This is a genomic window from Chitinophaga sp. GbtcB8 (assembly GCF_019091455.1).
In the GTDB taxonomy this organism is placed as follows: Bacteria; Bacteroidota; Bacteroidia; order Chitinophagales; family Chitinophagaceae; genus Chitinophaga.
Genome location: NZ_JAGXJN010000039.1, coordinates 1 through 57671, shown reverse-complemented (window position 1 = coordinate 57671; position 57671 = coordinate 1). Strand labels below are relative to the sequence as shown.

At 47.2% G+C, this 57671-nt stretch carries 48 protein-coding genes (1 of these 48 running past the window's edge); 15 read left to right on the top strand and 33 right to left on the bottom strand.

From position 1 onward, the window contains the following. The 9 genes from KVT36_RS26225 to KVT36_RS26185 all read right to left on the bottom strand — a co-directional run. Window positions 1-2092, bottom strand: partial view of a hypothetical protein gene (locus tag KVT36_RS26225; RefSeq protein WP_217606412.1) — the 5' portion only. 173 nt of this gene lie to the left of the window's left edge; the window shows 2092 of its 2265 coding nt (coding positions 1-2092); the start codon lies at window positions 2090-2092; the stop codon falls past the left edge of the window. A 466-nt stretch (window positions 2093-2558) separates the two neighbouring features. Next, window positions 2559-3848, bottom strand: a complete 1290-nt coding sequence (locus KVT36_RS26220; protein ID WP_217606411.1) for a M20/M25/M40 family metallo-hydrolase — start codon at window positions 3846-3848, stop codon at window positions 2559-2561. A 158-nt stretch (window positions 3849-4006) separates the two neighbouring features. Beyond that, the gene (locus KVT36_RS26215) at window positions 4007-6373 is read right to left on the bottom strand and encodes a glycoside hydrolase family 127 protein (RefSeq protein WP_217606410.1); all 2367 of its coding nucleotides are present in this window, start codon (window positions 6371-6373) and stop codon (window positions 4007-4009) included. Window positions 6374-6428: 55 nt separating this feature from the next. After that, window positions 6429-8180: a DUF885 family protein gene (locus KVT36_RS26210; protein ID WP_254640210.1), complete on the bottom strand. Its 1752-nt coding sequence runs from the start codon at window positions 8178-8180 to the stop codon at window positions 6429-6431. A 16-nt stretch (window positions 8181-8196) separates the two neighbouring features. After that, window positions 8197-9447 (bottom strand): FAD-binding oxidoreductase, encoded by a 1251-nt coding sequence (locus KVT36_RS26205; RefSeq protein WP_217606409.1) that lies wholly within the window; start codon window positions 9445-9447, stop codon window positions 8197-8199. Between the two features lie 9 nt (window positions 9448-9456). Further along, a complete protein-coding gene (locus KVT36_RS26200) occupies window positions 9457-10461 on the bottom strand; it encodes a 4-hydroxyproline epimerase (protein ID WP_217606408.1) in 1005 nt (334 codons plus the stop codon). A 206-nt stretch (window positions 10462-10667) separates the two neighbouring features. After that, window positions 10668-12122, bottom strand: a complete 1455-nt coding sequence (locus tag KVT36_RS26195; protein WP_217606407.1) for an APC family permease — start codon at window positions 12120-12122, stop codon at window positions 10668-10670. 26 nt (window positions 12123-12148) lie between these two features. Further along, the gene (locus tag KVT36_RS26190) at window positions 12149-13603 is read right to left on the bottom strand and encodes an aldehyde dehydrogenase (NADP(+)) (protein WP_254640209.1); all 1455 of its coding nucleotides are present in this window, start codon (window positions 13601-13603) and stop codon (window positions 12149-12151) included. Window positions 13604-13706: 103 nt separating this feature from the next. Beyond that, on the bottom strand, window positions 13707-14642 hold the full coding sequence (locus KVT36_RS26185) for a dihydrodipicolinate synthase family protein (protein WP_217606406.1): 936 nt from the start codon (window positions 14640-14642) through the stop codon (window positions 13707-13709). Between the two features lie 261 nt (window positions 14643-14903). On the opposite strand from KVT36_RS26185, the gene KVT36_RS26180 reads away from it, so the two are divergent. Together KVT36_RS26180 and KVT36_RS26175 are read left to right on the top strand one after the other, a co-directional pair. Then, window positions 14904-15785: an AraC family transcriptional regulator gene (locus KVT36_RS26180; protein ID WP_217606405.1), complete on the top strand. Its 882-nt coding sequence runs from the start codon at window positions 14904-14906 to the stop codon at window positions 15783-15785. Window positions 15786-15806: 21 nt separating this feature from the next. Further along, window positions 15807-18083: a S9 family peptidase gene (locus KVT36_RS26175; RefSeq protein WP_217606404.1), complete on the top strand. Its 2277-nt coding sequence runs from the start codon at window positions 15807-15809 to the stop codon at window positions 18081-18083. A 159-nt stretch (window positions 18084-18242) separates the two neighbouring features. On the opposite strand, the gene KVT36_RS26170 is transcribed toward KVT36_RS26175, so the two are convergent. Together KVT36_RS26170 and mnmD are read right to left on the bottom strand one after the other, a co-directional pair. Further along, window positions 18243-20129, bottom strand: coding sequence for a DUF4139 domain-containing protein (locus KVT36_RS26170; RefSeq protein ID WP_217606403.1), 1887 nt, complete (start codon window positions 20127-20129; stop codon window positions 18243-18245). Between the two features lie 168 nt (window positions 20130-20297). Further along, window positions 20298-20969, bottom strand: coding sequence for a tRNA (5-methylaminomethyl-2-thiouridine)(34)-methyltransferase MnmD (mnmD, locus tag KVT36_RS26165; protein WP_217606402.1), 672 nt, complete (start codon window positions 20967-20969; stop codon window positions 20298-20300). Window positions 20970-21274: 305 nt separating this feature from the next. Here mnmD and KVT36_RS26160 point away from each other — a divergent pair, with 305 nt between their 5' ends. Then, window positions 21275-22042, top strand: coding sequence for a hypothetical protein (locus KVT36_RS26160; protein WP_217606401.1), 768 nt, complete (start codon window positions 21275-21277; stop codon window positions 22040-22042). A gap of 135 nt (window positions 22043-22177) precedes the next feature. Here the strand turns inward: KVT36_RS26160 and KVT36_RS26155 are convergent, their stop codons facing one another. After that, window positions 22178-23107: an EamA family transporter gene (locus KVT36_RS26155; RefSeq protein WP_217606400.1), complete on the bottom strand. Its 930-nt coding sequence runs from the start codon at window positions 23105-23107 to the stop codon at window positions 22178-22180. A 138-nt stretch (window positions 23108-23245) separates the two neighbouring features. On the opposite strand from KVT36_RS26155, the gene KVT36_RS26150 reads away from it, so the two are divergent. Beyond that, entirely contained in the window at window positions 23246-23875 is a 630-nt protein-coding gene (locus KVT36_RS26150; RefSeq protein WP_217606399.1) for a CGNR zinc finger domain-containing protein, read from the top strand. A gap of 5 nt (window positions 23876-23880) precedes the next feature. After that, window positions 23881-25149: an NAD(P)/FAD-dependent oxidoreductase gene (locus KVT36_RS26145; protein ID WP_217606398.1), complete on the top strand. Its 1269-nt coding sequence runs from the start codon at window positions 23881-23883 to the stop codon at window positions 25147-25149. 23 nt (window positions 25150-25172) lie between these two features. Here the strand turns inward: KVT36_RS26145 and KVT36_RS26140 are convergent, their stop codons facing one another. After that, on the bottom strand, window positions 25173-25622 hold the full coding sequence (locus KVT36_RS26140; RefSeq protein ID WP_217606397.1) for a type II toxin-antitoxin system HigA family antitoxin: 450 nt from the start codon (window positions 25620-25622) through the stop codon (window positions 25173-25175). Between the two features lie 10 nt (window positions 25623-25632). After that, complete coding sequence (locus KVT36_RS26135; RefSeq protein ID WP_217606396.1) at window positions 25633-25965, bottom strand: type II toxin-antitoxin system HigB family toxin; 333 nt, start codon at window positions 25963-25965, stop codon at window positions 25633-25635. 148 nt (window positions 25966-26113) lie between these two features. Between KVT36_RS26135 and KVT36_RS26130 the strand changes: the two genes are divergently transcribed. Both KVT36_RS26130 and KVT36_RS26125 read left to right on the top strand, forming a co-directional pair. Continuing rightward, window positions 26114-26689, top strand: a complete 576-nt coding sequence (locus KVT36_RS26130) for a YeeE/YedE family protein (RefSeq protein WP_368670050.1) — start codon at window positions 26114-26116, stop codon at window positions 26687-26689. Between the two features lie 3 nt (window positions 26690-26692). Next, on the top strand, window positions 26693-27178 hold the full coding sequence (locus tag KVT36_RS26125) for a DUF6691 family protein (RefSeq protein ID WP_217606394.1): 486 nt from the start codon (window positions 26693-26695) through the stop codon (window positions 27176-27178). A gap of 28 nt (window positions 27179-27206) precedes the next feature. Here the strand turns inward: KVT36_RS26125 and KVT36_RS26120 are convergent, their stop codons facing one another. From KVT36_RS26120 to KVT36_RS26100, 5 genes are all read right to left on the bottom strand, one after another. Then, window positions 27207-29387 carry a peptidase domain-containing ABC transporter gene (locus KVT36_RS26120; RefSeq protein WP_217606393.1) on the bottom strand — a complete coding sequence of 727 codons (2181 nt, stop codon included), beginning with the start codon at window positions 29385-29387 and terminating at the stop codon, window positions 27207-27209. A gap of 24 nt (window positions 29388-29411) precedes the next feature. Next, complete coding sequence (locus KVT36_RS26115) at window positions 29412-30557, bottom strand: HlyD family secretion protein (RefSeq protein ID WP_217606392.1); 1146 nt, start codon at window positions 30555-30557, stop codon at window positions 29412-29414. A 23-nt stretch (window positions 30558-30580) separates the two neighbouring features. Then, window positions 30581-30823 carry a helix-turn-helix domain-containing protein gene (locus tag KVT36_RS26110; protein ID WP_217606391.1) on the bottom strand — a complete coding sequence of 81 codons (243 nt, stop codon included), beginning with the start codon at window positions 30821-30823 and terminating at the stop codon, window positions 30581-30583. 274 nt (window positions 30824-31097) lie between these two features. After that, on the bottom strand, window positions 31098-31301 hold the full coding sequence (locus tag KVT36_RS26105; protein ID WP_217606390.1) for a hypothetical protein: 204 nt from the start codon (window positions 31299-31301) through the stop codon (window positions 31098-31100). A gap of 91 nt (window positions 31302-31392) precedes the next feature. Further along, window positions 31393-31572, bottom strand: coding sequence for a hypothetical protein (locus KVT36_RS26100; RefSeq protein ID WP_217606389.1), 180 nt, complete (start codon window positions 31570-31572; stop codon window positions 31393-31395). A gap of 241 nt (window positions 31573-31813) precedes the next feature. Between KVT36_RS26100 and KVT36_RS26095 the strand changes: the two genes are divergently transcribed. Further along, window positions 31814-32452 carry a 4'-phosphopantetheinyl transferase superfamily protein gene (locus tag KVT36_RS26095; protein ID WP_217606388.1) on the top strand — a complete coding sequence of 213 codons (639 nt, stop codon included), beginning with the start codon at window positions 31814-31816 and terminating at the stop codon, window positions 32450-32452. A 10-nt stretch (window positions 32453-32462) separates the two neighbouring features. Here the strand turns inward: KVT36_RS26095 and KVT36_RS26090 are convergent, their stop codons facing one another. The 4 genes from KVT36_RS26090 to KVT36_RS26075 form a co-directional block, all read right to left on the bottom strand. Next, window positions 32463-33089, bottom strand: coding sequence for a response regulator transcription factor (locus KVT36_RS26090; protein ID WP_217606387.1), 627 nt, complete (start codon window positions 33087-33089; stop codon window positions 32463-32465). Between the two features lie 55 nt (window positions 33090-33144). Then, complete coding sequence (locus tag KVT36_RS26085; protein WP_217606386.1) at window positions 33145-34338, bottom strand: lanthionine synthetase C family protein; 1194 nt, start codon at window positions 34336-34338, stop codon at window positions 33145-33147. Window positions 34339-34414: 76 nt separating this feature from the next. Next, on the bottom strand, window positions 34415-34588 hold the full coding sequence (locus KVT36_RS26080) for a class I lanthipeptide (RefSeq protein ID WP_217606385.1): 174 nt from the start codon (window positions 34586-34588) through the stop codon (window positions 34415-34417). Between the two features lie 226 nt (window positions 34589-34814). Beyond that, window positions 34815-34988, bottom strand: a complete 174-nt coding sequence (locus KVT36_RS26075) for a class I lanthipeptide (protein WP_217606384.1) — start codon at window positions 34986-34988, stop codon at window positions 34815-34817. Between the two features lie 213 nt (window positions 34989-35201). On the opposite strand from KVT36_RS26075, the gene KVT36_RS26070 reads away from it, so the two are divergent. Both KVT36_RS26070 and KVT36_RS26065 read left to right on the top strand, forming a co-directional pair. Then, window positions 35202-37409 (top strand): peptidase domain-containing ABC transporter, encoded by a 2208-nt coding sequence (locus tag KVT36_RS26070; RefSeq protein ID WP_217606383.1) that lies wholly within the window; start codon window positions 35202-35204, stop codon window positions 37407-37409. Window positions 37410-37421: 12 nt separating this feature from the next. Beyond that, complete coding sequence (locus KVT36_RS26065; protein WP_217606382.1) at window positions 37422-38699, top strand: HlyD family secretion protein; 1278 nt, start codon at window positions 37422-37424, stop codon at window positions 38697-38699. Here KVT36_RS26065 and KVT36_RS26060 read toward each other — a convergent pair. Together KVT36_RS26060 and KVT36_RS26055 are read right to left on the bottom strand one after the other, a co-directional pair. Then, window positions 38672-39544, bottom strand: coding sequence for a sugar phosphate isomerase/epimerase (locus KVT36_RS26060; protein ID WP_217606381.1), 873 nt, complete (start codon window positions 39542-39544; stop codon window positions 38672-38674). The genes KVT36_RS26065 and KVT36_RS26060 overlap by 28 nt on opposite strands. Window positions 39545-39620: 76 nt before the next feature. Then, window positions 39621-40274 (bottom strand): NAD(P)-dependent oxidoreductase, encoded by a 654-nt coding sequence (locus KVT36_RS26055; RefSeq protein ID WP_217606380.1) that lies wholly within the window; start codon window positions 40272-40274, stop codon window positions 39621-39623. Window positions 40275-41124: 850 nt separating this feature from the next. Between KVT36_RS26055 and KVT36_RS26050 the strand changes: the two genes are divergently transcribed. After that, window positions 41125-42849 (top strand): hybrid sensor histidine kinase/response regulator, encoded by a 1725-nt coding sequence (locus KVT36_RS26050; protein ID WP_217606379.1) that lies wholly within the window; start codon window positions 41125-41127, stop codon window positions 42847-42849. Here the strand turns inward: KVT36_RS26050 and KVT36_RS26045 are convergent, their stop codons facing one another. Next, window positions 42850-43959, bottom strand: a complete 1110-nt coding sequence (locus KVT36_RS26045; protein WP_217606378.1) for a terpene synthase family protein — start codon at window positions 43957-43959, stop codon at window positions 42850-42852. Window positions 43960-44167: 208 nt separating this feature from the next. On the opposite strand from KVT36_RS26045, the gene KVT36_RS26040 reads away from it, so the two are divergent. Beyond that, window positions 44168-45436 (top strand): sorbosone dehydrogenase family protein, encoded by a 1269-nt coding sequence (locus KVT36_RS26040; RefSeq protein WP_254640208.1) that lies wholly within the window; start codon window positions 44168-44170, stop codon window positions 45434-45436. On the opposite strand, the gene KVT36_RS26035 is transcribed toward KVT36_RS26040, so the two are convergent. From KVT36_RS26035 to KVT36_RS26025, 3 genes are all read right to left on the bottom strand, one after another. Continuing rightward, complete coding sequence (locus KVT36_RS26035; protein ID WP_217606377.1) at window positions 45429-46070, bottom strand: hypothetical protein; 642 nt, start codon at window positions 46068-46070, stop codon at window positions 45429-45431. The two genes, KVT36_RS26040 and KVT36_RS26035, sit on opposite strands and share 8 nt — an antisense overlap. A gap of 64 nt (window positions 46071-46134) precedes the next feature. Continuing rightward, the gene (locus KVT36_RS26030) at window positions 46135-47112 is read right to left on the bottom strand and encodes an arabinan endo-1,5-alpha-L-arabinosidase (RefSeq protein ID WP_217606376.1); all 978 of its coding nucleotides are present in this window, start codon (window positions 47110-47112) and stop codon (window positions 46135-46137) included. Between the two features lie 82 nt (window positions 47113-47194). Further along, window positions 47195-47590: a VOC family protein gene (locus tag KVT36_RS26025; protein ID WP_217606375.1), complete on the bottom strand. Its 396-nt coding sequence runs from the start codon at window positions 47588-47590 to the stop codon at window positions 47195-47197. A gap of 54 nt (window positions 47591-47644) precedes the next feature. Here KVT36_RS26025 and KVT36_RS26020 point away from each other — a divergent pair, with 54 nt between their 5' ends. Both KVT36_RS26020 and KVT36_RS26015 read left to right on the top strand, forming a co-directional pair. After that, window positions 47645-48166, top strand: coding sequence for an exonuclease (locus KVT36_RS26020; protein ID WP_217606374.1), 522 nt, complete (start codon window positions 47645-47647; stop codon window positions 48164-48166). An 8-nt stretch (window positions 48167-48174) separates the two neighbouring features. Continuing rightward, window positions 48175-48537 (top strand): hypothetical protein, encoded by a 363-nt coding sequence (locus tag KVT36_RS26015; RefSeq protein ID WP_217606373.1) that lies wholly within the window; start codon window positions 48175-48177, stop codon window positions 48535-48537. Here KVT36_RS26015 and KVT36_RS26010 read toward each other — a convergent pair. The 4 genes from KVT36_RS26010 to KVT36_RS25995 are packed head-to-tail and all read right to left on the bottom strand — an operon-like array spanning window position 48534 to window position 56463. Then, window positions 48534-49595, bottom strand: a complete 1062-nt coding sequence (locus KVT36_RS26010) for an aldose epimerase family protein (protein ID WP_254640207.1) — start codon at window positions 49593-49595, stop codon at window positions 48534-48536. The genes KVT36_RS26015 and KVT36_RS26010 overlap by 4 nt on opposite strands. A 16-nt stretch (window positions 49596-49611) precedes the next feature. Next, window positions 49612-51831 carry a hypothetical protein gene (locus KVT36_RS26005; RefSeq protein ID WP_217606371.1) on the bottom strand — a complete coding sequence of 740 codons (2220 nt, stop codon included), beginning with the start codon at window positions 51829-51831 and terminating at the stop codon, window positions 49612-49614. 52 nt (window positions 51832-51883) lie between these two features. Continuing rightward, the gene (locus KVT36_RS26000) at window positions 51884-53407 is read right to left on the bottom strand and encodes a RagB/SusD family nutrient uptake outer membrane protein (protein ID WP_217606370.1); all 1524 of its coding nucleotides are present in this window, start codon (window positions 53405-53407) and stop codon (window positions 51884-51886) included. 17 nt (window positions 53408-53424) lie between these two features. Further along, window positions 53425-56463, bottom strand: a complete 3039-nt coding sequence (locus KVT36_RS25995; protein WP_217606369.1) for a SusC/RagA family TonB-linked outer membrane protein — start codon at window positions 56461-56463, stop codon at window positions 53425-53427. A 167-nt stretch (window positions 56464-56630) separates the two neighbouring features. Here KVT36_RS25995 and KVT36_RS25990 point away from each other — a divergent pair, with 167 nt between their 5' ends. Beyond that, window positions 56631-57536, top strand: a complete 906-nt coding sequence (locus KVT36_RS25990; RefSeq protein ID WP_217606368.1) for an AraC family transcriptional regulator — start codon at window positions 56631-56633, stop codon at window positions 57534-57536. Window positions 57537-57671: the final 135 nt, after the last annotated feature.

Here is a 57671-nt window from a genome sequence, read left to right as displayed (position 1 = left end):
TGTATTTAAGACCACCGCCGGTTTCCAGCCAGCGGGTTACCTTAAACTGCAGGTTACCATCTGCCCCATACAAAGCGTAATCCTGGTTGGTAGCGGCTGATAAAGATCCGCTCAGTGTAAAGCGTCCCAGGAATACCGTATGATTTAATAAAATGTTCTTACTGTTGAAGTATACAAAGCTGCTGTCTGTTTGCTTGTTATAAAAACGGGTATAAGAAAGCACAGTGTTCATCATAATACCCCGGTACTGGAAAAAGTGGCTAAGAGAGCCTACCAGCGTATAGAACAGGTTTTCAGTAAAATGATCATCGCTCAGCTTCATTAACTGAGAGCTGGGTGAATACCCTATTGATACAACCGGCCATTTGCGGATACGCAACGTACCCTGTATGCTTTTAAAGATGGTGCTGGTATGGTAGTCTACATTCTGGTATAAGCTGGTAAAATCATTCTGCCGGATAGATGCTGAAACAGTCAGCTGTTTTCTGAAGAAAGGCTGATCTATCCGCAACAACCATGCGCTTTGAGCAGAGCCGGTGGTGTACAGGCTGAATGACTGGAAATTGGCTCCCATTCTCTTATACATGGCATTGATGCTGGTGCCGGTAAGGGGTATAAAAGAGAATGATTTTACAGAATAAGCTTCATTGGAGCGGTTGCCAAACTGGAATACGCTTCCCATGGCGCTTTCCTTTTCAGCAGCCCTAGCGTAATAAGGCAAAGATGATTTTGCTATTTCCCCTACCAGGTAATTGTGTTTATTTAACTGCCATTTGCCTTCCAGCGATATGCCCATGATGTTATAATCAGGCGCTGATTGCGCACCGGTACCGGAGGTATCTGTATTGAAATTGTACAATTGTTTTTTACCGGTGTACCAGGTGAGAATGATGTTGTTCCCTTCCCGCATACCGGTACCTACCCTTATAAGGTTCAGGTACTGGCGCGACCTGTTTTCATTTACAATAAAATTCCTGAACCGGTAATCGACCATACCCGTGGCGAAAGCCACATAGTAGGAAGGATTGTATTCCGCCTGCACCCCTAGTATGCTGATATCTTTGGCGGTTAGCTCTGAATAGTCTACAAGGGTTCTGCCCAATCCTATAGAGCGTATAGCCAGTAACGTTTTATAGCCTCTGGGCAGCACAGTGTCCGGCAGGTTCATGGTATGCAGGTTATCAGACAATTCCTTATTATTCCGGCTTTGCGCCAGCACATCCATCAAACGTTCATTATTTGCGCCAAACTGTTTTTTCCTTTGCTGATATAGCTTATCAAACCGGGCAAACTCCTTTTGTAATGAATCTAATTGTTCTGCAGCCGTCTTACGTTCAGCTGTAAATTTCTGAAGAGCGGTATCAGCTTTTGAATATTCAGGCTTCTGCCAGTTATTTTTGGGTGGCCAGTGCTGCGACAGATTAACATTTTCCATAGCATAAGATGGAAGCTTTGCCAGTGAGTCCCGGGCACTGGCATACAGCGCTCTTTCCTTTGCCTCTATTACCTGCTGCAGGCCTGAAGGGGCCTGTAGCTTGTATTTTAAACGGCTGATCTCATTTGCTCTGAGCTCCAGACTATCCCTGAGCAGCTGCAGTTGCTGTAACTGCTGCAAACGGCCGGCATCCCAATGACGGGCATTATTCATCAGCATATTCTTAAAATCACGGTTCGTGTACCGGAGGTTAAGCCCTGTAACATTCCTGAACAGCGAAGAGTTACCCATGTTGGTTGAAAAAGCTACTCTTAGCGGGCATTGATTGCGTATATTAATATCGAGAAATGTTTGAACAGTATGCTGATAGACATCTTTTTCCACATAAGGCGTATCTACGTTTGACTGGTAGTACACATCATACATGACATTGCCATGAACGGTAAGAAAAGGGGAATGCTGGGGAACCGGCGAAATATGTCTCCTTACCCGTACCGGTATTGCTACCGTATCCTTTTTAGGCAAAGGATAGGTAGTAACCGTTACACCCTTACAACCAGTGTACATGAGGTAGTAACCGGTATCCTGCCGCGACTGGCTATATCCGTTGGATATAAAAAGCAAAAAAAGTAATAGTATAGAGGTACAGGTTCTCAAAACAATGTGTTATTACATATTCCTTACTGTTCATGCATGCGGACCCCGCGTGCATAACGCACAGTAATTCACATGAATTGCTATTGCTAGCATTTAAAAATGACAATAATGGATACTGTAACAGGGAAAAACAGGGTGATTAGCTGTTAACGCTTGTTTCACAGTATAGGGTAACCATTTGATGTTTATTTCCGGGTTACTATCTCTTGTGTATTGTCCTAATATTTCTTATTCGGGTAGTAAAAGGGCTAAAACGCACAATTATCTACATAGGTATAAAAGATTCCGGAAACAAAGATTTAGATATTTATCGGATTATACAAATTTTTGTCCTAAAAAGTCATACTACTTTTGTTATGCCTACCTGTTTTATCACGCTATCCATCAACCAAAAAGAGAGGCAAACATCCGCACATTTTTTCAAACATGCAAATATTTGCCCCTAATAGTATTTCATCTCTGTACACTATTTTGCTAAACCTGCTTCTGCCAGCAATACTAACAAAGTACGCTGTATGGCCAGGTAACCATTATCATTGATCCACCACTCCTGCAGGGCATGCGCATTGCCGCCCTTACCGCCGCTACCCATGGTAATGGCCGGTATGCCTTTGGAAATGGGAATATTGGAATTGGTAGAGCCTACGCGCAATTTAGGTGATCCGCCAATGAATGCAATGGCTGCTTTTGCGCGTTGTATAACGGCCAGGTTACTGTCTAAACCACCGGAGGGGCGGTCGCCTATCAGCTTTACATCAACGGTTAGGTCTGCGCCGGCGCGTTTCATCTGGTTTTCTTCCAGCAAACCCCGCTGCACGGCCTCCTGCAGCAGCTTATCGGCAGCGGCTACACGCTGCGGGCTTTCTGAGCGCATATCTACTTCCATCCACGATTCAAAGGGAATAGAGTTTACAGAAGTACCACCGCCTATTACGCCTACGTTATAGGTAAGCCTTTCGCCCGGCTGCCGGGTTAAGCTGTCTGCCGCTACGGCCCAGTAATGAATGACGCGGCCCAATGCATTGTGCGGGTTAGCCAAACCAAAAGCGCCGGAGGAATGGCCGCCCGGGCCTTTGAATGTGATATTATAACGGTGGGAGCCTAATCCGCGGTGCGTAATGCTTTCCATATCCCAACCATCAATGGCAATGTATGTGTCAATTTTACCAGGCCCTTTATCGCTGAAAAGGTTCTTTACACCCCGCAGATCGCCCTGCCCTTCTTCTCCTACTACGCCGCAGAATAGCACATCTGCCTCCGTTTCAATGCTGTTCTTTTCCATGGCTTTTAATATGGTGAGCACTATGGCCAGCGCACGGGTATCGTCTATAATACCCGGGGCAGCCAGCGTGTCGCCTCTATGCTTCACCGTTACATCTGTTCCTTCCGGGAAAACGGTATCCAGATGGCCTTCCAGCACCACTACCTTTTTACTGTTCTTACCTTTGCGTTTGCCCAGCACATTGCCTACATTATCAATCCACACAGAATCCGCGCCAGCGGCCTTCATCATGGTTGCATACTTTTCCGCGCGTTTCATTTCCTTAAAGGGCGGCGCTGCAATTTCAGTTAACAGCAGGTGATCGCTAAGCGTTTGTGGTTCCATTTCAATGATGGACTGGAATGCTTTTTTCACAGCTGGTTTATCTGCCAGCGCTTTTATTTCCTTTGTGTACTGCTTATCCTGTGCATACAAGGTAGTGCCGGCTTGCAGCAACATGGCTGCCAATAAGGTTTCCTTTACTAATTTCCGCATATAATTATTTTCATTTCTTTTTAAAGATCCTGAGGGTTCAGTATAAATTTAAAAGGAAATGGTCATTCTAATCACATTTTTCATTCAATAAGCGCCTGTTAAAATGCAAAAGCCAGGCAACACATGGTTACCTGGCTTTTTGCGTAACTGCTGTATTACTATGGTTGTTGCATCATTCTTACAGTGCCATACACCGGGCCTACGTGATTATCTTTCCGGGCCTGCAGCTTTACCGTAACAGTTTGTTTGCCTTTGGTAAGCTCCGCAGGAATAGGATACACCACATCATAAAATTTGCTGGCTTTATATTTATTCAGATCATCCGTACCTGCCTGCACGCCATCTATTAATATATCAAACTTGCAGTAACGGTTATCCATACCCCAATAGGTGAGCTGCAAACTGTTTTCTTTTTCCGGGTTCACCTTCATGGTGAATTGCATGTATCCATCATCCCACACAGCTCTCCATTTTTTACCATGTTCTTCGCCGGTAGTGGTTTTGTCGCTGGTAGCGAAATTATGATCACGCTCCGGTTGCATTTCCGCTATGCGCAGCGCATCTACCGTGCGGGATTCTATTTCCTGCTGTTTCTTCTTTTCTGCTTCGTATTTGGCCTGCTGCGATTTCCAGCCATCCGGGGTAAAGGCATCCCAGTACACGCTATAGTATTCATTCTGTATGGTGTTGAACGGCACCAGCGTTACATCTGCCGGCTGGCCTATGTTGCTGGTATGGAACACCAGGGATTGCGGATCATCTGTACGCAGCCATTTGTTGGCATCTTTTTCAGCGGTCACTAATACCGGTATACCTGTTACAGGATCCGGCTCTTTATTACCTAACTGTCCGGCCAATACTACGGGGCCATAGAACAAGGCTACACGGCCCGGGTTATCGGGCATTGCTTCTGTATACACATCCATGGGTAAGGTTAGCGCTACTTTATCGCCGGTTTTCCAGGTACGGTTAATGGTAATGTAACCATCCTCACCGGGGGTAATGGCCTGCGTTTTACCATTTACTGTAAGCTGCATACCCTGCTGTACCCAGCGTGGCTTGCGTATGCGTAAAGCAAATGCAACGGGCTTTTTAGCGGTAATGGTAAATGCTACTTTATCGCTGGCAGGCAGCTTTGTTTGCTGTTCCAGTGTAATGCCCTTCTGCTGCCAGTTCAGGCGCGATGCAATGAAAAGGTTCACATACAGGCTGCCATCTGTACCTTCAAAATAAATGCTCTCTCCATACTTCACATGGTTTTCCATACCGGAGCCTACGCAGCAGGTAAAGGTGTGGAACGAATCGCTGAACTCCTTACGGGTGCCCATACGCAGCGGCACAAAGTAACACATCATACCGCTTTCATGGTTCTGGGAAGAAAGGATGTGATTGTATAATGCGCGTTCGTAAAAATCCATCAGGTTAGCTGCGGGCTGCAACGCAAACAAATGCCGGGTTAGTTTCAGCATGTTGTATGTGTTACAGGTTTCCATGGTGTTTTCTGTGAGATAGTCGTTCAGCTGGTCCGGGGGGCCCAGGTACTCATAGTTACTGTTACCACCCGGTGCATAGGAATGGTGCTGTGTAACCGTATTCCAGAAGAAACGGCCAATAATGCTGTCCTTATCCGCGCCTGTTAGCTCATAGCGGCGTATGCAGCCAATTACTTTAGGTATTTGTGTATTGGAATGTTTACCGGGCAGCACATCCTGCTGAAGGGCCAGTGAATCCAGCACACGGCGGTCGTGGAACCTGTAGGAAAGATCCAGGTATTTCTTTTCACCGGTAAGGGCGTAGGTGTTCACCAGCGCTTCATTCATGCCGCCATATTCACACAGCAGCATTTTCTGCACCAGGGAATCCGGTAAGTGGCCTACTATTTTCTCCGTCCAGTCGGCCATGCCTTTTTCTACATCCAATGCCTGTTGGTTATTACAATAGATATACGCATCCAGCAAACCGGCCATGATCTTGTGCACCGTGTACCAGGGCGACCAGCCGCCGTTGAGATCAAACCCACGGGAACGGATATGCCCTTCTGATACTAATTGCCAGATGCTATCCTCACTGGGAATAGCGCCTATATAACCTGTTTTGCGGTGCTGCTGGCATTCTGCCAGCTCGCTTACCATATAATTCACTTTATCCAGGAAACGCTTATCGCCACTGGCCGCATAATGCATAGCGCAGGCAGAGAGATAATGGCCCAGTGAATGCCCGGCCAGGCCGGATGATTCCCAGCCACCATAACGTTTAGCTTTTGCTTTCAGACCGGAATGCTCCCGGAAATCGGCCAGCAAACGGTCTGGCTCTAATAGCGAGAGGTAAGCAACATCTGCATCCTGCGCCTTTTTAAAAGGCCCGTCCAGGATCTGTACATCTTTCAGATTAAAGCTGTAAGCATGTACCGGCACCTTAGCGGCTACCTTCATTATCTTCTCCTGCCGTTCCGGTACGTAAGACTGTGCCAGCAGGGCGTTATAACTTGTGTGTAACAGCAGGATGGAAAAGAGTAATTTCTTCATTGTAAAATAGTTTAGGAAGCTGCAATACTTGTTACAATGACGTGGAATAAGCCATTTATTTCAATTGATAAAACCGCCAGTTAGTTTTGAAATCTTTATTGATAGTTTGATTGGTAAGAATGGCGCGCAACATTTCCACCGGCATTTCATTTTCATGCAGCACCGCGTCATGGTATTGTTTGTATGTCATTTTACCACTATCCACCAATTCCTTTTTCAGCGCATAGAACTGCAGGCCGCCGATCATGTAAGCCAGCTGGTATAAAGGGCTGTAACCCAGGCCTGCTACAAAAGAGCGGCGTACTTCGCCGGCTGCATTGGCCCGCTCATGCCCTACCCTGTCTACCAGGAAATCTATACACTGCTGGGGCGTCCATTTGCCCAGATGAAAATTAAGGGAGAAGATAATACGCGCGCAGCGGTGCATACGCCAGAACAGCATGCCCACACGGTCTTCCGGGGATTGCGGAAACTGCTGATCCCATAACAACATTTCCCAGTACAGCGACCAGCCTTCTATCCAGAACGGCGTATCAAAATTCCGGTAAGCTTTGTAGCGGCGGTTCATATACATCTGCAGGTGGTGGCCTGCTATCAGCTCATGATGCACGGTAGCGCGGGAGAAATGCGGGTTATTACCACGCATGCTCATCAGCTTATCCTCCTCGCTCATATCATCTGTTGGGTAAGAGATGCTTAACACTTCCCCGCCGGTAAAGAAGGGATTCACCAATTGCCGCTCCGGCGTCATCATGATCATGCGCCAGCTTTCTTCTGCCAGGGGCGGAATGGTTACCAGCTCTTTCTGTTTCAGGAAGGCAACAGATTCATTGTATAGTTTCATGATGGCCTCCGGTTGTTTGCCGGCAGGCACATAAGTGTTCTTTACTTTTTCCAGCGCCTTTTTCCAGTCGTCGCCAAAACCCATTTCCCGGGAGGCTTTCAGCATTTCAGCATCACACCAGGCAAATTCTTTGTTGGCTATTTGTATCAGCTCTTCCGGGGTGTAAGGGATCAGCTCATCCTGCAGCTGGCGGATCAGCTCATCACGGCCAATGGGATAACCGATAATACCGCTGCCATCATCCTTAGCGCCGGGAGCAGCTTTTTCCTGCGCTTTCCAGGCAATAGCATAGGTGCTTAAAGCAGTATCCAGGTCGGCATAGGGTTTAGCCATCCACCAGGTGTATTGCGGATCATAGCTGTTGTAGAACTGGTGTACGCTGTGCAGCGCATCCTTTAAGCCTTTTACAATACCCTCTGCTCTGAGGATGTGGTAGATATCAACATTCTTTTCTTCCCGCAGCGCTTTGGCTTTCTTCAATACATCTATAGACATGCTGTGAAAATCTGCGGCCAGCTGCTGCGCATTTTGCTCTGTACCCCGCCTGCGAACCTTTTCCACTGCGTAGATCTTATCTGCAAAAGGGAACCATTCTTTTAATTGGTTGTATTGCGTTTCTTCTTCCTGTAAGCTGTGCAGTTGTGCCTGCAGGTCTTTTCTGAACAGGATATAATCTACCCGGCTACCAGTGGGCAAGGCGTTAAAATCAACCTGGTCCAGCTGCTGCAGGTATTGATTGTTCAGCTTTTGCAGCTGCTGCCGGCGTTCCGGTGAGTTACCTACAAAATAAAACCGGCTGATGCTGCCCTTATCCGCATTATACGTTACCATGAGATTATTGATCTCGCTGCTTTGCTGGTATAATGCTACTGGCGCCTGCTGTTGCGCATGCGCTATTGAGTTAGCGGCTGCCAATGCCGTTAATACCCATACGATCCTGGTTGCTGCCTTTTTGCCCATCATGTTATATGTGGTTTACTTATCCCCGTTGCGGGTGGAAAGGTGTTATATCCATAGAAGCAGGTACGCCCTGCACCAGCTCACTTACCAGCTTACCGGTACCTGCGCCCAGGCTGATACCCAGCATGGAGTGCCCGGTGGCAATAGTTAAATTCGTATACTGTTGTACGTTACCAATGTAGGGCAAGCCATCTGCACTGCAGGGGCGGTAACCATACCATACCTTATCTGCCGCAGGCATGGGAATATCATACGCCGGGAAATAACGTTTTACAGATTCCAGGATGCCCTGCACCCTTTGCATACGCGGCGGGGCATTTACCCCGGTAATTTCCATGGTGCCGCCAAAGCGGATCTTGTTCCCATCCATGGGTGAAATGGCCACCCTGGCCTCGCTTAATATAATGGAGTGATGCACTTTGTAAGGTGCATTTTCATACGTTACGGAATATCCGCGCCCACCTACCATGGGTAAGCGCAGGTTCAGCTGTTTGGCCACCGCGCTGCTCCACACACCGGCTGCCAGCACCACATGATCTGCAGGGTATTGCTGGCTGGCTGTTTTCACACCTTTCAGCACCTTGCCTTCTGTAATAAAACCCGTTACTTCCTGGCTGCCTATCAGCCGCACACCTTTTTGCTGCAACCAGTTGAGCAAACATTGCATAAGCTTATTGGGATACAGCTGCGCATCGCCGGCAAAATACAGTGCGCCTATTGCATCTATATCCGCACCAGGCTCCATGGCCTGCAGCTCTGCTTTATTTAACAGGCGGGTATCTAATCCTAAGGCTAAAGCGTCTTTTAAAGTATGTTCCGCATGCTGTGCATTTTCCGCTGTTTTAAACAGCTCTAACATGCCTTTGGGCTCATAGGCGAAATCCATACCCGGCAGCTGCGCCCAGCTTTCATACAGCTGTTTGCTGAGCAAAGCAATATCCCGCAGGGGAATGGCCGACCGCTCCACATGTTCTTTGGTAGCGCTTTTCATGAACTTCAATCCCCAGGAGATCAGCTCCCCGCTTAAACGCGGCTGCACATAAAATGGGCTTTTGGCATTCAGCATCCATTTTAATCCCTGCTTTATAATACCAGGTGTGGCCAACGGTACAAAATGGCTGGGGCATACATACCCTGCATTGCCGTAGGAGCAGCCCTGCTGCATATCCGTAGTATCTAATACAGTGACCTTATACCCTGCATCCTGCAAATAAAATGCGCTGCTGAGGCCAATAATTCCGCCGCCAATGATGATAACTTCCTTAGACATATTCTTCTGCTATATTACCTGTAATCCGTATGCATACGGATCATCTTCCGGGTCAATTGTAATGGTGTTGTAGCCGTAGATCCTGGCCCAGCCTTCAATACTGGGGCGGATAGCCGGTACGCCTCCGATATTGGTTTCCTCTTCTATACGGCCAATGAACTTAGAGCCGATAATACTTTCGTGAATAAACTCATCTCCTTTTTTGAGCTGGCCTTTAGCATACCACTGCGCCATACGCGCAGAGGTGCCGGTGCCGCAGGGTGAGCGGTCTATGGCTTTATCGCCATAGAACACGGCATTACGGGCGGTGGAAGTCTTGTCTAACACCGCGCCGGTCCATAATACATGGGAGCAGCCGTTGATATGCGGATTGTCCGGGTGTACGAACGTATATTTTTCGTTGATGCGTTTCCGCACTTCGCGCGCCCAGGTAATGAGCTGTGCAGAGGAATAATTTTCCAATCCTGAAAAATTCTCCTGCACATCTACAATAGCGTAATAGTTGCCTCCGTAAGATACATCTACCTTCAGCAGGCCCAGGTCCGGGCATTCCACTTCCAGGTCTGTTGCAGCCAGGTAAGACGGCACATTCGTGAGCTTTACGCTTTTTACCTTATTACCTTCCTGTTTATAAGTAACGGTTACCAACCCTGCCGGCGCTTCCATACGCACTACACCGGGCGTTTTGGGCGTAATGAGCCCTTCCTCAATAGCAATGGTAATAGTGCCAATGGTACCGTGGCCGCACATGGGCAGGCAACCGCTGGTTTCTATGAACAGCACTGCTACATCATTAGCCGGATCATGCGGCGGGTATAAAATACTGCCGCTCATCATATCATGCCCGCGGGGCTCAAACATCAGCCCTTTACGGATCCAGTCATATTCACGTAAAAAATGATTACGCTTCTCACTCATATTGCTGCCTTCCAATACCGGTCCCCCGCCAGCTACCAGCCGGACGGGATTACCGCAGGTATGCGCATCAATGCAAAAAAATGTTTTCTTAGCCAAGGATGAAGTCAATTACGAATTATCAATTACTACCCCACTCAAATGGGGCACAAGGTTTCCGGTTTACGCCACTACCCTCATTCCCAAAAATATTCAGAAGCCCTGAGTACAAAGTTGCGAGTATTGATCAAAGGTTTGCAAAAATTAACATAAATCATGGGCATCCTGCCTGTATCAGATTAAAATGAGGGCAGCTACCGGTTAATTTATGGTAATTCGCTGGTTACCGGTTCCTGCTCTTGTACCGGTGCAGCCGCCGCTTTTTTGCCCCATACGCCGTAATATACAGGGATTCCCAGCAGCACCAAACCTAGTCCGGGCCAGGTATACATAGGTTTATACGCCAGCAGCGACAGGCAAATAATGGTGGCGGCCACCACATAAAACAAGGGTAATACCGGGTAACCAAAGGCTTTGTAAGGACGGTGCAGATCCGGGCGCTTGCGGCGCAGGCGGAAAATACCGATAATGGTCAGGATGTAAAAGATCAGCACCACAAAGATCACATAATCCAGCAGCTGCCCGTACTTCCCGCTCAAACACAGCATAGAAGCCCACAAACACTGCAGCCACAGGGCTTTGGAAGGCACTGCATTCTTGTTTAACGTGCCTAGCCGTTTAAAGAACAGGCCATCATTGGCCATGGTATAATATACCCGCGCGCCAGCCAGTATCAGCCCGTTGTTACAACCAAAGGTAGATACCATGATAAGCGCAGCAATAATATACGTGCCCATACTGCCAAAAATGTGTACGGAGGCAGCCACTCCTACCCGGTCGCTTTCTGCAAAAGCTACTTCATGTAAAGGCATTACCCCCAGGAACATCATGTTGGTAGACACATAAATGATGGTTACCACCAGTGTACCCAGGAACAGGCTAAGGCCAATATTCTTTTCCGGACGTTTGATCTCTGCTGCTATGAAGGTTACATTATGCCAGGAATCACTGCTGAACAATGTGCCCACCATACTGCCCGCAATAGCGCCCATTACCGCTAAACCGGTGTAAGGCAGCAGCCCTTGGGGCGTAAGCTTTTGCAGGGCGAAACCGGTTTGCCAGTTAGCATCCCACACCTCTTTACGGGCAGCCAGCAAAAAACCGAAAATAATAAGGCCGAACAAGGCGGCTATTTTGGTGAGCGTAAAAGTGGTTTGAATGATCTTACCTTCTTTTACACCGCGTGTATTCACATACGTGAGTAATACGATCAATAAAATGGAGGTGAGCTGCGCCGCGGTGACCTGCATAAAACCCAGGTCGGCCAGCACATTTTTTTCACTCAGGGCAGGAAAGATATACGCGGCAAATTTGGCAAAAGCCACGCCCACGGCGGCAATAGTTCCGGTTTGTATAACGGTGAAAAAGCTCCATCCGTACAGGAAACCCACCAGTGGGTTAAAGGCTTCTTTGAGGTATACATACTGCCCGCCTGCTTTGGGAAACATTGCACTTAGCTCTCCATAGCTCAGGGCAGCCGTGAGGGTTAACACACCAGCCAGCACCCACACGATGGTAAGCCAGCCTGCGGAGCTTACATTGCGTACAATATCAGCGCTTACAATGAAGATACCGGAACCGATCATAGACCCGGCTACGATCATGGTAGCGTCCAGCAGCCCGAAAGAGCGCTTAAAAGATGTTGGTTGATCTGTTGACATAGATGTGTTTTATGGTAGATAGTCCGCTACCGCGTATACTCATTATCCACCATTCGCCAAATGCCCAGCGGGTTAGCGTTTTGCAGGGCTGCAGGCAGCATGCTGTCCAAAAATCCCTGGAAACATACCGGCCGCACCCAGCGTTTAATAGCGCTGGTGCCTACGGAGGTAAAACGTGCATCGGTAGTGGCCGGGAATGGACCGCCATGCACCATGGCTGCGCATACTTCCACACCGGTAGGCGGTGCGTTTAAGATCACGCGGCCGGCCAGGGTGGTTTGCAGGGCAATAACATCCGCGTAGGCCGCCATATCAGCTTCTGTACCTACTGCGGTAGTAGTAAGCTGGCCTTTTACACTTTTCAGTACGGCTTTCAGCTCCTCCTTATTATCACATACTACCAGCAGTGAGGAGGGGCCAAACACTTCCTCTTTCAATACCGGGTTAGCCAGGAAATCCTTTGCAGTTACGCGGGCCAGCGCCGGGTGGGCTTCCAGCTCCGCGGGCGCTGTTACAGATTCGTTTACCAGCGCTACACCCTGCTGCGCCAGTATTTGCTGCCGGCCTTTTACATAAGCCTGCCGAATACCGCCGTGCAGCATTTTTTGCGGGGCGCATTGGGCAATGGCTTCGCCCAGCAGCTGTGCAAAATTTTCCAGCGCAGCGCTGCGGATACCCAGCAGCAGGCCGGGATTAGTACAAAATTGTCCCATCCCCAAAGTAACCGACCCGCCAAAGGTTTGCGCCAATGCAGCGGCATTTTTTTCCAGCGTATCCGGGAGGAATACTACCGGGTTAATGCTGCTCATTTCCGCAAACACCGGTATGGGGGTCTCTCTCTGATTGGCATAATCGAACAATGCCTTACCGCCTGCAAAAGAGCCGGTAAAGCCTACGCCCGTGGTTAACGGGTGTATCACTAATTGTTTTCCTATATCGTTGCCCGGAGCCGCTACATGCTGTACTGTGTGCTCCGGCATATTGGTCTTTTTAATAGCTTCCAGCATAGCCGCAAATACCTTTTGGGATGTTTGGGCATGTGCCGGGTGGCCTTTGATCACCACGGTAGCGCCGGCAGCCAGCGCACTGGCAGTATCGCCGCCGGCAGTGGAGAATGCAAAGGGAAAGTTGCTGGCGCCAAACACCACTACAGGGCCTACCGGCAGTAACATTTTACGTATATCCGGCCGGGGCGGTGTGCTGGCAGGATTAGCGGTATCTATCACCGCCTCTACCCAGCTGCCTTCTTTGATAAGGCGGGCAAAAAGCTTCAGCTGATTAGTGGTACGGGTAAGCTCCCCGTTCAGGCGGGCCAGGGGCAGGTTGCTCTCCTGGCTGGCAACAGGCACCAGGGCTTCCCGCTGCCCTTCCAGCTCATCTGCAATGGCTTCCAGGAAAAGGGCCCTTACGTGGGCGGGTATTGTTTTGTAGTGTTCAAATGCAGCAGCGGCCTGCTGCAGTACGATATCTACATCTATCATGGTTTCTTGCTTTTTTAGTGAATAGTGAAAGGTGAAATTAATAAATCTCCGCTTTCACTATTCACTTTTTGCTGTTCATTATGGTGCCGTTATTGTTCACTGCTCATTTTGCATGTGCTAATGCACCTATTGAAAGGTAGTCCGGCAGTTCCGCGCGGTTAGCCAGGGCCGTATCTATTACTGATAATACCTGCTCCCGTTCTTTACCAATAAGGGTAAGGCGTGGCGCTCTTACATGCTCGCTACCCAGCCCGGCGCGGGTTTCAGCCAGCTTAATATATTGAACCAGCTTGGCATGCAGGTCCAGCTCCAGCAGGGGCAGGAACCAGCGGTAAATTTCCAGCGCTTCTGCTACACGGCCGGCTTTTACCAGGCGGTAAATAGCTACGGTTTCTGCGGGGAACGCACATACCAGGCCGCCAACCCAGCCCACTGCACCTAATACCATTTCTTCCAGCGCCAGGGTATCCACACCGCAAAGTATCTTAAAGCGGTTGCCAAAACGGTTGATCATACGGGTTACGTTGGAAACGTCGCGGGTAGATTCTTTTACCGCCTGCACATTTTTAAAGGCTGCCAGCTCTTCAAAGATGGCCAGCGTCACATCTACCTTATAATCTACCGGGTTATTATAGATCATGATAGGCAGATCAGTGGAGGATGCTACGGCCTTAAAGTAAGCGGCGGTTTCCCGTTCATCGCTCTTATAGCGCATGGGGGGTAATAACATTAAACCCTTAGCGCCCCATTCCTGGGCCAGCTGGGCCTGTTTTACCGCTTCAGCAGTAGCGCCTTCCGCAATGTTCAATACCACGGGTATTTTGCCCGCGACCTTCTCTACCGAATATTTTACCAGCGTTTCTTTTTCAGCTGCAGTGAGGGTGCTGGCCTCTCCCAGGGACCCTCCCAGGATAATACCATCTATACCGGCAGCCAGCTGCGCCTTCAGGTTCTTCTCAAATAATGGAAGGTCCAATTCATCATTGGCTGTGAACTTGGTAGTGATTGCAGGAAATATCCCTTTCCATTCAATAGACATGTTACTCAAATTTTTTTCAAAAATATTTCAATCATTACATGCGAACCTACCCAATTATAATCAATTATTACCTGATATTAACCTGTTTCGGAAAAGGATGGGGTAAAATTTGTAATATTGAGTGAATCGATGGCCGATGGTCCATAGTCCATGGATTATTTCAATAGATCCAATACTACCCTTTATGCAATTCCTGCATAATGAAGTATGCAATGGACCATCGGCTATGGACCAGGATATCAGCCAAAATAAGGAAGTATTATGAAAGTGCTACAGTTCACGATCCCCGTGCCATTAGATAAATCCATCATTGTACAGAAAGATGTGCTGCCTAACTTTTACCCGCATCTGCACCGTCACCAGGAGATACAGCTTACCTGGATCCAGAAAGGCGAAGGCACGCTGGTAGCGGATAATAACATGCATTCATTCCGCTCCAACGAAATCTTCTGGCTGGGCGCCAATCAACCGCATATCTTTAAAAGTGAACCTTCTTATTTTTTACCCAAGAGTAAAAAGAAGATCGTGGCCTGGATGTTCTTCTTTAATCCGAACGGTGCGCTGTCTGCTTTTTTCAACCTTCCGGAAATGAAGCTGCTGAAAAACTTTGTACAGCAGCACCAGTCCGGCTTTAAGCTGCCTGCCCAGCATGTAATAGAAGTATCCAATAAAATGCTGCGTATTGCGCAAAGTGCAGGCGCAGATCAATTGATGTTGTTTGTAGAGCTGTTAAAGCAGCTAAGCAGCTACCAGGATCTTGCACCGCTGAGCGCTGGTAATAAAACGCCTATGTTCAGTGAGCATGAAGGCATCCGCATTGGCAACATTTACAATTTTATTATGCAGCAGTATGATAAACCCATTACGCTGGAAGATGCTGCGAAACAGGCCCATATGACACCCCAGGCTTTTTGCCGCTTTTTCAAGAAACACACCCTGCACACTTTTGTGTCTTTCCTGAATGAAGTACGCATCAACGAAGCCTGTAAGAAGCTCACGGATGGTGATTATGATAACATTGCAACCGTAGCTTATACCTGCGGTTTTAACAGCATTACCAATTTTAACCGGGTGTTTAAAGGTATCACCGGGCAATCGCCCAGTGAATATATGAACAGTTATTTTCAGAGTGTGGAGCACTGAGGCTTTATAAATTTCACAACCATGCCATACAAAACATTCAGCCTGTTAACCATTACATTGCTGTTACTGGGCAATGTACTTTCACTGCAGGCACAGGGCACTGCAGACGATTACCGCCGCGCCAATGACTGGAGCAACCGTATCAGGAACAAGCTCTATTATGCCCCCACCAGCTTTAACTGGATCGATAGCACACACCACTGCTGGTACTACGAGCAAACACCGCGCGGTAAAGAGTTTATGCTGGTGGATGCAGACAAGCACACCAAAGCGCCGGCCTTTGACCAGGTGAAACTGGCAGATGCCCTCAGCACCCTGCTGCACCGTACTTATACGGCATATGCGCTGCCATTTACCATGATGGATTTCAGTGATAAGGAACATACGCTGGAATTTAATATAGGCGATACCGTATGCCAGTGCAGGCTAACAGACTACAGCTGCCGGGTAAAAGAGATCAAAGGGAAAACCACACCCGACCGCTACTGGGGCGCAGATCATGATGAGCAGAACGACCCGCCCGTGCCCTCGCCGGACAGCAACTGGGTGGCTTATATCCAAAGCTACAACGTATACATCCGCGACCGTAAAACAAAAGCTGTTTTTCAATTAAGCTACGATGGCTCTGAAGGAGAATTTTATTCCTGCTACATGGAGTGGGCGCCGGATTCAAAAAAGCTGGCCGCTGTTAAGGTACGGCCTAATAAAAAACATTTGCTGTACCTGATCTCATCTTCCCCAACAGACCAGCTGCAGCCAAAGCTTAGTACCCGCGATTACCTGAAGCCCGGCGATGCGCTGCCGGTAAGGGTTCCGCAGCTGTTCCTGGTAGAAAGTAAAAAACATATTCCGTTAGATGCGGCACTGTTTAACCAGCAATACAGCCTGGGCAACCTGGAATGGCGTAAGGACAGCCGCGCATTTACCTTTGAATATAACCAGCGCGGACACCAGGTATACCGCGTGCTGGAGGCAGATGCTGCCACAGGCCAGGTTAAAATACTGGTAGAGGAAACCAGCCCCACGTTCATTGATTACAGCAGTAAAAAATACCGCTATGATGTGAATGACGGTAAAGAGATCATCTGGGCATCTGAGCGCGACGGATGGAACCACCTGTATTTATACGACGGCAAAACCGGGCAGGTAAAACATCCTATTACCAAAGGCAGCTGGGTAGTACGTTCTGTGGTAAAGGTAGATGAGCAGGCCAGGACCATTATTTTTGGCGCCAGCGGCCGGGAACACGGCCAGGACCCTTACCTGGTACAGTATTACAAAATGGATTTTGAAGGCAAGCACCTGCAGCCTTTAACAACGGAAAATGCGCAGCATGCCGCCAAATTCAGCACCGATTATAAATACTTTGTAGATGCCTATTCCCGCGTGGATCTGCCGCCGGTAACCGTTTTACGTGATGCCAATGGCAAAGTAGTAATGGAGCTGGAAAAGGCCGACATTACCGCCTTACAACAAACCGGCTGGCGTGCGCCCGAAGTATTTTCCGCTAAAGGCCGCGATGGGCAAACAGATATCTGGGGGATCATTATCCGGCCCTCTAACTTTGATGCCTCCCGTAAGTACCCGGTTATAGAAAATATTTATGCGGGCCCGCACAGCGCGTTTGTACCTAAGGCTTTCCAGGCCTCCTACCGCGGTATGCAGGAGCTGGCAGAGCTGGGTTTTATTGTGATACAGGTAGATGGCATGGGCACCTCCAACCGCTCCAAAGCATTTCATGATGTATGCTGGAAAACCCTGAAAGATGCCGGTTTCCCTGACCGCATTTTATGGATGAAGGCCGCTGCCGGAAAATATCCTTATATGGACCTTACAAGGGTAGGCATTTACGGAACCTCTGCCGGCGGGCAAAATGCCGCAGGCGCCGTATTATTCCATCCCGGGTTTTATAAAGCAGCCGTAGCCTCCTGCGGATGCCATGATAACCGCATGGACACAATGTGGTGGAATGAGCAATGGATGGGATATCCTATAGGCCCGCAGTACGAGGAATGTTCCAATGTTACCCACGCCGCTAACCTGGAAGGTAAGCTGATGCTGATCCTGGGAGAGATGGATGATAATGTGGACCCCTCCTCTACCCTGCAGCTGGTAAATGCGCTCATAAAGAACAATAAGGATTTTGATTTTGTGATGGTGCCAGGCATGGGACACTCTTCCGGCGGAGATTATGGAGAGCAGAAAAGAAGGGATTTCTTTGTAAAGAATTTAATGCAGGTTGCCCCACCGGCCTGGGATGAGCTGAAGGTGGAGAATAAAACACTGGGAACCCGCTGAAATAATTAATAAAACAGAGCGGGCAAATAGCGTGGCGCTTAATACAAAATGCAGGTGGTGTTATGCGTTTAGCATTTAACGTTTAGTATTTAGCGTTTAGCATAAAACAGCCCTGCCGGGCATTACCTGGCAGGGCTGTTTTAATTGGATAGTTATCTTTTAATCAATGTTTACAATAGCTGCTTTAGGATAGCTAATGTTATATTTCAGCTGCTGCTTTCGCTCTGCAGCAGGCGCCAGCGACATTTTCCAGGTGAGCAGCTTGGTGCTTTCATCCAGCTGGGCATCGCCATAGCTGATGCCGGATATTTCCATATCAGTATTGGTGCTAAGCGGTAGCTGATCCTGCAGGGTAATGCTAATGGGTACTGGTTTATTATTCTTAATGCCTAACTGCCAGGAGCGCGCTACTGTTATATTCCTGCCAATAAAACGTTTGCGGCTGTAATCCTTTTCCAGCGTGCGGGTAACAGTTACCTGTTTATCGCGGCCCAGGGATATCAGCAGCGTATCCTGCGAGTTTTGAAGGTCCAGCAGGGATTTGCCCAGGTAGGTATCTTCATAAAAAATGCTGGCTTCCCCATCCAGCAGGTTCAGGGATTCCCAGTCCGTAATACCAGCCACCAGGAAGGCCGCTTTGTCCAGCTTAGGCACAGCATAATATTCATAGCTGGCAGGTACTTCCACTTCTTTTACACCCACGGTGTAAGGTTTTCCATCCGGCTCAATAGTATAAGGCACGGGTATATCATAATAAAAGGTAGTAGCTACATATTGCTCTGTAACATCCTCAACTATGCTGGATGATTGTTTGCGCAGGGCTTTTCTTCTATCCACAGCCATACCCGCTACATTGCCCTGCAATTCCTTAGAGCTGCCATATCCCACGACTACCACCTCACTCAGCGACGTGTTGTCCGGGTGCATACTGATCCGCATAAAACCACCGTCTGCCGGCACTTCTCTTTTATTAAAACCTACATAGGAAAACACCACGGTTTGCTCTCCGCCTGATGTTTGCAGCTGAAAATTACCCTTATCATCTGTTACAGTACCCAAGGTTTTGCCTTTGATCTGTACGTTGCAGCCTGCCAATGGCACTCCGCTGTCATCTGTTACCCTTCCGCTTATTTCACCATTGCTGAGCATTTGTTGCACCTGGCGGCTACGGCTCAGCTCATCATAGCTGCTGTAACTGTGTAAGTACCAGGGGCGTAATACCGGCCGCACGCTGCTTTCGTCAGGGTTTCCTGTACTTAGTTGCAGCTTAACCTTCTTCCACACTTCACCACACTGCTGAAATACTTTGGCTTTAAAAGTAATGTCCAGCGGCTGGGTAATATCTTTTACCCGTATATCGTAAGCCGGCAGCCAGCCTGCATTCTTTACCAGGTAGCTAACGGTGAATTTACCGGTGGAGGCGCTTTTAGCCAGTACATCCAGTACTATATCGCTGGTTGGTATTTCTTTCAGCTGGCGCAGGCCCTGCAATTGATTGGCTGTTTGCAGCAGCTCCTTTTCCAGTGTACGGATCTGTTGTTTAATACTGAGCTGTTTGTCCAGCACTTCTGTCAGGCGCTGCCGTTGCAGGTCCAGTATATCTTTTAACTCTATGGCTTTTAAAACATTATTGGTGCCACCAATATCCTGGTTCTTGGTAAGAATGCTTTCTTCCTGCGTGTACACCTGCAGGTTATTTTTTTCACGGTCCAGCTTGTCCTGCAGGGTTTGACGCTGTTTTTCCAGTTGGTCAATTTCTTCCCGCTGCGTTTGTTCCTTAATAAAATTAGGCTGATGTGATACAGATAACAACATGGTATTAGCCGGCAGCTTGGCCTGTATGCTTTTTTGATCCACATCCGGGGAAATGCCGCTGAAAACAATCTTGTTATTACCCGGCGTAACGGCGTACTGCATGCTGCGGGTAACCTGTGCCCCTTGAAGGAAAACGGTAACCTGGTCAACAGTACTGGCGGAGGTAGCAGGTGTTTGCGCAAAGCTCTGCTGCAGGCAAAGCAGCACCGGGATAAAATAGGTATATCTCATTTTGTAGCAATTTGTTCAAGGATGCCGGGTTAATTTATTTTCCATAAACGGAAATGTTTCTTGCCCCTTTCCCCTATCATAGGTATTAATAATTACTTAAAAAGCTGCAATAGCAGTAAAAGATTATTCCTAAATATAGTAATTGTTCGCACAAAAGCAAATGAGCCCTTAGCCCTTTACAGCTCTTATAATTTCCCTTTTACCTGGCGGGCCTGCTAATTTCTCCACTGTAAAACCAATGGCTTGCAGGTCTTTTCGCACCGCACTTTTACTACAATAAGTAACCAGCACCCCTCCAGGATGCATTCGGGCCGCTACCTGCTCAAACACGGCTGCACTCCACAGCTCCGGCTGTATCTCCGGAGCAAAGGCATCAAAATAAACCAGGTGAAATAACTGTGCAGAAGCTGCCAGGTATGCAGCCAGCGATTGCTTTTTCTTTAACAGGGAAAATTGTGGATGCAGCGGCACAACTTCTTCCCAGGCCGCTCTGTGTAAGGTTTCCAGGTCATGACCGGCAGTAGTTTTTAACAAATTATTATAATTTAAGGCCTGCATTTCCGGGGCAGACAATGGGTACAATTCTACTGCTTCATAATAAACAGGCCGTTGTTCTGCAATAACCTCCTGTAAGGTAAGCAGCGCATTTAAACCGGTACCAAAGCCCATTTCAAATATACATAGGGGTGAATGTTGCTGCAGCAGGGGCCGCAATCCTGCATTAATATATATATGTACACTCTCCTGTATAGCGCCATGGGTGCTGTGGTACGTAACATTGGTGCCGGTTACGCCTATAGTATGTGATCCGTCACCTGTAAGCTGTATATGCCGTTCCATGCTGCAAAGATAATGGCCCTAAACCATGCTACGCGCAGGTATGCACGGAACAAAAACGTGGGGACATAGTCAACAGAATAAGATGTTGATTGGGTGTAGCTTCTACAAAATATATCCGTTAAAGAAATGTTACATAAAAACATTCAAACGCTGGAATGCCGTATTCTCAAAGGGATTGAGCCGTTTTAACAATTCTTTTCTGATTTTGCGCAGGGTTTTTGTCTTATTCCCTGGCAAGAAACCAAACGAAATGGTTTCAGTCAAAAAAGTTAAATCGGATCGTTAACCATAAAAATTGAAAAACGATGAAAACACAGATCTTAAAATTTGGCCTTATGGCAGGCGTTGGAGCGATAATGCTTACACAGGTAAACGCAAAGAATGGTGTTAGTGCAAAAATGTCCCGCGACACCGTAGCTGTAGCTGATACAGCTAACTTTAAAGTAGACACTGCAAATTTTGCAGTTGATACCGCAGCTTTCAAAGCAGACACTGCGAACTTTAAAGTAGATACCGCCGCTTTCGCAGTAGATACTGCCTTTGCGCTGGACAGTGCAGCTGTAGCTGATACAGCTAACTTTAAAGTAGACACTGCAAATTTTGCAGTTGATACCGCAGCTTTTAAAGCAGATACTGCCAACTTTAAAGTGGACACCGCTGCTTTTGCAGTAGATACTGCAGCTTTTAAAGCAGATACTGCCGACTTTAAAATGGACACAGCTTCTGTAAAAGACACTGCTGCTTTTGCCGCTCCTGACACTGCATTCTTCAAAGACACTGCTAACTTCGTAGCAGACACGGCTTTTGCTAAAGACACAGCTGCATTCAAAAAGGATACTGCTTTCTTTTCAAAAGACACCGCATCTTTTATAGTTAAGGATACTGCAGCAATGCGTCCTGACACAGCTTCTTTTGTAAAAGACACTGCTTCTTTTGTAAAAGATACCGCTACTATCCGTCGCGATACAGCAGTTATCCGTGATACCGTTGCTACTCAACCAGTAGATACCACCGGTAAAAAAAATCATGTGAAAAAAGAAAAAGCTAAGAAAGACACTACTGCTCAGAAGTAATTAGGTAACTAACCACTAAGACACACGTAGCTAGTGTAAAATTATTCTTGAAAAAGGCAGTGATTAATCATCGCTGCCTTTTTCTTTTGCCTCTAACCAGGGTTATGATGCCGTTGTACTCACTGACACACTTTTCTAAACCCTGGACAGTTTGTAATTCGGTACATTGGTGAACAGTACGCCGGCTAAGATCACCAACAGCGCCATTATCTGCAGCAAAGAGATCTGCTCATTGGCAAAGGCCCAGCCTATGAGGATGGCCACTACCGGATTTACGTAGGTATGCGTACTTACCAATGCCGGCGGGCGAATGGTGATTAGCCAGGTAAAAGCCATATAGGCCACCAGCGATCCCATAGTGATCAGGTATAACAAACCTCCCCAGGCAGGCAGCGGCACGGTATTTATATTAAAATCAGCCCATTCTCCCGTGAACAATGCGGTGAGGCCGCTAAAAAGGCCCGCAGCCAGGAGCTGCAGGCCGGTTGTCAGGGTATTGGAATGGCTGTGGTCCAATTTATATTTAGCGTACAGGGAACCTACTACCCATAAAATAGCGCCCAGCAATAGTACAAGGTTACCGGTCAGTAACATGCCGGCATCCTTTGTTTCAGGCGCTGCAGCCTGGGTATAATGAAAGAACAGTACAATACCGGTAAATCCGATCACCAATCCGCCCAACACCCATTTATTGGAAAAGTAGCTCCCCCACTCTTTTTTATCCAGCAGTAAAAAGAAAAAGGGTTCAGTAGCCATAATAATAGCAGCATAACCCGAGTTTACATATTGCTCTGCCCAGGTTACCAGGCCCGTACCGCCCACCAGCATTAAGATACCACTAATGGAAGCATTACTTATAGTACCGGTATTGGGTAATCTTTCACCACGCGCCAAACACCATATTAACAGGATGCAGCCTGCTATCACACCCCGGAAAGCCGTTAGCACAAAAGGCGGAAACCCCTTTAATCCAAATGCAATAGCCATATAGGTGGTACCCCATACAATATAAATAGCCAGGAAAGCCAGGATAACCAGCCATTGCGGTGAATTTTCCGATCTCATATCCGGTGGGTTTGGGTTGAATGCCTACAGTTTATATTACCAGTAAAACAAGTTTTACCGGTATAAATCTATGTAATTATTTATTACCGTCAAAAGCTTTTTTGCTAGTAAAATAATGTACCTTTCCACCTGTATCTTATGAGCAAAGAGAGAAATATTAATACCCTTCCCCTGGATGGAGGCGCGCTCTGCTTTCATTTTATTAATACCGTTCATTCCTGGCGGGGCATTAACCTGCATGAGTATTTAGACAGTTATACCTCCTTGTTGCAATGGTGTAGTAAAGTGAATATCCTTACCACCAAAAGCCGTAAAGCCCTGCAGTTATATGCCGCCAAACATTCCGAAGCAGCCGATAAAGCCCTGCAAAAAATGAAACGCGTACGGGAATTGTTGTACCACTTCTTCTCCGCGGTTGCAGCACAGGATCCGCAGCAAATACAGGAAGAGCTGCTGCATAAGTTTAACACCATGTTATCCGCCGGTTTATCACATATCCGCTTTACCATAAAAGGCACACATCTTGAACAGGATTGGGAAGAAGATGCTGCCGATCTGCTATCACCTTTATGGGTAGTGATGAAATCAGCGTATGATATACTCACCCTGGAAGATCATCAGCGGATCAAGGAATGCGGGCAATGTGGCTGGATCTTCCTGGACCATACCAAGAATAACAAACGGCGCTGGTGCAGCCCGGTTACCTGTGGCAGCATGGAAAAATCGAAGAAATATTATCATAAGAAAAAGCAGGGATCAGAGGGTTAATACATATGGCACAAACAGACGTAATTATTATAGGCGCCGGCGCAGCAGGCTTAATGGCAGCCAGGGAGCTGATAAAAGCCGGGAAGAAAGTACAGATGCTGGAAGCCCGCGATCATATTGGCGGGCGCATCCATCAGCATACAGGCGCTGAATTTATTCATGGGGATGTGCCTCTGACGCTGGGATTATTAAAAGATGCAAACATTCCTTACCACGCCATTGAAGGCACCATGCTGCAATCATTCAAAGGGCAGCTGGTACCTGTGGAGGAGCTGGAAATACCGCACTGGCCGCTTTTTGTAGCCGCATTGAAAAAGCAGGAAGAAGATCTGCCGCTGCAGGATTTCCTGGAGCTCCATTTTGCAGATGATGAATACAATGAACTGAGAGATACCGTTATCCGTTATGCCTCCGGTTATGATACCGCTGATCCGGCGGATGCCAGTACCCTGGCCATGCGCGAAGAATGGGTATCAGAGCATGAAGCCACCCAATACCGTATCAATGGCGGCTACGACCGCCTCACCGCTTTTCTGGCAGCAGAAATTACAAAGGGTGGCGGCACTATTCAGCTCTCATCTATTGTACAACATATTCACTGGCAACCGGGAAAGGTGGAGGTCATTACTACCAATGAGCAGCATTATACCGCTCAGCAGGTATTGATCACGGTACCCCTTAGCGTATTACAGGCAGCGCCAACAGAATTGGGCAGCCTGCAATACTTTCCACCCTTACCAGCGCAGTATGAAGCAGCACAGCAAATGGGTATGGGCGGCATTATTAAAATACTGCTGCAGTTCCGGGAACCCTTCTGGGAAAAGCAAACCATTAACGGCAAAAGCGGGGAAGATATAACCCTTATTTTTTCCCAACAAACCGTGCCCACCTGGTGGACGCAATACCCCGAAACATCTACCCTGCTTACCGGGTGGCTGGGTGGCCCGCCTGCCAAAGCGCTCAAAGAGGCGCCTGATGCGGAGGTGCTGGAAATGGCATTTAATTCACTCTCAGGTATTTTTAATATGCCCGTATCAACGTTGCAATCTTTATTACTCAGCGCGCAGATCATTAACTGGACAAATGATCCGTTTACACGCGGCTCCTACTCATACCCTACTATCCATACCAAAGCAGCACTGCCCGTATTAACTACGCCTGTAGTGAACACATTATTTTTTGCAGGAGAAGGATTGTATAACGGCGCGCTTATGGGAACGGTAGAAGCAGCCCTGGTAAACGGGCAGGAAGTAGTGAAGAAAATGTTAGGCTAATCAGCAAATAAAAAAGGTAGTAATTACCTTACTACCTTTAGCTCTTTTGTTGTATTCATTACACTGGCATTTTTCAGCTGCGCATTTAACGGGGATATCAGTTTATACGGCCGGTTAAATAACTCCTGTGATACTTTAAAATGCTCTGCGAGCTTACGGATATTTTCTTTGGAAAGCCCTCTGCGGTAATGCAGCATATCAGATATCAGGCTTTTTCCAATACCCAGTATAGCGGCCAGCTCTGTAGCTTTCAGGTTATTTTCTGCCATTAAATACTGTAATATTTCAATAGGATTAGCATCTTTAAAAGTGCTGTGTGATTCATCCCACTTTTCTATGAGCAGGGTAAGCAGCTCTATTTCATCTGATAACTCTTTGCTTTTACGGGGACTGGCCACTAACTCTGCCAGCACATCACAGTATTCATCATACTGCTTTTCAGATTTAATTACCTTGTATTTTAACTTTTCCATAACCCCTGTTTTAATAATCACTAATAATATATTGCTTTCTGTTAGCGCATAACTCTGTGTAAGCTGCATGTGTGCCTATCCAGCACACAAACAAATGTACCTGCGATGCCCCAAATGCGTATTGGCAGATCATGCGGTGATGATTACCCCCAATGTTAAATACTACCCGCTGACTGCCATTTCCTAAAAGATCTGCGGTGCCAAATGTATTCAATATATCTTCTGGCATATTCCAGGTTGCACCTTTTACCGTTACAATCCAAAGTTCAAAGCTACTTCTGCTACTGGCATGCCTCCTTACATATTTTTCAATAGTTTGAAGTTTGATCAAATGTACTTTCATGGGTTTCCGTTTACAAACATACAAAAAGTTCTCGGAATGCGAACATTCCCCTATTTTTTTTAGCACACAATATTAACCACACCATGCTCAAAAGAAGGTTAATCCGGCGTTAAGGAAAAAGACGTACTTTTCATTTCCTAACAGCTCTATAACCAACCGTATGTTACAAACACTTTCCCAGCCATGGCCCTGGTATGTAGCCGGTCCCTTAATTGGCCTGGCAGTACCGGTTTTGCTGCTCCTGGGCAACAAACACTTTGGAATATCTGCCAACTTACGGCACCTCTGTGCGGCCTGCCTGCCGGCTAAAATTCCCTTTTTTCAATACGAGTGGAAAAAGGAAAGCTGGAACCTCTTTTTTGCAGCAGGCATTATAGCTGGCGCATGGCTGGCGTCCATATTATTACATAATCCACATCCCATACAGGTGCACCCCGCGCTGGCGCAGGAAATGAATAACTATAATGTTCATGACTATAACCATTTGCTGCCGGTTGATCTCTTTTCTTTTGCCAACCTGCTAACAGCACGTGGTTTTATTCTTATTGTAATGGGCGGTTTCCTGGTAGGCTTTGGAACCCGCTATGCAGGTGGCTGTACATCCGGCCACGCCATTATGGGGCTGGCCAGTTTGCAGGGGCCTTCCCTGGTGGCTACCTGCTGTTTTATGGCAGGTGGTTTTATAACCGCCAACTGGATCTTACCCTTCATTCTTCAATTGTAAACAATGCCTGATTTAATCAATACTGATTTTGAAGTTCATTCATTAGAGCGCATAGAGGCCGCAGCTCCCAGGCCCTGGTGGCATTTGCTCAAATACGCTGTGGCGGGCATGTTGCTGGGTATTGTATTTGTTAAAGCAGAAATTATTTCCTGGTTCCGTATACAGGAAATGTTCCGCTTACAAAGCTTTCACATGTATGGGGTTATTGGCTCCGCGGTAGTAGTAGCAGCCATTTCTGTATGGATCATCAAAAGGTTCAGCATTAAAACCATCAGCGGAGAAAAAATTGATTTTACGTCTAAGAAATACAATAAAGGGCAGGTCATTGGCGGGCTTATTTTTGGCGCTGGCTGGGCGCTTACCGGCGCTTGTCCGGGACCGCTGTTTGCACAAATAGGTACCGGCGCTTTTGTAGTGATAGTAATGATCCTGAGCGCAATTGCAGGTACCTGGGTATATGGCTTGTTAAGAGAAAAGCTGCCTCATTGATTGATTTGATCGTTCCTGTACTTACTATTTAGCCTTGCAGCATGCCCTGGTGATGGCTCCATAACTTTGCATACACCGTATTACGGGCCAGCAGCTGCTTATGCGTACCTTCTTCTGCCAGCGCGCCATCCTGCAGTACCACGATCTGATCGGCATTTACCACGGTACTTAACCGGTGTGCGATCACGATCACTGTTTTACCGGCATCCCTCAGCTCCTGCATAGCGTTTTGTACATACAGATCCGAAACAGGGTCCAGTGAGGAAGTGGCTTCATCCAGGATCAGTATTTCCGGGTGGCGGTATAATGCACGGGCAATAGCAATACGGTGGCGCTGGCCACCGGAAAGGTTTACGCCATGTTCACCCAATAGTGTATTAAAGCCATCCGGCAGCTTTTCTATAAATTCCAGGATCCCCAGCTGCTGGGAAATACGTAATACCTGCTGCATATCCGGCTCAAACTCACCCACAGCAATATTAGCTGTAATGGGGCCTGCAAACAGGTCTATTTGCTGGGGCACAACACTTACCAGGCGGCGCAGGCTTTCATGCTGAATATAGCGGATATCCGTATGCCCAATGGCAATAGTACCTTCCTTTAAAGGGTAAATATTCTGCAGCAACGACATCAGGGTAGATTTACCCGAACCGCTCTCCCCTACAATAGCTGTAATACGTCCCTGCTGCACTTCCAGGTTAAAATGCCGGAATACCGGCACCCGGCTGCCATAGCTGAAAGTAACGTTGTTAAACACAATATTCCCGATCATACCAGGTTGCAGCTCCACCTTTTGCGCGGTTTCCTCCTGCTCCAGGTCCATGATCTCAAATAAACGGTCAGCGGCAATAAGCGCATCCTGCATACTTTTATTAGCAGTGATAAGGCCCATAGCCGGCCCCGTAAAATACCCCACCAGCGCGTAAAAAGATAAGAGCTCACCCGGGCTTAGCTCCCGGTTTATCACAAACACTGAACCGATCCATAAAAGAGCTATCACAAAACCGCTGGTTACAACATTAGCGGCGCTGCCTATGTACAGGTTACTGATGGTAGAATGGTAAATGGTTTTCAGCAGGCGTATAAAACGGTGCTCTGTTCTCATATTGGCATATTCTTCCAGGCCAAACCGTTTAATAGTGGCTACTGAATTAAGCGACTCCACCAGCTGGCTGCCCAGTTCCGCATTATCTTCCATCAGCTTACGCTGCAGCTTTTTATTTACGCGGTTGCTAACCTGGTATATCAGCAGGTACACCGGGATAATACCCAGCATGATCAGCGCCAGCTTCCAGTAATAGGTGAACATTAAAGCAAAAGAGAAAATGACAACAAAAACATTCACCACCAGGGTTAATGCTACATCGTTAATGAATACACGTATTTTTACTGCATCGGCAATACGGGAGGTGATCTCCCCTACCCGCATCGTATCAAAGAACTGTTGGGGTAGTTTTAGTAAATGTTTATAGTAGCCTAATATCAGCTGCGCATCCAGCTGCTGGCCGGTTTTAACAGCAAAAATGCTTTTAAGATTACCTACAAATAATTGCAGCAGTAATATCACCAGCATAATTACGCCTAACAGGTTCAGCAGGTTACGGTTACCTTCTACCAGCACATTATCAACGATCTTTTGTACATAAATAGAAGTGGAAAGCCCCAGCACAGTGTAGATCACCGCACCAAACAGCGACTGCGTTAACACAGACCGGTGAGGGCGCAGCAGGTACCAGAAACGTTGCAGGTGCGATATTTTTTCATTACCCGTTTTAAAATCTTCATCCGGCATTAACAGCACCAGCACGCTGGTCCATGTTTTTTTAAAGTCTTCGTGGCTAAGGTGGTGATACTGGCCGTCAATCGGGTCCATTACAACAACCTGTTTGGCGGTTACCTTGTACACTACTACAAAATGCTGCAGCATGCCGTTCACCACCACATGCGCAATAGCAGGCTTGGGTATATTGTTCAGCGCTTCCAACGGCCCTTTTACACCCTTGGCCTGGAAACCCAGCTTCTGCGCAGCTTCTATCACCCCTAATACATTGGTGCCTTTACGGTCGGTACCGGCATATTGCCGGATGCGGGCTACCGGTAGCTGCAAATGATAATACGCTGCTACAGATGCCAGGCAGGCAGCGCCGCAATCACTGATATCGCGCTGTTTTACCCGGGCACTCCGTTTTAATCTGGCATCATTTGTCATGGCATCATGTTATATACTAAAAGGTTAAGTAGCCTTTCGGGCTGGGTTCATCCAGTCATCGGCTTTATCATACAGTAGCTGGAACAGGCTGCGTTTGGTGAGAATGAAACGTGCCTGGAAGGTCATTCCTTTTTTCAGGTTCCCTTTTACGCCATTACGGGTATGCACCTCCGTGCCGGCAAAACTGCATCTCACTCTAAACACCGGCTGGTTATTCACCAGGATAAAATCGTTGTCAATAGATTGTATCCTGCCTTCTACCAGGCCCCATTCATTATAATTAAATGCATCTACCTGGAATTTCACAGGCATGCCCGCCTGCAGGTAGCCAATATCTTTGGGTGTTACATAACATTCTGCTACCAGGTTAGAGTCTGGGGAAATAATGCCCAGCAGCTCACCAGCCTGGATATAACCGCCGGTATACTTCCCGCTGAATTGCTGCAGGGTGCCGCTTACCGGGGCTTTGATCACGTTCCATTCCTTTTCCTGCTCCAGCTGCCGGGTATCTGCATGCAGGCGGCTGCTTTCTGTCTGCAAATGACTCAGCTCTTCCTGCCAGGCGCTGCGTTGCTGTTGTATGGTCAGCTGGTAGGCGGCCTGGCTTTTTACATATTCATATTGCCGGTCGGCATATTCTTTTTTGGCAATTACTTTTTCGGCAAACAGCTTTTCGTACATCTCCATATCGGCTTTTAGCTTATTCACGGTGGCCAGCTGCTCATTGAGGGTAGACTGATAACGCTGGTACTGCTGCTGGTATAAAGGAGATTGCAGGCCGCCGCCACGGCCGGCCGTAAGTAAGGTGAGGTCATGAATGTATTTATCGCGCTGGTCCAGCTCCCAGGTGTTTTGCTGCAGCTTGCTGTCACTTACGGCTTCCTGCAGGCGCAGGATCTCCTGCCCTTTCAATAGCTTTTGCCCGTCAGTTACCAGTATAGCTGCAATGGTGCCGGCCACCAGGTTGCGCAGCTCATGCTTTTCTGTAATGGGGCGCACCAGGCCGGTAGCCTTTACCGACACATCTACCTTAATAAAAGGTAATGAGATCAATGCAATGAAAGCGGCTGCCAGCACGGTAATATACAGCAGCTGCGTTCTCACTTTCACCCTGGGCAGCCAGGTATAGGTGGAATGTTGCATAATACTTATCGGGAACAACTGGGGCATGGTATGCTTTTATGGTTAAATGATCACAGGTGATGATCAGCATTTATTTCTGCCAGCAGGTCGGTGGGTGCAATGTCCAGGATACGGGCCACTTCGCAAAGCCGGTCAATGGTCATAGGGATCTTCCCGGTTTCCAGCTTGCTATAGGCGTTCTGGGATATGTCCAGGTGAGCGGCCATGTATTCCTGGGAATATTCTTTCTTTCTGCGCAAATGCCTGATCAGGATTGCCACCTGTTGGGTGCATCTTAGTTTTCTGCCTTCCATAGTGATGCTGGTTAATAGGAATCGGGATAACAGCTCTCTGCATTTCCGGGCTTCGCCATAGGACACTATAATCACGCTCATTAAGCTGCTGCTTAACAAATACCTACGGGTAAACAACCACAGCGGATTGCAGGGAAGACAGTATTTTTTTGATCTTTCAGATAAAAGGCAGGCAGGGGATTTATATTACCGGGACAGGAAAAGCGCCCTGGTCCGTTTACCGGGACAGGACGCCTCTAAATCCTTGTGCTAAATGCGTTAATTAGTGTAGAGATTAAACAATGGTACCAAGCAGCGTTTTCAGGAAAGCGCTGGTTATGCCGGATACATTGTATACGGTGCCTAACAGCTGAACAATACCCGGTGTTAGCCCGGTGGTGATCCCTGTAGTAAGGTTCGTTAACAATCCACCACCTTCTGTTTCCAGCAGCTCTTCCTGGGAAAGCGCTGTAAGATCCCCCGTTGAAAGACATGTCATGCGCGATGTATTTTGAGGTAATTACATATGCCTACTCTTTCAAAGCTTTTCGGCGGCCGCTTATAATAGTACAATTGTTAAAGAGCAGCTGTTAGATCAGGAAATCCAGCAGGCCATTCACGGTATTTTTTACACCACCCACTGTGTTTGGCAGGTTCACTAACAGGCCTGCAGCAGTGGTTAATAAATTGGTTAACAAACCACCGCCTTCTACTGTTGTTAATTCATTAGGGGACAGTTCAGTGAGGCCTTCCATTGGAAAGTTTTTCATAGTTTTTGGTTTTAACTTGGTTACTTTATGTGCCTACTCTATTCAAAGCTTTTCGGCATCTGCTTATAAATTGAAAGTTGCATAAAATAAATATTGCAAACAAAACCCCATGGTTTTAAATAATAGCTATCAGTTTTAAAGTGGGGTAATTTATGTAGGTATAGGATTAATTATAATTTATTCGGGAATTTTCTAAACTTGCAGGCTTAAATTATTTTTACAACGTACAATTATCCTATTCATGGCGGGAACCATTTATTTTGCCAACTACCCTATACCGCTGCCTACCGCTACCTTCCAGGTTTTAGTGGAACAATTACCGGTGTACCTGCAAACAAAGATCTCAAAGTTCAGGCGATGGGAAGATGCCCATGCCAGCCTGCTGGGCAAACACCTGTTACTGGCTGCGCTGAAAGCGCATGGCCGCACCGCTAACCTGCATATGCTGCGGTATACCGGGTTTGGGCGCCCGTTCCTGGAAGACAATATAGATTTCAATATTTCACATGCCGGCCGCATGGTAGCCTGTGTGGTAAGCCCGCATGGACGTATAGGCATTGACGTGGAGGCCATCCGCCCTATTAATATCAACGATTTTAAAGGCCAGTTTACAGATACTGAATGGGCGGCCATTAATAATGCGCCCAATCCATTACACGCATTCTACGCTCACTGGACCTGCAAAGAGGCTATCCTGAAAGCAGATGGCAGCGGCCTTAATACGGCGCTCACCAGCCTGGATGTAACCAATAAAAGTATGGTTACCCTGGAAAAGAACCAATGGTACCTGCATGAAATAAAAGCTTTCCCGGACTATGCCTGCCATGTAGCCACTGACCAGAAAGGGCTGCAGATCAAAGTGGAAGAGGTGCGCTTTTAATTATTAATTCCTATTTGACCAGCTTATTCTCTAGTGCAAAACGGATAAGGACGGCGGTATTCTTCACATCCAGCTTGGCGAGTAAGCTTTTGCGATGGGTATCTACAGTAGAGGCGCTGACGAATAATTTTTCGGCTATTTCAGGGTTCGTGTAACCTTCTGCAATCAGCTGCAGCACTTCTTTTTCGCGGCGGGTTAAAGGAGGTAATTTGTTAAGGGTGTTATTATCTTCTTTGCGGGCAGCATGGCCGGCCTCAAAACACAGGTAGGTTTTACCTTTATTTACTTCATTAACGGCTTCCAGCAGCACTTCCTTATCGGCATTCTTGATCACATAACCGCTGGCGCCTTTGTCCATCATTTGTTTTACATGGTGGCCATCGTTAAAGGAGCTGAGGGCCAGCACCATTACTTCCGGGTATTTTGTTTTGATCATGCAGCACAGGTCTATACCGCTCATATCCGGCAGGCCAATGTCCATCAGGATCACATCTGCTTTATTTTCTGTAAAATAGTCCAGGCAGGCCTGGCCATTGGGGGCATGTCCGGTGAGTAAAATGTCTTTTTCGGAGCCAAGCAGGGAACGTAACCCTTCTAAAACCAGGGGATGATCATCGACAATGAAAACGCGTACCATATACTGTTAGAGCTGTTTTCAAAGCTACAAAATTGTTCCCCATTTTTCCAACTAATCAGGAGAGCAGCATACAGCGGTCCCAGGCTGCTGCCTGTGGATCAAGAACAGCCATCAGGGCCAGCCCGATGCCGGTAATACCTTCCAGCAGGTTATAGCTGTTCACCATACCGCTCATGGTATGGCATTTAAAACCAGCCGGCCCGTCGGGCCAGGTACGGAAAGCCAGGGTTTGCTGCAGCCAGTGCTCCATGCCCCTGCGTAACAGCTCATTACCACTCCCCGCGTACACGCGGTTATAAATATGCGCCAGCCCCATGCTGCCATGGCATAAGCCGGCATCCCGCACACTACCGTTCTCCGCATCGCGGTGCTGCATGATCTGTACCAGGATATTGCAGGCCTCCTGTTTAAAACGCTCGTTCTGCAGGCGCACACCGGCGTTCCATAGGGTGATGGCAATACCGGGATCGCCATAACACCAGCCCAGGCGGCTTAGCGGGTTACCAATGGGTTTACTGCCTGCCGTTACCATGGTTGGGTAACAGGAAATGCCGGCGCCGGTGTTTTGATTACGGGTGGTTAATAACCATTGTATACCCTTTTCCAGCAAAGGCCGGGCACGTTCCTGCGCTATTCCCCTTTCATAGATCATTCCCAGTACCGCCAGTATGGCCGGCATACCATGGGCTAAACCCAGGTTATAATGATCACCGTCCTGGTTCTTCTTCACAAAGCCATCTTTCCAGCTAATGCCGGTAGCCCTAGGCACAGCAGCCTTTTCCAGCCGGGCAACAACATTTTCCAGGCAGGCATTCACAGCAGGTCCCGCCTCCCGCTCCAGGAAATACAAGGCAGGGCCTAAGCCTTCGTGTAAAAGATCGTAGCGCTTTTCACTTAGCTCCTGGTCCATATACTGGTACAGCAGCGCATCTGTTTCTTCAAAAGCATTTGCGCCTTCTTCCTTTTCAATAAACCCCAGCTGCATTAAATGCTGCAAACACCAGCTTATCCCGGCAATACCGTTACAATGGGAATGGATCATTTCTTCCGTAGCCATTACATGCACTGCTTTCATTACCACCTGCTCCATTTTATGCAGGTGTTCCTGTCTGCCGGTTAAGCGGTGGTAATAGGCATAAAATAAGGCGCTGCCACCGTAACCGCTTAGCAGGCCGGGTGCTGTTTCCTGCTCAATAAAATGATCCAGCGCGGTGCTGATATCTGCCAGGATCTTATATAGCTGTTTCATAAAAATGATGAGGGGTTAAAAACAAAACACACTCCACATACATGAAGTGTGTTTTGTAAATGAAATGCTTTAGCAATTACAGGGTACGGCACTGTGCGTTAATGTCTGATTCGCAACAACCGTCTGCGCATACGCTTCTCTTTGTAAAGTCTCTTGGTAAACCGCCTTTTACCATTTGCTGATCGGCTTTAGTCAGGCTGGCTACAGTAATTTTTCCCAGGGTTAATTTCTTTTGGGATTGTTTTTTCATGACACAGAATGCTTTTGTAATCTTAAAAAGCAGTAAAAACTTTAATTGAGTGGTTAATGAAATAATGATAGCGCAAAAGTATAGGCGCCGCGGCAAGACGATCTCCCCGGAAAAGGTGATTTTATAAAAAAGCCCGGTTTAAATAAACAAAGCAGTGAATGCACTGAATAAAAAAAGGCGTATCAAATCTGATACGCCCTTTCTGTGCATGGTTTCCTATTATCTATTAAAGCGTGCGGCACTGCGCATTGTAGTCGCTTCCGCAACACATGCGTGCACATACGCTCACTTTTGTAAAGTCAATAGGCATGCCCCCTTTTACCATTTCCTGGCTAGCTTTTCCCAGGCTTGCTACTTTCAATTTTCCTAATGAAAGTTTTTTTGATGCTTGCTTCTTCATGGCGGTAATTGCTTTTGTAATCTTAAAAAGCAGTAAACTTTATTTGTGGTTACGAATGGCTGCAAAGTATTAACCGCTCATTGCGCTACTCTCCCCTGAAACAGTGATTTCTTAAACCAGTAAGCACTATTTTTTCATCGTTAAAAAATCACCTTTTACAGGGAGCTTGTGCGCCGGCATTCCTGCTACCTTCGCGGCTGATCTTTTAACTATATGCGTTTCCCCATCTACAAACAATTAGATACTATGGACTGCGGCCCCACCTGTTTGCGTATGATAGCCAAACATTACGGGCGCCATTATTCGCTGGACAGCCTACGGCAAATGAGCGATATGAGCCGCGAAGGCGTATCGCTGCTGGGCATCAGCGAAGCAGCAGAAAAGATCGGTTTCCGCACATTAGCGGCAGCGGTAAATTTTGAGCAGCTGGATAAAGAAGTGGCGCTACCCTGCATCCTGCACTGGAACCAGGATCATTATGTTGTACTACCCCCGCAGAACTATAACAGTAATAAAGCAAACGATAAATTATTAATTGCCGATCCAGGGCATGGCCTGGTAAAAGTAGACAAGGCTGCTTTCCTGAAAAGCTGGGCCAGTAAAGAAGATGCACAAGGTATTGTGCTAATGCTGGAACCCACCCCGCTCTTTTACCAGCATGAGGAAGATGCCGCTGCCCGTAAAGGTTTTCAGTTCCTGTTCCAATATCTAACTCCTTACCGTAAATATATAACCCAGCTGATCCTGGGCATGTTACTGGGCAGCTTACTGGCGCTGGTACTGCCCTTTCTTACCCAAAGTCTGGTAGACTATGGCGTGAATTACCAGAACATGGGCTTTATTCAGCTGGTGCTCGTATCCCAGCTGGTATTGTTTATTGGCACCACCGCTGTGGAAATGATCCGCAGCTGGATACTGCTGCATATGAACAGCCGTATCAATATGTCTATTATATCTGACTTCCTGACTAAGCTTATGCAGCTGCCCATCCGCTTTTTTGATGCAAAAATGATCGGGGACATTACACAGCGCATTAATGATCATGGCAGAATTGAGCAGTTCCTGACCACGCAAACGCTGCATACACTATTCTCTTTTGTAAGCCTGATGGTATTTTCCGTGGTGCTGGGCATTTATAGCTTAAAGATCCTGTTCATCTTTTTGGCAGGCAGTGTGCTGTCTGTTGTATGGATCGTTTTCTTTTTGCAAAAGCGTAAAGAGCTGGACTATAAACGCTTTCAGCAAATGAGCAATAACCAGAACAGCCTATATGAGCTGATCACCGGCATGCAGGAAATAAAGCTCAATAACTGCGAAACACCCAAACGCTGGGAATGGGAACGTATACAGGCCCGCCTGTTCCGCCTTAATATCAGCAGCCTTACGCTGGAACAGTACCAGCAAACCGGCAACCTTTTCTTTTCACAGCTGAAGAATATCCTCATCTCCTACATTGCAGCGCGCGAAGTGGTGAACGGGCAAATGACGCTGGGCATGCTGCTGGGCGTGAGTTATATGATAGGGCAAATGAACAGCCCATTGGAACAGCTGCTGGCCTTTTTCCGCTCTGCACAGGATGCGCGTATAAGCCTGGAAAGACTGGGGGAAATCCATAACCGCGACAATGAAGAACCGGCAACGGTTACAGATACATTTACGCTGCAAACACCCCTGTTACAAAATGGCGATCTGCAGCTGGAAGATCTTTCTTTCCTGTACAGCAGCGGCAGCAGCCCCTATGTGCTGAAAGATGTTAACCTCAATATTCCTGAAGGGAAGGTAACCGCTATCGTTGGCAGCAGCGGTAGCGGTAAAACCACCCTGCTAAAAATGTTGTTACGCTTTTATGAACCGGTAGCCGGCAAGCTACTGGTAGGGCATACGGAACTATCCCGGCTCTCGCCCAAATGGTGGCGGCGCCAGTGCGGTGTAGTGATGCAGGAAGGATTTATTTTTTCAGATACCATTGCCCGTAACATTGCCGTGGGCGATGAAAAGATCAACGAGCGCAAGCTGCTGCATGCCGCAAGGGTAGCTAATATTGAAAGCTTTATACAGCAGCTGCCTGCCGGTTATGCCACCAAAATAGGCAACATTGGCAATGGGTTAAGCACCGGGCAAAAACAGCGCCTGCTCATTGCCCGTGCAGTATACAAAGATCCGCAATACCTGTTCTTTGATGAAGCCACCAGTGCGCTGGATGCCAATAATGAAAAGATCATCATAGAAAACCTCCAACAATTTTTCCAGGGTAAAACCGTGGTAGTGATCGCGCACCGTTTAAGCACGGTAAAACATGCAGACCAGATCGTAGTGCTGGAACAGGGCCGCATTGTGGAAGTGGGTAACCATCAAACCCTTACCCGTAAAAGAGGAAAATATTTTGAGCTGGTAAAGAACCAGCTGGAACTGGGAGATTAAAAAGAAATTGTTATGCCACAATATCAACACCATCACGAAGAAGTACAGGATATTATGAGCAAAATGCCGCACTGGATCGTGCGCCGGGGCATTACCCTGCTGTTTGCCGTTGTTATACTACTGTTTGCAGGAGCATATTTTATTCATTACCCCGATGTGATCACGACCCAGGTGAACATCACTTCTGCCAACCCGCCTGTAAAAATAGTAGCGCAACCCGGTGGTAAGATTAGTGAGCTATTTGTACAGAACAATGCCGCCGTGCAGGAGAACGCTCCCATTTACATCCTGGAAAATGCCGCCCGCTATGCGGATATCCGCCTGCTGCAAACATTACTAAACCAGTTGGACACTTCCTTTAATCTGGCCCCCACCCTGCGCCGGTTTAACTTTGCACAACCTTTACAGCTGGGCGCCTTACAGGGCGGTTATGCTGCGCTGTACCAGGCGGTGAACCAGTATCTTTTTTTCACGGACAAACATTTTACCACGCAAAAGGTAGCGCAGCTGCAATCACAGCTAACCACCCAGCACCAGCTAAATGAAGAATTACAACACAAGGATATAATGTTGCAGCAACAGCTGATGCTGGAACAAAAACGCTTTAAAATAGATTCCCAGCTGGCCAGGGAAAAAGTAATAGCCCCGCTGGAATTAGATAACAGCAAACGCCAGCTGCTGGACAAACAAATGACTGCAGATGCTACCCGCGCCAACCTGCTGCAAAACAAGCTGCAGCAAACTGAATACTTAAAAACCATTACAGACCTGCAGCAACAATCCCTGCAGCAAGAAAATGATCTGCAACAAAAAGTACGGGAACAGGTAAAACAGCTACAGGGACAGCTGGAAGTATGGGAACAGCAATATTTGGTAAAAAGCCCGGTAGCCGGTAAGGTCAGCTTTTTTAAGTTCTGGAAAGCTCACCAGTTTGTAAGCAGCGGAGAAGCGGTGCTGATGATAGTGCCGCCGGTGCAGCACTACGTGGCTAAAGCAACCTTGCCGGTGTTTGGCGCCGGCAAGGTAAAAAAAGGTCAGAAAGTATTGATCAAATTATCGGCATACCCGTTCCGGGAGTTTGGCATGATCCGGGGAAATATCAGCAACGTATCTGCGGTAGCGTTAGACACTGCCTATGCTATGGATATACAGCTGGCAAATGGCCTGTTAACAACGGCTCACCGGCAGATCCCCTCACAACCTCAACTACCGGGTATTGCAGAAGTGCTTACCAATGATATGAGCATACTGGAAAGGCTGTTCTACTCTTTAAGGCCCAGCAGGTATTGAACGCTTTGCGGTACCTGTGTTTCCACGTTGCTGCTTTCGTCTTCAATGTAATAATGCTCAATGGCTGAACGTTTGGCAGCTTTCAATACAGCGGGAATATTGATCTGTCCCGTGCCAAGCGCCACATCATTTTCCGGGTTGGTACCGCCGGACAGGTTGCCTTCCACTCCTTTCTTCAGGTCTTTTACGTGCATGGTCTTAAAGCGGTTGCCATATTTTTTCAGCAGGGCCACCGGGTCCTGGCCGGGGAAGAATACCCACAGGATATCCATTTCCAGGCTTACATAACGGGGATTGGTTTGCTGTACAATATAATCGAACAGGGTACCTTTCTCATACGGCTGAAATTCAAAACCATGATTGTGATATATGAGGGTAAGGCCATACTGGTCCTTTAATATTTTGCCTACGCGGTTAAATTCGGAAATGCCTTGTTTGGCTTCATCCAGCGTTAAACCGGTTTTGCTGTGCGGAAAGCCGGCCACCCGTACGAATTTAGCGCCTAATGTTTTCGCATTTTTTGCTACCTGGTCGGTTTTGGTGGTCAGGTCTTCATAGCTCACGCCAAAGGAAGAGCATTTAATACCTCTTTCATCGATCCATTTACGTATATCCTGCGCCGTTTGGCCAAAAAGGTTAGAGAATTCAATGTCTGTAAAACCGTTCTTCTTCACCAGGTCCAGGGTACCGGGCATATCCTTTGCAAAATCTTTACGGTAGGTGTAAGACACTACACCGGGGTGGTTCTTCAGCAGGCGTTGGCCTTTTTGAGCATTAGCGGGCTGGTAACTGGTTAGTACTGTGAGCAGTAAACAACCGAAAAGCGCTAGTTTCCTTAAGATCATAAGTGGCAATTTATCTGGTTATAGCGCTAATATAATAGTTCCGGGGCAAAGATGGTAGCTGGGAAAAAGGCTTATATTAATACGCAGCGGTAAAACGCTGACGGATATGCTGCGGGTTTTCCAGCTCATCTGCAATTACCACGGCCAGGTCTTCTACGGACAAACGGCTGCGGTGTTCTGCATCAAACACCGGGTTGTTCAGGGCAGTACGGTAAGCACCTGTGCGGCCGCGGGCGCCGGCAGGGCTCATTTCAATAGCCGGGCTAATGAACGTCCATTCCAGCTCTTTTTCCTCTTTAATGATATTGAGATAATCCCGTGCTGCAGTAGCGCCGGGCAGGTATTCTTTCGGAAATTCAGGGGTATCTACCAGCTGTTTTCCAGGCGCTATTTCCAGGCTGCCGGCGCCGCCTATGGTAATAAAGCGTTTTACGCCCGATTTTTTCACCCCGTTTTGAACGGCTTTGGAACCGCTCAGGAAATCATTATACAGGTTAGGATTGGTCCAGCCGGCATTAAATGAGCTGATTACCGCATCCAGGCCGCTTACCAGCGCGGCTACTTCTGCTTCATTCGTTACATCGCCTTTTTTTACTACCAGGTTGGGATGCTCTAACGTTAATTTATCAGGATTTCTTACAATAGCGGTTACCTGGTGACCACGTTCCAGTAATTCAGGTAACAGGTGTGATCCTACAAAACCGGTTGCGCCTATGAGAGCTACTTTCATTGTAAATAATGTTTAGTGCTTAAACTGTAATTTTAAATTATACAGTTCAAAGGTAGGCATATTTATATAAATACCAAATTATTTGCCGGAGGTTCCGGGCACTCCGGAAAAGCTATAACAGGTAACAAGCCATTGACCCGGGAAGCTCCAAAGTGAAAATTCTATCGAAAATGACCGCTCACGGGGCAATTGCGGCCTGCCTGGTATATAACACGTAAGTGGGTTTTTTACATTCAGCACCTGGTTGTTGGAAGCAGGTAATCTTTATGTAAGCAGGTAATGTTCAGGGATAAGGAATGGCTGACCTTTACATACCGTGGTTTGCTCCACAAAAAAAATCACCATAAAATAACCTTTTCGTAAGGGGCATTAATGATGAGCTATAAACAATTGTTTACAAATACTTTACAACACTTCGTAACCGTATGGTAAAGCAAAATTTCATTAAAAAAAACCGGGCCAGCTAAGTCCTAAACTTATTTTATCTCGTATATAGGTACATAACATTTCGAGGTTAAGGCTACAATACTCGTTTTGTTATCATATTTTAATGACATTATCAAGCCTCCCCGGTCTTTCAAGGCCGGGGAATTGTTTTCCAGGGGAGATGCAGCCAGTGGCTTTTGTAATTATAAATTCTGTAAATTGAGTTGGGATAATACAATTTTAACAGCACCCCAGCATTTAATATCGTACGTCGATCATTAGCCTATCAGATATTAGGGGCTGCAACTGCTATTTAATATTGCAACATTAAAAGGTACCGGAAAGGTAGTAAGGGACAATCTATGCCGTTTTAGCAAGTTTAATATAAAGTGTTTCCCTGAAAATTACCTACAAACTAACTGTTATGAAAGCGCATCAAATATGGCGTTCCATTCGCAAAACCGGCACCCAAGGAGTGGCTGATGAGGAGCTTGCGCAACGGATCATGATGGTGAACACCCTCAGCTTTTCACTCTGCTGCCTGATCTTCCTGGTAGGCAGCGTTTATTTTATATTATCCGGGAAACTATCTATCCTTATTCCGGCCAGCATTGAATGTGCACTGGCTGCTACGGCTATTGTGCTGAATCATTACCGTCACTATCATGCAGCGGCGCTGGTCACCTTTTTTATTCAATGCATGGCCTCCATTTATTTTGGATTGCTGTTAGGCAATGTAATTGAGCTGCAGGCCATGGTGATCTTTTTATTCCTGATCACCTTCCTGCTTTTCAAAAAGACCAGTACCCGTGTGATCTGTTTGATCTCTGCCGTGGTGATCCTGATGATCATTGAAGGGAACTATTATTTCCATTTCGTTAACCAGGTTCCGCTGGACCTTCAGCTTACTGTTGTTTTCAAAGCATTGTCCATAGCAGGCGTATTATTGGTGATTGTGGTGGTGGGCAGGCCCTATGTGCTTAGCAAGGACCGGCTGCACAAGACCAATCACTTCAAAAAGATCTTCATTTACCAGATTACACATGAATTAAGGACCCAGCTGAATGCGGTGTATTATATAGCCCAGCTGATCAAACGCGAAATAACGCTGGACCCTCACCTGAAAAAGATCAATCCCTACATTGACCTCCTGTTCACCGTAGTAGGCAACACACGCAATATTATCAACAATGTGCTGGACATGTCAAAGATAGAAGCGGGTAAAATGGAGGATGTGCAGGAAGAATCTTTTGAAATAGATGCCTTCTTTGAAAGGCTGATGGCTGTACATAAAGTTACCGCCAAAACCCGGAATATACAGATCCAGCTGCAGATAGATCCCAAAATGCCGCCGGTAATTATATGTGACAGCTTTAAGCTGAGCCAGGCTATTGCCAACCTATTAAGCAATGCAGTGAAATATGCGGACCGGAACAGCACCATATTTTTAAAGCTTAACAAAACCAGCGCGCAAACCTGGAGCATACAGGTGGTGAACAAAGGACTGGGCATTGAGGCCGATAAGCTCAGTGCCATTTTTGAGCTGTTTGTAACCAATAGGCCTAACCGTTATACGGAAAGCACCGGCCTGGGACTGTTTATTACCAGGAACATGGTACACGCGCTGAAGGGCGAGATCCATGCAGAAAGCCAGCTCCAGGGCAATACCACCTTTACCATACAGCTTCCTCTGCAACCCGGTAAAGCAGCTGATGTGCGTGAAACCCAGGAGGAAGATATTGACCTGAGCCATGTACATATTATGGTAGCGGACGATAACGAAATGAACAACATCCTTTTTTCCAAATACCTGAGCATGTGCGGCTGTACTATTACCAGCGTAAATAACGGTGTGGAAGTGCTGCAAAAGCTGGAGCAGGGACACCACCTGCCGGATATAATATTGCTGGATCATAAGATGCCGGAAATGGATGGTGAAACCACCCTTCATCACCTGAAAAAAGACCCGCGGCTGCAAAATATTCCCGTGATCGTATGCACAGGCAGCTTTGAGTTCCACGAGCTGCTGATGCAGGCCGGCGCCTGCGATATTGTTATCAAACCCATTGATCAGCCTTCTTTATTCAAGGTGATCAGCCAGCACTTACCTCATTTTAACGAGATAAGCGCCGGCTCTCACCCCGTGTAGCTATTGCGGCGCCACCACGCCAGGGAGGCGGGTTTCCACAAAAATAGAATCTGCTGATTTATAACGCCGGGTATATACCTGCCATATCCACGACGCCTGTACGCAGCGCTCCAAACCCTGCAGGTGCGATAACATGAGGGGCTCCTGCTGTACGGCTGTTTTAACATAATCCATTAATGCCAGGAACTCTATCAGCTGATTACGCACAATACCGGCTGCCTGCCGGATGCCCTCTTCCAGGGTAAGCGCAGGCTGGTTACATAAGATCACCATTACCAGGTTAGAATCCGCCCCGTTGCGGATCACTTCTTTTTCAAAGGAGAAGAGGTCGTTCATTAACCCGCCAATAGCTGCAGTAATATCGTGCAGCCGTTCCAGTTGTTTATGGATGCCCCTTTCCGCGAGCCAGTCCCAGTCCAGGAACAGCCCTTCACTGTATTCAATAAACTTTACCACGTGATGCATGCCGGACAAATGGCAGCGGCTGTCAATGTACTCATCCACGCTGGCCAGCTTACCCGCAGCATTCATGTTGCAATCCTTATGCGCTACATAAATATGCCAGGAGTACAGGCGCAGGAACTCCCTGAACCAGGCCATGGGCGAGGTATCACGGATATAGGTTAACACTTCCACATTAGCTTGTTCAATTAATGTAACATTGTGTTCATCCATGTACAGGTCTTCCCGCAGGCTGTACATTCTTTTTTTTATTTGCGTGGCAGCTTCCTGTTCAGCAGGGCTAAGGTGGGCAAAAATATCGCGCCCCATAGTGTCGTTCAGGTAATAATCAATGGCCAGGTTTTGTACAATGGCCCGCATGCGCTCCAGCCCTGCGTTGGGATACAGGAAAGTGGCGCAGCTGATGTAATGTGCGGCATTATCCAGCCAGATACCGTACTGCTCCCCAAATACCCGCGCCTCCTGCAGCAAAGGCTGGATCTGCGGATGCGGGCTGAATGTCTGGCAATAATCGTTTAAGTTAAACCCCTCAAAGTTGAACAGCTCCAGCAGCGAGAACCTGGGAGCAGCTCCCGTTAAATTGCTGTACGATTGTTGTACGCGCGCCAATACAGCAGCGCTGGTCTGTTGACGATTGTGTGTAAACATGACTGATTGATTTATGGTTATTGTAAATGGTTATTTCTAATGGCTACACTCTAAAAAATGGCTATGCTCTAAATAAACTGGGATGCGTCCTGGAGTTAAATCATGAATAAGTTACGCAATTTAATGACGGGTATCCCCCCTTTTTGTGAATTGCCCAAACTGTGGCGGGCATGCCTTTTGCGCTGCTTATCAGGTAAATAGTATTGTTATGAAAATGATACCTTCCGTTATACTTTGGGGCTTGTTACCATGCGCCGTTATGGCGCAAAAGCAGCAGGACGGTTTGCCGGCGCCCTATGCCACCAAATCGGTGAAAAACTTCAGCAAGGTGGTCGGATGGGAACAGGGGCAGCAACCGGTTGCACCCAGGGGATTTACCGTAAGCCTGTATGCAGATGGGATGGAAAACCCACGCTGGACCTATGTAACACCTAATGGCGATGTGCTGGTAGCAGAGGCCAATACCATTAAGAATGCCTTTATGCAGGCCGGCGCCGTGATACTGGGCGCTGCCAAGGCAGAGAATATGAAAAAGAGCGCTAACCGTATCTCCATTTTACGGGATACTACAGGCGACGGGCACCCGGATATTAAAGAAGTGTTCCTGGAAGGGCTGAACCAGCCTTTTGGAATGCTTATTATGAATGGTTACCTGTATGTAGCCAATACAGATGCGTTGCTGCGTTACCCCTATCAACCGGGGCAAATGAAAATGGAAGCCGAAGGTGAAAAACTGCTGGACCTGCCTGCTGAAAAACGCAACCAGCACTGGACACGCAATATTATTACCAATGCAGACAGCTCTAAGATCTACATTGCCGTAGGCTCTGTTGATAACCTGGGGGATAATGGCAAAGAGGTGAACCCGCGCAGGGCCTGCATACTAGAAGTAGATCCGGATGGTAAAGGCGAGCGTGTATATGCTTCCGGCCTGCGTAACCCGGTAGGTATGGCCTGGGCGCCCGGTACCAAAACATTATGGGCAGCAGTGAACGAACGCGATGAGCTGGGCGACAACCTGGTACCGGATTACCTGACCAGTGTAAAGGACGGCGGTTTTTACGGCTGGCCTTACTCCTATTTTGGGCAGCATCCTGATCCGCGTATTGAAGCGCCCCGCCCTGACCTGGTGAAAAAAGCTATTGTACCGGATGTGCCATTGGGCTCACATACTGCTTCTCTTGGACTGGCCTTTTACACTAAAAAAGCATTTCCTGCAAAATACCAGGGCGGCGCTTTTGTGGCCCAGCACGGATCCTGGAACCGTTCTGAACTGGCGGGCTACAAAGTTGTATTTGTTTCCTTTAAAAATGGTAAACCTGCCGGCAAACCGCAGGATTTCCTGACCGGGTTTGAAACCGATAAAGAAGGCGAAGTACATGGCCGGCCTGTAGGCGTTACGGTATTACCGGATGGCTCTATGCTGGTAACGGATGATGTGAATGATAAGATCTGGCAGATAACAGCTGCTAAGTAGTTTTTAGGGCAGCCAGTTCCGCGTTAATATTTTCGCGGGCCTGCTGCTCATATTTATTTCTAAAGGTTTCCGTACTATAAATGTGGGGCATTTGCAGAAAATGTTGCAGCACTTTAGTCCGCCCCATATTATAGGCAGTATCATTGTACGAATTATACTCCATACGGATCTGCTGCGCATACTGCTGATATTCTTCCGAAGAGCTGCCCAGGATGGCCATGTCAAAATCCAGGAATAATAAAAGATCGTTATCAGTGCTATTACCGTCGTGCGATTTTGTGGCACGTATGTACTCCATGATCTTCTCCGCCTGTGTTACCGGCACATTGGTCTGTTGCATAAAACGGCCGGCTGCCAGCGCGCTTTCGTCTTCATTATCGGTTTTCATTACATCATACACCAGGTCGTGGTAGAAGATGGCAAAACCGATGGTATCATGATCGTGGATCATCTCTTCGTATTGCTGCTGTAACAACAGCAGGTTATGAATATGCTGCAGGTTATGATAAAAACGGTTTATGGTTGAATAGTGTGTAATGAGGTGATCAAATTCCTGTAACAGTAACGGTTCATCTGTGGTGTATTGCGCTGTTAAGTTGAGCCATTGTTCTTTTAAAGCGGGAATAAGCTGCATAATGGATTAGTTTATCAAATGTAATAAAGTGGATGAAAGCTCCAAAAAGAGTACCAGACTATTATCACTTCACCACCGGCCATCCATCCGCATCCCAATCCAATTCCTTTACCTGCAATTTTGACCGCCCCTTATCCGCTGCATCATAACCATGATAGATGATATAATCTTTCCCGTCCCAGTTGTACACCGCGTTATGCCCTACCCCATACCATTGCGCATTGCCTTGTAACACCAAAGTACCGCCGCCTTGCGTCATGGGTACATTGTCTTTATCAATATAAGGGCCGGTTATTTTTTCACTCCGCCCTACCATCATTTTATATGTGCTGGCCGGGCCGCGGCAGCAATAATCAAAGGAAACAAAGAGGTAATAATATTTATCTTTTTTGTAGATAAAAGGCGCTTCTATGGCCGCATCGCCTGCTATGGTATCGGGAATATTTGCGCTGCGGGTACGGGCAGCAAGGGTGTACCATTGTTCCGGGGTAGCCACTGCCGTTAGATTGTCCTTTAGTTTTACCAGCTTAATACCATTCCAGAAAGAGCCGAAGGCCAGCCAGGGAACATTGTTTTCATCAAACGCCAGGTTGGGGTCAATGGCATTCCATAGATCGCGGCCGGGAACGGATTGGATCACTTTCCCGTGATCTGTCCATTTAAAATCTGCGGCAGCTGGATCCAATGTTTTATTAGTAGCCAGGCCTATGCAGGAAGTGTTTTTACCGAAAGCAGATACGGCATAAAACAAATAATATAATCCATTATGATAGTTGATATCCGGCGCCCAGATATGCCCGCGGAATTTCGGTACTGCGGCCACGGCCCATGCAGGTGGCGCACTAAAAACAGGTGGCTCCTTTTGCCATTGCTGCCGGTCGGTTGATGACCATACCGTGATGCCATTGCCCGTGCAGAATAAATAATACCGGCTCCCCTGGCGGATCATAACCGGGTCATGAGCGGGAATGGGGGATTGCGCCAGGAGGGTAAGATCACCTGACAGGGCTATTAGGATTATGATGTATTTAAACCATTGCATTTTTCAGGTATTAAGGCGCGCATTCAGAACATTGAATTTCTACAGGCAAACATCATTTTGGAGGCATCGCATAGCCACGCCATTACTTATTCATCGGCTCTAACAGGTCCCACAAATTACCGTACAGGTCCTGGAAAACAGCCACCTTTCCATATGCTTCAGCTACCGGCTCCCGTACAAAAGTGACACCGTTTTCTTTCATTTGCCGGTAATCCCTTTCCAGGTCATCGGTGTACAGGAACAGGAATACGCGCCCGCCGGTTTGGTTGCCTATACGGCTTTCCTGAGCTTCGTCGGCTGCCTTGGCCAGCAGTAAACAGCAGCCGGTTGATCCGGGTGGCGCTACCCGCACCCAGCGTTTGGTATCGCTTAAAACGGTATCTTCTACTAAAGTGAAGCTCAATTGCCGGGTATAAAAGGCTATGGCTTCATCATAATCTTTTACTACCAGGGTTAAATGGGCGATATGTTGTTGCATGATGATAAAGTTAACCGTCTTTTTCGCAATTTTGCACTGTTTAAAAATATAGCAATGGCATATATAATGGTTGATATTGAGAGCGATGGCCCTATTCCCGGTGATTATTCTATGATCTGTTTTGGCGCCGTAAAGGTGGAGGATGGTTTGGAACAGTCCTTTTATGGTGAATTGGCGCCTATATCTGATAAGTTTATACCGGAAGCGCTGGCTGTATCGGGCTTTACGCGGGAACAAACATCACAGTTCAATGATCCTGCAAAAGTTATGGGAGATTTCCAGGATTGGATTAATAAAGTTTGCTCTACCGACCGGCCTATTTTTATCAGTGATAACAATGGTTTTGTCTGGATGTTTATCTGCTGGTACTTTCATCATTTCCTGGGAAGAAACCCTTTTGGATTCAGCTCTCAGAACCTGGGCAGCTTGTACAAAGGCATGGAAAAAGATACTTTTAAGAACTTTAAACACATGCGGGTTACTAAACATTCACACAATCCCGTGGATGATGCAAGAGGAAATGCGGAAGCCTTATTAAGGATGAAGAAGGAGTTTGGATTGAAGATTAAGTTTTAATTAAAATTATGTTTTTTATAATTTTCCTTTTTATAGGGCTAGGCTTACTTTTTACATTATGGGCCATTATGTGGCTTTTAAGAGATGCCATGTTCACCCGGCTGGTAAAAAAGGAATTTAGCAAATATGGCTATAACGTTCTGGAAGTAAAGGAAACCAGGAAGAGATTCGATATTCCATCAACAGATCATCAGCCCGTTATTACCATTGGAATAACCACAAGAAGAACAATAATCCAGTTCAGAGAAGTAATTTTCTCCGATGGGCAGACAACTACAAGCTGCCTGGCTGCTATGAAAACCGTCACATACAAAAAGCCCAGGCTCTTCTTTAATATTAATTTTCCTAAAGTATTTAACACTAAATATTAACCCTTCACCCCAAACTCATACACCGTTACCGCCTCATACACCTCCCCCGGCTCCAATACCGTATCCGGAAATTCCGCATGATTCGGGCTATCCGGAAAAGCCTGTGTTTCCAGCGCCACCGCGCCATGTTGCACATACACCTTACCCTGCTGCCCAACAATACTCCCATCCCAATAATTAGCCGTATACACCTGCATGCCCGGTTGGTCTGTGAATACCTTCAAATACCTCCCGGTATGCGGGTCTTCTAATATTGCCACGGGGCCGGGGCCCTGACTCAATACATAGTTATGATCAAAACCCTTATCCTGTAGAAAATCATTAATACGCTTGCCTATGCGTGTGGGTACAGAAAAATCCGCGCCGGTGCCGGCCAGTGGTAATATACGGCCGGTAGGTACATTGTGTGCATTCTTTTCAGTATAGTGTGCAGCATTCACCTGCAGCACATGATCCGTGATCAGCGGCTGTTCAAAACCGCTCAGGTTAAAGTAACTATGGTTCGTAAAATTTACAGGGGTTCGTTTATCCGTAACCGCGGTATACGTGATCACCAGCTGGTTTTGCTGGTTCAGCACATATTGCACTTTGGCCTGCAGGTTGCCTGGGTAACCTTCTTCTCCGTCTTTGCTGGTATATTCCAATACTACGCCGGCTTGCTCCCCTTCGCGGATCAGGGAATCCAGTGCCCATACTTTAGTATGAAAGCCGTTAAAGCCACCGTGCAAGTGGTTGTTATCGTTATTTACAGTGAGCTGAATGGGTTGACCATCCAGCATAAAACGGCCTCCGGCAATGCGGTTGGCGAAACGGCCTACCACGCATCCAAAATACCAGGGATTATTTGCGTAATCTGCAGGCTGTTCAAAGCCGGCCACAATATTCTTCAACACACCATTCCGGTCAGGTGTATAAATAGACATTAACGTGCAGCCCAGGTTGGTGATGTGTACCGTAATGTTCTCATGCTGTAACGTAATTAAATACAAAGGCGCGCCATGCAGCGTGCCACATTGTTTGCTGGTTAAGGCTACTGTTGTCGATTGCCGGGTATTCAAGCTTCCTGTTTTATGGTCAGTCATGTACAGGCACCAGCCTCACCAGCAGCGCGTCTTTCACCGGTACTGTCAGTGAAATGGATGCCTGTCCGCGGGTTACCTGGCCTAATGACCGGCCGGTTAACAAATCCGTTATAGTATAGGCTTTGGTGTTATCCAGGCCTATATCTTTTATATTGAACGTTTCTTTAAACTCCTTTTGCGTAGCAAAGTTAAAAGCTGCCAGCATAGTGGTATCACTTTTTAAATAAAAGCTCAGCTGCTGGTCCATGGTTTCACCATCTGCCATACGCTGTGGGGTGAACACTTTTGGCTGACTAAAGAAAGCGCATATTTCCGGATTATTCAAGTACCGCTGCGCTCTTTCCGCAGCTACCTTGTCGCGGAAGTCGGAGCCATCGCCTAAAATGCTGCCCATTACCATCATGGCGTACAGCCGTACTTTAATTTCCTGTTCCGTGAGGTCAGGATTTTTCTGGAAGTGTTTCATGATGGCAACATCCAGGTTGGTGTAAGGCCATAAGGTGCCCTGCATCCACCACAGGTGCGATCCGCTGGCCAGCGACGATTCCGTGCTGCCCCAGCCTGGAAAGCCCGGCTGGTCATCGCGCAGGTGGGAATACACATCCGTGGATACGAACCGCGTATGTGCATACTGGTGAGGGAACATGGGAGATATAGCCATGGTAATGAAAATGTCCGGCCCCATAATAGAATCCACCAACCCCTTCAGCATTTTCATGCCCTGGTTGTATGCCTGCATGCCGGTTCGCACATGCTTGTCATACCGGGTGGTGGATTCTAATGAACCTGCGGTTAAAAAATCTATCTTAATAAAAGATGCATTAATGGCTTTTGCTTTTTTTAATTGTCCGATGATGTATTCCCGCACAGCCGGGTGTGTAGGGTCAATGGCAAACGCGCCCCAGTCCCCATCTTTGTAGGCTATGGGCTGGTGGTTCTTATCTTTCAGCACTACATCTCTTAACAGTACTTCTGTACCATTCAGCTTCGTTTGGTCCATGGAATTTTTCCAGGTCCATACGGCAAAGGGTATAAAATAGAAGCCCAGCTGCTGGTTCTTCTTTTTACCATATTTACCTAAAGAGGCCAGCAGATCAGTGGTGTAAATGCTTTGATCGTAGGAATCAATACTTAGTACCGGCTTCGCATACTTGTTGAAATTATTCAGCGTGTAAATGAAGTCTGATATTTTGGCTACGCCGGGCGGCATCATTACTTTCTCATATCCTAACACCCCTTCTACGCCAAAGCTGTTCCAGTAAAACGGTGCAAAGCCCTGCCAATCAAGGTGGCCGGCCTGCAATACATTCACCTTGCCGTACCCTACAAAATCCTTTCGGGTATCATTCGTTGCAGCTAAATATATGACCGGCGAATGCACGGTTTCACCTTGCATGGTCCCATGCGGGGTATGATCATGTGTGCCATCCAGGCCGCCATAGGCTGCGGGTAAGGCTTTATTATCTTCCGTAGCAGCGCCCCCGTAAATATTAAAAGTATCCAGCACTCCTTTTTCTGCCCCAGTTTTATAAACAATCCCTGTTTTCCAGAAATCGTGCGTAATACTACCTGTTACCAGGCCGGCAAAAGTATTGTTATCATACAGGGAGGCAAACTCGTAGCTGATGCCCCGCACCGGTTTAGCCGCATCCATAGGCCAGGCCTGCGCCAGCACTTTTACCCAGTTGTCGTTATCAAAGGGAACATCCAGGATGCGCGGCTCGGTTCCGGGAATAAATACACGTCCTTTTTGTGCCGCTGAAACGCTGAGCGGTGATATATTACGGGTTTCCGGTAAAGCAGCTACTGCTTTACCGGAAACTGCTTCTACACTGATCAATAAAAATGGCTGGTTCTCATAGAGAATAATATACTGGATCAGGCTCAGAGGCTGCTTATCATCCGCATGTACCAGGCGCAGGCTGATACCTTTGCCCAACGTGCCTTGTACGGCATCTGTAGCAATAGTATGACTGCTAAAATCAGCTGTACCCAGGTAACCTGCATGAACATCCTCCACATAAGCAGTAGTGTTCTGTAGCTGCACACCGTTCTGAAAATAATAGCTCACTTTCCCGGAAGCATAATTCACCACTACCTTTGCCTGCGCATTGGAAAGCAGCAGGCTGTCTTTACCATCCTGCAGCTGCTGCGCTGATAGCTGTCCGGCAAACAATAAACCAATGAGCGATAATAATTGTCTTTTACACATACATTCATCTTAGTAAAACGAAGTGTGAAAGCATCCTTTCACACTTCATTGTTTAATAACCCGGGTTCTGATCTGACAGCTTTAACGACTGGTTATTTTCAAACTCGCGGGTAGGTATTGGGTACAATAAATGTTTCTCCGTGATGTTGGGAGCAGCATCTATATTATGTGCTTTTACCTCTGTAAGCAGGGTGCCGGTGCGTTTCAGATCAAACCACCGCCATCCCTCAAAGCCCAGTTCCCGCATGCGCTCCAGCATCAGCTCCTTACGCAGCTGGTCTTGCGTAAGCGTGGTGCCGTGGGCGGTTTCATAGTTCTGCAAACCGGCGCGGTTGCGGATCCTGTTCAGGTTTTGCATGGCTACCGCCGTGTTACCCAGCTCGTTCTGCGCTTCTGCATACATGAGTATTACATCTGCCAAACGCAGGTAGTACAGGTTGCGGGATGATCTATCACTGCTTACAGATACGCCTTTGGTAATATCAAACTTCTTGATGTGCGGCTTACCTACATCTGACCACCACGAATAATCTACCGGCTTGCCATCCTTATCAAAGAACAGGGTGCGGAAGGTGGCATCCTTGCGTTTATCGCCTGCTTCAAAACTGTCAAAGAAATAATCGGTTGGAATGATCACATGACCACCCGCGCCCGGCAGCTCCGGAGAATTGATCTGCCAGCATCCCAGGTTAGCAGGCAGGTTGCTGGTATTATTGTTTTCGTTTGAGAACTGTATTTCAAATAGTGATTCAATATTATTCTCATTGGCTTCTACAAACAGATCGGCGTAGTTGGCCATGAGCGTGGTGTTGGATGCAGTTAACAGCGGCTCCAGGGTGGTTTTGGCATTGTTCCAGTCTTTACGCGTCAGGTACACTTTACCCAGCAAACCAGTAGCCGCTTCTTTAGTGGCGCGGCCAGTATTTCCTTCACCGCCTTTGGCTGTAAGGTTAGCTGCGGCAAACTGCAGATCAGACACGATGAGCTTATACACGTCTTCTTCACTGCTGCGGGGTAATCCGCCTTTCTGGTCAGCCACGGTGCTCACTTCTTCCGTAGGCATGGGCACAGCGCCATATGCCTGCACCAGGTAAAAGTAAAATAAGGCGCGCATGAACCTAGCTTCACCCAAAGCCTGGTTCTTAGTAGCATCACTGATGGCTACACCAGGAATACTGCGGATGGCGATGTTGGCATTGGTAATGCCTTTATAACAATCTATCCAGAAGCCCTGCACTACATCATTCTGCGCGGTCATGAGTGTCGAATAGGTGTTTACGGCGCAGAAGTTTTGCCAGTAAGTACCCCAGGTAGGTACAAACAAAGTGGTCTTGCCTTCATCAGTACCCACCATCCCTACAATTACATAATCAGAGCGCTTCAGCTCCAGCAGCTGCCGGTAAATGCCTACTATACCGGATTTTACGCCTGCTTCATCTTTATACAGCTCTTCCGGTGAAATAAATACCTCCGGTTTTATATCCAGCTGTTTGGTACAACCGGCCAGCAGCATCCCGGTCATTATGAAGACCAGCGTGATCTTGCTTACATTGGAATATTTATGTGCAAATAACATGTGATTCAGTTTTTAGATTATAAACCCAGGTTTACGCCAAGCAAAAAGGTGCGGTATCTTGGATAGATATCAGCCCGCTGGCTCTGGTCCATATTACCATTGATCTCCGGGTCAATACCACGGTATTTGGTGAACAGGAACGGCTCCATTACCTGTACGTATGCACGCAGTGAGCGTACCTTGATCCTGCTAAGCAGGTCCGGAGAAAAATCGTAAGACATGGTAATATCCCGGATGCGGATGAAATCCCCCTTCTCTGTTGCATAGCTGGAAGAGCCCTGCGGCAGCATACGTAAGGAGCTGCCGAATGCATTCGGACGCGGCACATCGGTATTGGTATTGGTGGGCGTCCAGTAGTTCAAACCTTTTTTCAGCACCACATTATGGCCTCCACCCATGTACAGGTAATCTGTATATGCTTTGTCGTACACATCATGGCCGTACATGTAAGTGGCAAATACGGTCATGGACACACGTTTATAGCGGAAGTAGTTCCATACACCGCCCCAGCCTTTAGGCGTGGTACGGCCTACAATAGCGCGGTCATAAGGGTTTATGATCCCATCGTTATTAATATCCTTTACTTTAATATCACCAGGATGGCCGGAAGGGTTCAGCTTAAAATCATCGCCCTGCTGGTATAAACCATCATACACATAATCCACTATCAGGCTGTTGGGCGCTTCCCCTACTTTGAGGGTAGGGCTTAAAGAATCTCGGCCAGGCAGCAAAGCGGTGATCTTTGATTTATACTTAGACCAGTTCAGGTTCACCTGCCAGTCGAAGTTGGGTGTTTTTACCGGGTACAGCTTCAGACCAATATCTATCCCGCGGGTATTCATAGCTGCTACGTTGATCATCTTATTACTGAAACCCTGTGAAGGCGCCAGGTCCTGGTTCAGCAGCAGGTTACGTATGTCTTTGTTATAGAAGTCAAAGGTGAGCTGCACGCGCGAGCTATTCATAGCCAGGTCAAAACCGGCGTTAAACTGGCGCTGGCTTTCCCATTTCAGCGCACTGTTACCGGCGTTGCCGCCTAACTGGTAACCGGTGGATTGTGAGCTACCGTTAAAGGGATAAGCAGCAGCATCCATGCGGGTATAAATACGGTCGTAGCCAATATCCTGGTTACCCACTACCCCATAACTTACGCGGATCTTGGCATCATTCACGAGCGATTTCATTTTAAAACCAATGAAAGGCTCGTCTATTAAACGCCAGGCACCGCTTACAGATGGGAAGAAACCATGGCGGTTCTCAGCTCCGAAGTTGGATGAACCATCGTATCGTGCTGTTACGTTAAAAATGTAACGGTCCTTAAATTTATAGATCACGCGGCCCAGGAATGAGTTGATCACCCGGTTCCAGTAATCGCTGGAAATATTATCCCGCCTGGCAGCAAGGCTCATATTCTTATACGTCAGCTCATCTGTGGGGAAACCAGAGGCCTGCTCAAAGTTATATTCCTGCCTTCTTTTTTGCGTGGTATAACCACCCAGTATGTTCAGGGAATGATTTTCCGATGGATTGTAATCGTAGGTCAGCGTGTTTTCCCATACCCAATCGCGGTAACCGAAGTTCTGCACTTTGGCAACACCCAACTGTGAATAACCATCATATGTGTTGCGTGGGTAGTATTCAAAACGCTGATTCTTGTACACGTCCAAACCCAGGTTAGACCGGAAGTTCAGACCGGTGATCACTTTATATTCCAGGAACAGATTACCTATGAAACGGTCGTCTACACTGTGGTTAGTGGCATCTTTGGCCAGCGCTACCGGGTTATCTGCACCAATACGGCCAGTGCTGGGATCTACTTCCACCAACGGTTTACCCGTGGAGTCATAGATAGGCCGCAGTGGGCTCATGGTCACTGCATTGTAATAAGCACTTTTGCTCACTCCATCTGTTTCTATATGGGAGATGTTTGTGTTTAAACCCATGGTGAGCTTATCTGATACAGCCGATTCCATGTTGCCTTTTACGGAGTAACGCTTCATGTTAGAGCCGATGATGATACCGCCCTGGTTCAGGTAGTTGCCGCTCAGATACACCTTATTGCGGCCAATGCCGTTGGAGATGCTGAGTGTATGACTTTGCAGGGGCGCTACCTGCGTAATGGCATCGGCCCAGTTATAAGACTTGCCAGCGGCAAGGCTCTGCAGCTCACGAGGGCTGAACACCACTGAATCTGTTTTAGGATCGTTCAGCGGCCAGGCTACCGGGTCTTCATCGCTCAGGGCTACCCTTCTGATATTAGCGTAGTCTTTTGCATCAATAAAATCATAAGCGCGTGAAATTTTCTGTATACCGTAATAGCCGTTATAGTCTACCGACGAGCGGCCTGCCTTTGCTTTTTTAGTAGTGATGATCACTACACCGGCAGCGGCCCTGGCGCCATAGATGGCAGCGGCAGAAGCATCTTTCAGCACATCTATGGATTCAATATCGTAAGGGTTGATCTCGCGGATATCGCCGGTCATGATCACACCATCCACTACATAGGTAGGGCCTGAGCCTTCTGTGAGGGAGTTGATACCCCGTATCTTTATATTAGTACCACCGCCCGGCTCAAAGCCTCCGTTGGTTACCTGCACGCCCGGCACCCTGGATTGCAGGGCACTGTTGATATTGGTAACGGGCATTTCGCTCAGCTCTTTACCGGAAATGCTGGCAACAGCGCTGGTAAGGTCTTTTTTCTGTTGCTGGCCGTAACCGATCACTACTACTTCACTGAGGCCGGAGATGTCTGTTTCCATAGTAACCGTGATGCCGGTATCTGCCGGGGAAACATTCACGGTATGGCTTTTGTAGCCTACATAGCTGAATAACAGCGTTGCTCTACCGGTAACGGCCATACTGAAATTACCGTCGGCATCTGATTTCTGTGATGCTTTTTTGTTGGCGGTGTTGGTAATTGTTACAAATGGAAGCGGTTTTTTAGAGGTGGCGTCCAGCACCCTCCCATGAAGCTGATTGGTTTGTGCCTGTACCCGAACCTGCATTCCGAGGCACACGAATAGCAGTAAAAGGTAAAAGGATGTAATATTTTTCATAACCAGAATTTTAAGCACGACGAGCGGTTGCTGCCCGGCATAGATTGTCCCATTGTGGATTTGAGCCAAAATTCGTGATTGGGAATTACACTAAGAATAGTGATTTTTGCGGTAATGATGGATTTTTATACGGTATTCCGGGAATTACTAACTTATTATATTTGCGCATGAAAGAGAAAGTGGCGAGAAAACGGGAAGGCTTTGAAGGGCAACGCCTCATTGTTTTGCCAAAGAAGATCAGAACAGATTTTCTGACCAAAGATCCGATCACCCGGCAGATCTATATTACTGATATTGGCTACTATCCAAAGGCCAAGGGACATTATATGAAGCGCTCTGCCGGTATTGGACAGCACATTATCATATATTGTGTGGAGGGCAGCGGATGGCTGGAAATTAACCGTAAACGGGTAGATATTTCCCCTTCCCAGTTCATTACCATTCCTGCCAATACCCCACATACCTACTCTGCCAATGAAGACGATCCATGGACTATTTACTGGATCCACTTTAAAGGCGACCTGGCAGCATATATTGTAGACCTCATTCTGCAGCACGCCAAAAACTACAAGCCTTATTTACCGTATAGTGATAGCCGCATTAAGCTGTTTGAAGATATTTACAGCAACCTGGAACGGGGTTATACGGCGGATAATTTGCGGTATGTGAATATGATCTTCTATCATTTCCTTTCTTCCGTGCTGTACGAAGACAAATTCAACTTCATTAAACATACGAATGAAAAAGATGTTATTGCAGCTACGCTGGATCTGATGCAGCAAAAGATCCATACCCGAATTACACTGAATGAGTTTGCGGAGTTTGCGAATTTATCGGTGTCTTATTTCTCTACTATTTTCCGGGAAAGGACGGGTTATGCGCCGGTGGAGTACTTTAATCATTTAAAAGTGCAGAAGGCATGCCAGTATTTGCTGCTGCCGGATATTACTATTAAGGAAGTGGCGGAGAGTTTGGGCATGGATGACCCTTACTACTTCTCGCGGATGTTTTCTAAGCTGATGGGGGTATCGCCGAAGGAGTACAGAAGGAGGAATAGGCCGGAATCTCTTTAAATGAAAGTCAGGAATTGAATCGATACAATTTCATTGCTCTCCGTATGTCTCTTCATCGTGGTAGTATTACATAAAGTGTGTCAACGGGTTTAAAGATTCAGTTTTAATCGATCACTAAATATAATAGATAATTGT

Excerpts from the sequence above, each read along its gene's own strand:
- KVT36_RS26220 (WP_217606411.1), bottom strand. The coding sequence starts at position 3,848 with ATGCGGAAATTAGTAAAGGAAACCTTATTGGCAGCCATGTTGCTGCAA.
- KVT36_RS26215 (WP_217606410.1), bottom strand. The coding sequence starts at position 6,373 with ATGAAGAAATTACTCTTTTCCATCCTGCTGTTACACACAAGTTATAAC.
- KVT36_RS26210 (WP_254640210.1), bottom strand. The coding sequence starts at position 8,180 with ATGATGGGCAAAAAGGCAGCAACCAGGATCGTATGGGTATTAACGGCA.
- KVT36_RS26205 (WP_217606409.1), bottom strand. The coding sequence starts at position 9,447 with ATGTCTAAGGAAGTTATCATCATTGGCGGCGGAATTATTGGCCTCAGC.
- KVT36_RS26195 (WP_217606407.1), bottom strand. The coding sequence starts at position 12,122 with ATGTCAACAGATCAACCAACATCTTTTAAGCGCTCTTTCGGGCTGCTG.
- KVT36_RS26190 (WP_254640209.1), bottom strand. The coding sequence starts at position 13,603 with ATGATAGATGTAGATATCGTACTGCAGCAGGCCGCTGCTGCATTTGAA.
- KVT36_RS26185 (WP_217606406.1), bottom strand. The coding sequence starts at position 14,642 with ATGTCTATTGAATGGAAAGGGATATTTCCTGCAATCACTACCAAGTTC.
- KVT36_RS26180 (WP_217606405.1), top strand. The coding sequence starts at position 14,904 with ATGAAAGTGCTACAGTTCACGATCCCCGTGCCATTAGATAAATCCATC.
- KVT36_RS26175 (WP_217606404.1), top strand. The coding sequence starts at position 15,807 with ATGCCATACAAAACATTCAGCCTGTTAACCATTACATTGCTGTTACTG.
- KVT36_RS26170 (WP_217606403.1), bottom strand. The coding sequence starts at position 20,129 with ATGAGATATACCTATTTTATCCCGGTGCTGCTTTGCCTGCAGCAGAGC.
- mnmD (WP_217606402.1), bottom strand. The coding sequence starts at position 20,969 with ATGGAACGGCATATACAGCTTACAGGTGACGGATCACATACTATAGGC.
- KVT36_RS26160 (WP_217606401.1), top strand. The coding sequence starts at position 21,275 with ATGAAAACACAGATCTTAAAATTTGGCCTTATGGCAGGCGTTGGAGCG.
- KVT36_RS26155 (WP_217606400.1), bottom strand. The coding sequence starts at position 23,107 with ATGAGATCGGAAAATTCACCGCAATGGCTGGTTATCCTGGCTTTCCTG.
- KVT36_RS26150 (WP_217606399.1), top strand. The coding sequence starts at position 23,246 with ATGAGCAAAGAGAGAAATATTAATACCCTTCCCCTGGATGGAGGCGCG.
- KVT36_RS26145 (WP_217606398.1), top strand. The coding sequence starts at position 23,881 with ATGGCACAAACAGACGTAATTATTATAGGCGCCGGCGCAGCAGGCTTA.
- KVT36_RS26140 (WP_217606397.1), bottom strand. The coding sequence starts at position 25,622 with ATGGAAAAGTTAAAATACAAGGTAATTAAATCTGAAAAGCAGTATGAT.
- KVT36_RS26135 (WP_217606396.1), bottom strand. The coding sequence starts at position 25,965 with ATGAAAGTACATTTGATCAAACTTCAAACTATTGAAAAATATGTAAGG.
- KVT36_RS26125 (WP_217606394.1), top strand. The coding sequence starts at position 26,693 with ATGCCTGATTTAATCAATACTGATTTTGAAGTTCATTCATTAGAGCGC.
- KVT36_RS26120 (WP_217606393.1), bottom strand. The coding sequence starts at position 29,387 with ATGACAAATGATGCCAGATTAAAACGGAGTGCCCGGGTAAAACAGCGC.
- KVT36_RS26115 (WP_217606392.1), bottom strand. The coding sequence starts at position 30,557 with ATGCCCCAGTTGTTCCCGATAAGTATTATGCAACATTCCACCTATACC.
- KVT36_RS26110 (WP_217606391.1), bottom strand. The coding sequence starts at position 30,823 with ATGGAAGGCAGAAAACTAAGATGCACCCAACAGGTGGCAATCCTGATC.
- KVT36_RS26105 (WP_217606390.1), bottom strand. The coding sequence starts at position 31,301 with ATGACATGTCTTTCAACGGGGGATCTTACAGCGCTTTCCCAGGAAGAG.
- KVT36_RS26100 (WP_217606389.1), bottom strand. The coding sequence starts at position 31,572 with ATGAAAAACTTTCCAATGGAAGGCCTCACTGAACTGTCCCCTAATGAA.
- KVT36_RS26095 (WP_217606388.1), top strand. The coding sequence starts at position 31,814 with ATGGCGGGAACCATTTATTTTGCCAACTACCCTATACCGCTGCCTACC.
- KVT36_RS26090 (WP_217606387.1), bottom strand. The coding sequence starts at position 33,089 with ATGGTACGCGTTTTCATTGTCGATGATCATCCCCTGGTTTTAGAAGGG.
- KVT36_RS26085 (WP_217606386.1), bottom strand. The coding sequence starts at position 34,338 with ATGAAACAGCTATATAAGATCCTGGCAGATATCAGCACCGCGCTGGAT.
- KVT36_RS26080 (WP_217606385.1), bottom strand. The coding sequence starts at position 34,588 with ATGAAAAAACAATCCCAAAAGAAATTAACCCTGGGAAAAATTACTGTA.
- KVT36_RS26075 (WP_217606384.1), bottom strand. The coding sequence starts at position 34,988 with ATGAAGAAGCAAGCATCAAAAAAACTTTCATTAGGAAAATTGAAAGTA.
- KVT36_RS26070 (WP_217606383.1), top strand. The coding sequence starts at position 35,202 with ATGCGTTTCCCCATCTACAAACAATTAGATACTATGGACTGCGGCCCC.
- KVT36_RS26065 (WP_217606382.1), top strand. The coding sequence starts at position 37,422 with ATGCCACAATATCAACACCATCACGAAGAAGTACAGGATATTATGAGC.
- KVT36_RS26060 (WP_217606381.1), bottom strand. The coding sequence starts at position 39,544 with ATGATCTTAAGGAAACTAGCGCTTTTCGGTTGTTTACTGCTCACAGTA.
- KVT36_RS26055 (WP_217606380.1), bottom strand. The coding sequence starts at position 40,274 with ATGAAAGTAGCTCTCATAGGCGCAACCGGTTTTGTAGGATCACACCTG.
- KVT36_RS26050 (WP_217606379.1), top strand. The coding sequence starts at position 41,125 with ATGAAAGCGCATCAAATATGGCGTTCCATTCGCAAAACCGGCACCCAA.
- KVT36_RS26045 (WP_217606378.1), bottom strand. The coding sequence starts at position 43,959 with ATGTTTACACACAATCGTCAACAGACCAGCGCTGCTGTATTGGCGCGC.
- KVT36_RS26040 (WP_254640208.1), top strand. The coding sequence starts at position 44,168 with ATGAAAATGATACCTTCCGTTATACTTTGGGGCTTGTTACCATGCGCC.
- KVT36_RS26035 (WP_217606377.1), bottom strand. The coding sequence starts at position 46,070 with ATGCAGCTTATTCCCGCTTTAAAAGAACAATGGCTCAACTTAACAGCG.
- KVT36_RS26030 (WP_217606376.1), bottom strand. The coding sequence starts at position 47,112 with ATGCAATGGTTTAAATACATCATAATCCTAATAGCCCTGTCAGGTGAT.
- KVT36_RS26025 (WP_217606375.1), bottom strand. The coding sequence starts at position 47,590 with ATGCAACAACATATCGCCCATTTAACCCTGGTAGTAAAAGATTATGAT.
- KVT36_RS26020 (WP_217606374.1), top strand. The coding sequence starts at position 47,645 with ATGGCATATATAATGGTTGATATTGAGAGCGATGGCCCTATTCCCGGT.
- KVT36_RS26015 (WP_217606373.1), top strand. The coding sequence starts at position 48,175 with ATGTTTTTTATAATTTTCCTTTTTATAGGGCTAGGCTTACTTTTTACA.
- KVT36_RS26005 (WP_217606371.1), bottom strand. The coding sequence starts at position 51,831 with ATGTGTAAAAGACAATTATTATCGCTCATTGGTTTATTGTTTGCCGGA.
- KVT36_RS26000 (WP_217606370.1), bottom strand. The coding sequence starts at position 53,407 with ATGTTATTTGCACATAAATATTCCAATGTAAGCAAGATCACGCTGGTC.
- KVT36_RS25995 (WP_217606369.1), bottom strand. The coding sequence starts at position 56,463 with ATGAAAAATATTACATCCTTTTACCTTTTACTGCTATTCGTGTGCCTC.
- KVT36_RS25990 (WP_217606368.1), top strand. The coding sequence starts at position 56,631 with ATGAAAGAGAAAGTGGCGAGAAAACGGGAAGGCTTTGAAGGGCAACGC.